Raw genomic sequence first — 53,734 nt, 5'->3', positions numbered from 1 at the left:
GTGTGGACAACATATGATAGATTGAAATCCTGCGATATCAGAGGTGTAGCCAAGGCTGCGCGTTCGGTGCGTAGGTTTATCGGTTGCCGCGCAACTTGGCGACTTCGTCCAAGACGTTCCCCGAAAACTTGAAATCGTCGCCGAATACTTCCTTTGCACAGGTCGTAAGAAAAGCCTGATACTCGCTGCTTGGATTCTGTGTTCGATCATAGCCACCGCGTGACGGCTGCGCGTTTGGAAAATATCGTTCAAACACTTCTGCTAGCGCGTTTGCCAAATCGATCTTGAACTCTTGCGAAATCGCCGAGCCTTTTCGTTTTCGATCATCCAACACCTCGAAAAGATCGCGGGTGCGGTTCCTGATTTTGATCAATTCATCAATGAGGGTATCTCGATTCGGAGGGGTTGACGGCAGTTCATCAGGCCATTCAGAGAGTAGTGTCAGGTTCTCATCGGAAAGTGCTTCGATCAACTTCTCGGCAGGGCGCAGAACTGAACTCGTGATCTTTCGCTTTCTTTCGTCTGGTGTCTGTGACGCTGGCCCCCCTTGGGCGCCGAGAGGGCTGGACATTGCCGCGACCCAGAAGACATCAGCGATGGTGCGAAGTTCATCAGCTAGGCGAGTACGGTCGGTTTCATCATCCGCCCCAGCAATGCGACACAACCGGTCAACTGCTTTTTGCGGGAAGAACTCAGGCGCTTGTGGTAGTGGTCGATCTAACCAACCCAAGTCGCGGTATTTCAGATAGTACGGCTGATCTGGTGACTTTTTCGACATGCCTATTCCAAAGCGCAAGCGCCTCGCGCTTCTCGTCCGCGTATGAATAGACATTGTAGATAGCGGCCACGCCCGAGACCACACCCGTCTTGTGGTTCAACAGCGCCTCTGTCACGGGCTGCGGGACGCCCAGCATCGCCATGTTGGTGGACATCGTGCGGCGCAGGTCGTGAATGATCCACGGTTCCGTCCCTTCGGGTAGTGCCTTGTCGAGCCGGTCTTTCAGGCGACCGAACCCCGAGATGGGCGATTTGCCGGTGGTCGTGAACACGTAGTCCGACCCGAGGAACCTCGGCACCCTGCGCAGGACGTCCAGCATCGCGTCCGTGATCGGGACGGTGTGCTGCCTGCCGTTCTTGGCACGCTGCGAAGGGAGGACCCACAAGCGCCTATCGAGGTCGAGTTCGGACCACCGCAACTCGGCGACCTCGGCACGTCTCTGGCCGCTGAGGATCAGCAGCTTCATGCAATCCCCGAAAGGATAGCCTTCGGCATCGCAAGCCGTCCACAGCGCGCCCAGCTCGTCGTCGGTCAGCACGCGTTCGCGCGACCGCTCCTTGGTGAGGGGCTTCATCCCTGCGATAGGGGACGCGTCGATGATCCCACGCTCGACGCACCAGTTCATGACATGCTTCAGGTGAGCCAGCGCGCGGTTCGCGCTGACGGGCGCGGATTTGTAGATCACGTCGCAGGCTTTCACGACATCGGCGCGCTTGATCTCGTCGACCCGCTTGCCGTGCAGCGTGGTGAACTTAGCAATCAGCCGTGCCTTGTTCTTCCAGTCGCGGTTGTGAACCTTGGCGTGTTTGTCGATGTAGTCGGGGATCACGTCACCGAGCGTCGGTTTAGCCTCGACCTCGACGCCCGTGCGGTCCTCGAACCGTCCCGTCTCGATCTGGTAGAGCACCTGCCGCACTCGTTCACGCGCATCGGCCAGCAACACGACGGGGAACCGTCCAATGGTCAGTCGCCGCATCTTCCCGTTGATACGCTTGTGCAGGCAGAACGTTTTGGTGCCGGACGTGCAGATGCGCAGAACGAGACCTGGCATCAACTCGTCACGGAAATCGAGGCGCTTCAATGGGTCGGGCCTCTGGCCTTCGATGAACTTGGTGGTGAGCTTGCGTTTCATAAGCCCATGATAATATGGGCGGATGAGGCGCGTCAGGGATAACCCTAGACGCAGTATAGTGTTTTAGAGCGGTGTGCGCCGGATTGGGACAACTGTGTGGTCATCAGCGCCGTTTGGTATCATGGGGGTTGCAGGAGGGGTGTGTTTAATTCTTCCTCGCGCTAGGTGAACTGCGAAAACCCTAAGATCAGGGCTTTCACGCGTTCATGTGACTGCTAGAGGGGTGTTGAGATATCACGCACGGGTCGCGAGCCCAATTGAAGAACCGCGTGCCGGTGGTTCAAAATCGCCGCGGGCACCACATTTGACTTCAAATACAAAGATATACCCATCGTGCGGTGAACGGGCGCTCAACGGGCTGAAAAGCTGTGTTGAACCCATTGTTTGGAATCGATGTGTTGGCCACAGCACGTAGAACACAGTAGCTTGAACACAGAGCTCGCCCAGCAGTGTTTCTAGGCGCCTGTGACCAGCGCGTTTTCGAGTGTCCAGTTTATCTCCGCCCTATCCTTCAACACCGCACCAAATCTACAAAAGTCACATGAATCTACAGCGTGTTCTTGAAAATCTTTCCAGTCTTTCCAGACAAGGCGCGATCCCGCAGGGCGTGATTGACGAAGGCCGTATCTTCGCTCTCGGCCAGTTCGAAAACGACGATGATCTTCATGGTCGCGTGAATAACGTGGTGGAGGGGCTGAAGGATCATGTTGGCCAACCCTTCGACACTCATCCATGGGCGTTCCTCTTCGACCTTTCGACCTTCAAACAAGACGGGATCGCAGTACCCATGACGCTGCTTGGGGCCGTTTGGCCGCAAGACGATGGAACGGTGTTTGTTAGGGACTTCTTTGTGATGCCAAGAGGTCTCCGACGGATGAACGACTTTCTATTTGAGCACACTGCCAACGGCACAAACATAAAGCTCTTGGGGGCGAGCAAATGGCAGTCAGACGTGACGGATCGTGTCGCATCGTCGCTGTACCCGCTCGCTATTGCGATACTGAACACTCGTGGATGTAGCATCGACTTCAAGAGTGCGCCTTCGGTGATAAACGCTAGGCGTAAGAGGCAGGGCAAGCCCCCTATACCCGCTCGTTATGAAGTTGATGCCGCTGAGTACATCACCGCCCTTCGATCTACGCCACTCAGTAGCGACCACGGTGGAACGCATGCCAGTCCGATACCCCATTTGAGACGTGCTCATGAGCGAATGCTCGCCAGTGGAAAGCGCATTTGGGTTCGCTCTGCCCTGATCAATGTTCGCAGCGAGGGCGACATCGCGTTTGTCGAGCGCCGAAAAGCATATAGGGGCCGCGAAGGAAAAATTAAAACGGATAGTTAGCTGTATGTGTTTTCGAACTTTGCCTTCCATCTTTGTTTTCGGCGGACAACGCCAACACACGAATTCGGTGTGAGATGGATGTAGTATAGGAGTAGTAATTGCCAAGCTGGTCATGAAAACATGCACTTCTTGACTTGCGCCAAAAACGTACCCGTTTTATATTTAGCCTGTTCTCTATCCATCCTCCTGCAATGCTGTGCAGGTCATCATAGGTACGTTTCGAGGTGAGCAAAAGGTGTAAGTCGATCTCGGTGATGTCGCCGATCACCGCTGCGGCTGCCGCTGGAGCGGTGTTGGTGAGAGCAATGGCGAGCTGATCCACGCCGAACTCGTGATCCTTGTCGCCCATCGCTTTTGAAAATGCGTTGACTTTGTAAAAAACTGGCATGGGAAATAGATGCATATATAGTAATGCGCTCATTATAGCACCAAGCAGTGCAGTGCCGCCAAAGCGGCGCCGCCATCTTTTCGTTTATGCCCCTAAAAGCATCTTAGCTATTATCAGCAGCAAAAACGCGTAAAAGCATATTTCAATGCGTATGTAAGTGCTTTCTTTACTGTTAGCTTTACCTTCAATTGTTTATCCTCAATCGCCCACCAAAAAACACGCTGCTTAGTGCAGCGTTTATTGCGTTGATGTGATGGGTGGCTAACAATGCAGCTAGTGTAAATATAATATAAAATATGTATTTGTCAAAAAAAATTCAAATAAAACATGCGGCTTGCCTTAGAAGAACTCTACATAATCGCAATTGATCGGCAGGCGGTTTCCGTCCCAAGTGTATATAGTCTCACTGTCAGGATGGGTCTGAGAGCAAAGCTGTCCATTTTCAGTGGTGGAGTTGGGGTTTGCAGGAATTACCCGCTCCACATAACTCCAAAGCATTCCACCGATATCTGTTTCAAGTCGTTCAACCTTAATCATATTGCAGCTGTTTGTAGTTGTAACTGCGTAGCTGGAATGCACCCAGGTTTTCTCGTCAACTTTCTTAAACTCTCGATCCCATACGCCAACCTGCATCCGGCAAGTGCGTTGTTCAATGCCCAGACTTGCGTCTATAACTGCCGCAAACGCGTTCTGGGTTGGTTCATTGCAGAAGTTGCGATACGCGCTGAGTATTCTCTCAGCATCATCTTCGTGCAACGCCTCAAACTTTTCAGTATTGATGTTGTTAGCTGCGCTTTCGATGAATGCAACCTCGTTGCACACAGCCTGTGATCGTATAGCCAATTCCGAAGGATCAGAGTATTGATCAAGAAGGTCAGATCGCTCGGCTTCAGCGTCCTCATTTGATAGCTGCGGCTCAACCCAACGCTTACTAAAATAACAGGTGATAGTGTCAGCGTCCTTTGAGACACATTGAAAACCAACGCTCTCGTTGCGATCAAAGTTATAGGTGGAGCCAGAGAGGGGAGCCATCTGTGCATTGGCGATGGTTGAGACCGCCACGCTTGACGCAAGCAGCGCCAAGACCTGAAAATATCGCATCGTCTACCTGTTTGTCTGCAATTACACCCAGGTAGCCTACGTCGCTGGTTTGCCGTCTGTCTAGCGTTTGGGTCTCCCTCGACGCGTGAGTGGCCAGAGCCAGGGAAATCTGGCTCTGACCGAATTCAGCTTAGAGAATGAGCAGCAATAGCAGCTTGATCAATGTTTTTGAAATACGCAGCTCAATGATCAGCTGCTGATTAAAAATAATCCGTATACACAAATCGCGTCCCTCCTTTCTTTCTTGAGAATATTTATGAAGACCCAACGCAAAACGCCGCAGATAATGCGGCGATCGTTCATACAATCAAACAAGGTTGGGAAGCGGACGGAATATGTCCGCTTTGGAGATATAGTCCGAGAAGGCCCTTATTCAAGGGGTAGCAGAATATAAAAATTGCTCTCTAGTTCGTAACCTTGCCACAGGAGGCCGCCATGCATACCGGCCCCCTGTGGCAAGGCTGCGCGCTACTGCTGCCCTTGACCTTCGATGAACTTGGTGGTGAGCTTGCGTTTCATAAGCCCATGATAATACGGGCGGATGAGGCGCGTCAGGGATAACCCTAGAGGGTTTGGAGGGTTTTGGATCAGCCAACGCTGAATCGAGATACCCGTGTGGTCTTCGGCTTCCTCGGGTATAGTTGGGGTAGCAGGAGCAGCGTGCTTCAATGTTCCGGCGCGAGGCGGACCGAGACGATCTGCCAAGCTCAAACATCAAGGTTTTCAATCGCTCATGTGACTGCTAGAGCGTCTTTGAGACATCCTGCGCGGATCGCGAGTCCAATTGAAAATCCGCGTGTCGGTGGTTCAAATCCGCCCCCTGGCACCATTATTTTCAATATGTTACCTCGTCGGCGCTTGGGGCGTTGTCTCGTTCTTGTCTCTCAGAATGCTTTCAAGGAGCGCTGTGTTGAAACGCAGCCAGGGCTAAGATCGAGCTTCTTACGTCGAGCACGCCGCCCAGAAAGATTCCCAAAGACGCGCAACTTCCAATCAGAGCGCTGATGTACATTACGAGGTACATCGTGTGCCAACGGCCGGAGTGCTTATCTAATCCTGCTCCCCTGCTGAATAGGTCACCGACCAGAGCGAAATTGGTAAGGTACGCTAGTCCCATCGATCCGAGGGTGACGAGGATTCCCATACAGAACCAGATCAGTGGATGGGTCAGGCTTTCTAGTGCCCCGCTTAGCTCAAGCTGACCCGATGTGATGATGCTACTAATGAACCCAATCATCACAACAAGTGCACCACAGTGAACGAGTAGCATACTCTTCAATAGACCGTTGGACGTCTCTACTAATTTTTCGTTCATAGATTTGGCTATTTCAAAGTCTTTGTCGTCCATTTATGCCTCCGTCTATGTAGAGCTCTTTATCCGTATAGACCAATTCACCAGCGCCCCATAGTTCCTAACCTTCGGGTCGCGGTGCTTCGCAAGGAGCGCGTGCAAGTCGGTCTCGTTCCAGCCAAACGTGTTGGTTGCGATAGCGATGCGTTTCGCCAAAGCTGTGCGCTCTTTCTCGCTCCTACATCGGCAGTGAGACACAATCTCCTCAATCAGCGCCTCCTTGCCGTTCCTGGCGCGACTGGTCGGCTTCTGGAAGCGGTCGAGGTTGAAAGTCGGCCGCTTGATCTGTGGTGTCTGATGTTCTTCGTGCATGGTTATCAATGATGGCGTCGAGAAAGGCCGCAATTGTGGCTCCCCTCGGCTTATGCTGCCTGAGCCAGTCGAGCCTCTCCGGAGAGACGCGGAACCCAGAAGGCACACTCCGGGATGGAGGCGAGGCCACGCCGTGCGTTCACACGCTTTTCATGGGCCATAGTGAAGGGTGGCTACATCTGTCGGATCGGGCCGAAGCGCAGCTGCGTGCCAAAGGCTTTGAAATCGAGCGCGATGAAGATCTCATCGAGATTTCCCGAAAAGATGAAGATGGAGAGTACGAGTTCGCTACGCTACAAGATATTCAGGCGGCGCTCTCCGTCCGCGACGGCGTGCTATTCGAGCAGTACGTTGGCCCACCGGCTATGTTCGCATCTTTCACGGCCTTTGCTGGCGTTGAGGAAGAAGAGGTCTAGGCCATAAGCTACAGTTGGGGCGCTGGGCGACTGTGGCGCCCCGACTGTGCGAAGTGTCGAGCAGAGTTCTACAAGGTAATGTAGTACTGATGTTTCAACACAAGAATTCAAAAAAACTATATTTTAACAGTGTTCTGGTTTACTGTGTCGGGGAAATTATTTTCCCGCCTGCGCAGCGCTCCTCCATCGAACAGTTTTTCGCACACCCCAATTTGACCAAGTTAAATCATTTAAAATCAAAAGCTTAAAATTAAAACGGGTCTTTAAAATCCGCGTGTCGGTGGTTCAAATCCGCCCCCGGGCACCATTATTTTAAGAATGTTTGGTTGTCGGCGTGCGGTGCATTCTGTGGTCGTTGGCTTCGGCAATGCTCTCAAGACGCGCTGTGTTGAGACTCAGCAAGGGCCAAGATCGAGCGTCCCTTGTCGAGCACGCCGCCTGGAAATGATCCCGAGGAAGCGCAACTTCCGATCACGGCGCCGCTGGACATGGCAGGGGAAGACCTGTGCCGGCGGGCTGCCTGCTCACCCCGGAAGCGGGTGGAAGCAGGCTGCCTCGGTGCGTTCGGTGATGGGCGACAGGGTCGGGCGGGTCGATCGGCACAGGTCGGTCGCGCGCGGGCAACGGGCGGCAAAGGCGCAGCCCGGCGGCGGGTTCAGCGGGTCGGGCAGTTCGGTGCCCTCGGCCTCGGGGGGCGTCAGCGCGCGGCCGACCACGGGGGCGCTGTCGGCAAGCAGCTTCGTGTAGGGATGGCGGGGTGCCGCAAATATTTCCTCGGCCGGGCCGATCTCGACGACCGCGCCGAAATAGAGCACCGCGATCCTGTCGCTGACCGCCTCCACCACCGCAAGATCGTGGCTGATGAACAGGTAGGTCAGGTCGAACTTCGCGCGCAGGTCGGCCAGCAGGTTCAGCACCTGCGCCTGGACCGAAACGTCCAGCGCCGAGACCGGCTCGTCCAGGATCAGGATGCGGGCCTGGGCGGCCAGCGCGCGGGCGATGCCGATGCGCTGCGCCTGCCCGCCTGAGAACTCGTGCGGATAGCGGTCGAGGAACTCCTCGCGCAGGTTCACGCTGTCGAGGATTTCCAGGATGCGCCCGCGCCGCTTGTCGGCGGGCATGCGGTGCAGCCGCCTGAGCGGCGCCTCCAGGATCTGCCGGATGGTCTTGCGCGGATTGAGCGAGGAGATCGGGTCCTGGAAGACGTACTGGATGCGCTTGCCGAAGGCCGCGGGGTCGGCGTTGTCGAGGGCCGCGCCCTCGATCTCTATGGTGCCGGTGGTGGGCTCGAGAAGCCCCACCAGCATCCGGGCGAGGGTGGATTTCCCGCAGCCCGACTCGCCCACGATGCCCAGGGTCTCGCCCTGCCGGACACTCAGCGTCAGCGGGTGCACGGCGCGGACCGAGCCGGTTGGGTAGCCGAGAAGCGAGCGCCCCACCGGAAAGGTCTTGGACAGATCGGTCAGTTTCAGGGCGTCGGTCATTCCGCGGCCTCCCTCGTGTCCACGGGATACAGGCAGCGGACCGCGTGGGTGCCGTCGCGGGCAAGGGGGATGTCGCCCTTGCGGCATTCTTCCCTGGCCCTGTCGCAGCGATCCGCAAAGGCGCAGCCCGCGGGCAGCCTGTCGACCGCCGGCGGAAGGCCGGGAATGGCCTCGAGCCGGCGCTTGCCGGCGCCCAGTTCCGGCACACAGGCCATCAGGCGGGCGGTATAGGGATGCCGGGGCGCCCGGAGAATGTCGCCGGTGACGCCCTCTTCCACGATGCGGCCCGCATACATCACCGCCACCCGGTCGCAAAGCTGCGCCACCACGCCGAAGTCATGGGTGATGAAGACGATGGCAAGACCCCGCGAACGGCGCAGATCGTCGAGGATCGTCAGCACCTGCGCCTGCACGGTCACATCAAGCGCCGTGGTCGGTTCGTCGGCGATGATGATGTCGGGGTCGTTCGCAAGCGCCATGGCGATGCCCACCCGCTGCCGCATCCCGCCCGACATCTCGTGCGGGTAGTCGGTGATGCGCTTTTCCGCGTTCGGGATCCGCACCGCCTTCAGCAGGTCGATCGCCTTCGCCCGCCCCTCGTCCCGGCCGATCGGGCGATGCGCGCGGATCGCCTCGATCAGCTGGTCGCCCACGCGGTAGAGCGGGTGCAGCGTGGCCAGCGGATCCTGGAAGATATAGGCGACATTGCGCCCGCGCATGTCGCGCAGCCGGCGATAGGGCGCGCCGATCAGGTCCTCGCCATCGTAATGCGCCGCACCCCCGGTGATGACCCCCGGCGGAGAGGCGACCAGCCCCATGATCGACAGCGCCGTGACCGACTTGCCCGAGCCGCTTTCGCCGATGATGCCAAGGCACTCGCCCTTCTCGACATGCAGATCGACGCCGCCCACCGCGCGATAGACGCGGTTCTTGACGTGGAACTGGGTCTCGAGGCCGCCGACCTCCAGCAGGCCCTTGCCGGTGGGGGCGGGCGGCGTCGCCCGGCGATCCACCCGGGTCGCGGCCATGGGGCGCGACAGCGCGCCGGATTTCAGCCGCGGGTCGAGCGCGTCGCGCACCCCGTCGCCCAGCAGGTTGATCGACATGACGATCAGCAGGATCATCAGCCCGGGCACGATGGAGGTGTGCGGGTTCGTGATCAGCGCCGAACGCGCCTCGCCCAGCATCGAGCCCAGGTCCGCCTGCGGCGGTTGCGAGCCGAGGCCGAGGAAGGACAGGCCCGCCGTCTCGAGGATCATCCAGCCGATCGTGGTCGACATGGCGATCACGATCACCGGGATCACGTTGGGCAGGATCTCGGACAGGATGATCTGGCGGTTCGACAGGCCCGCAAGGCGCGCGGCATCGACGAATTCCTTGTTTGCGATGCTGACGGTGATGCCGCGGATGTTGCGGGCGAAGAACGGCACGTTGACCGCCGCCACCGCGATCAGCGCGTTGAACAGGCCGGGGCCCAGGGCTGCCACGATCGCAAGCGCCAGCAGGATGTAGGGAAACGCCATAAGCATGTCGACGCCGCGCATGATGATGTTGTCGGTGCGCCCGCCGTAATAGCCCGCGACGATCCCGATGGCCGCGCCGATGGTGGCGGCGATGATCGCGGCCGCGAAGCCGACGGCCAGCGACAGCCGCGTCCCCCACATCAGCCGGGACAGCAGGTCGCGTCCCAGATGATCCGTTCCCAGAAGCGCCCCCTCGCTGAAGGGGGGGCGGAAGCGGTTCGACGTGTTGGTGACGTCGGGCTCCGCCAGCGGCAGGATCGGTGTCAGCAGGGCCAGCAGGACGACGACCGACAGGACGACGCCGCCGGCCAGCGCCAGCCGGTTGCGGGCGAGAAGCCTCAGGAAGGCGGTCACGTCTTGATCCTCGGATCGAGCAGGCTCTGGGCGACATCGACCGCGATGTTGAAAAGGACATAGCAGGCCGCGACCAGCACGACGCCGCCCTGCACCAGAAGGATGTCGCGCTTCAGGATCGCATCGACCAGCATCCGGCCCACGCCGGGCCACTGGAACACGATCTCGATATAGACGGCGCCGGACAGCACGAAGCCCGCCTGGATGCCCAGCACCGGGATGATCGAGACCATCGCCGCCTTGAGCGCGTGCCGCCATATCACGCCGCGCTCGTGCACGCCCTTGGCGCGGGCGGTGCGGATGAAGTCCTGCCGCAGCACCTCGAGCATCGCCGAGCGCGAGAGCCGCGCGATCACGCCGGTGGCGACGACGGCCAGCGCGATGGCGGGCATGGCAAGATGGCTCAGCAGCACGCCAAGGGTGCGCTCGCCGTAGATCGGCCACATCCCCGAGACGGGAAAGAGCCGCAGGTTCACCGCGAAGAACAGGATCATCATCATGCCCAGGAAGAAGGACGGGATCGAGATGCCCAGAAGCACGGCGAAGGTGATCGCCTTGTCGGCCAAGCCGTACTGGTTGGCGGCCGACACGACGCCCGCCATCACGCCGAGGATCGCGCAGATCACGAAGGCGGTGCCGGCCAGCACCAGGGTGGCGTTGAAGCGTTCCAGAACCTCGTCCAGAACGGGGCGGTTCAGCGCGAAGGAGGTGCCGAAATCGCCCTGAAGCATGTTGCCTAGCCAGATGAAGTACTGCTGCACCAGGGACTTGTCGAGGCCCAGGTCACGGTTCAGCTTCTCGACATTCTCGGGCGTGGCATAGCTTCCCAGGATCGCGGTCGCCGGGTCGCCCGGGATCAGCGCCATGATCAGGAACACGATGACGGTGATCCCGACCAGGACCGGGATCGCCGAGAGAAGTCGTTTCAGGATGTAGCCGGTCATTCGGTCTCCGGGCGGTCGGGAACGGGCGCCGAGGCGCCCCGGGCTTGACCCGGGGCCTCGTGGCGGGCCCCGGGAGCGGTCCCGGATCGGGTCCGGGACGCGTGGGCTCAGTTCTTCACCACCTCGTCGAGCAGCAGGAAGAAGGACGGCTGAAGCGAGAAGTTCTCGACCCGGTCGCTCGTCACCGCGTTCTGCTTCCAGTTGGCGACGAAGACCCAGGGCGCGTCTTCCTGCACGATCGCCTGCATCTCGCGGTAGAGCCGCGCGCGCTCGTCCTGGTCGGTGGCGACGCGGGCCGCCTCCAGCAGCTCGTCCACCCGCGGGTTCGAATAATAGCCCGAGTTGAAGCCGCCCTGGTCCGGCCATGCCGCCGTGCGCAGCGCAAGGAAGGGCAGGGTGTCGGGGTCGTTCGTCATCCAGGCCATCTCGGCCATGTCGGCCTTGCCCTCAAGACCCGGGTTCACCTCGCCAAGGAAGGTGTTCCACTCATAGGTCTCGATGGTCACGTCGAAGCCCACCGCCTCCAGGTCGGCCTGGATCGCGGTGCCCATCGCGACCGGATCGAGCATCCCCGAGCCGCCCTCGGTGACGTAGAAGGTCAGTTCGGCCCCCTCGGCCCCGGCCTCGGCGATCAGTTCGCGCGCCTTTTCCGGATTATGGGGATAAGGCTCCAGGTCGGGATTGTAGGCCCAGGCAAAGGCGGGCGGGGTCGGACCGGCGGCCACCTCGGCGGTGCCCTCCAGCACCTCGTTGACCAGCGCCTCCTTGTTGACGGCGTAGTTGGCCGCCTGCCGCACCCGCTTGTCGGCGAAGGGGCCTTCCTTGGTGTTCAGGATCAGGAACCAGACATGCGGGCCGGCCTGTTCGTGCACCGTATAGGCGTCGCCCCGGAATTCCGACAGCGCCACCGGCGGCACCTCGACCATCAGGTCGATGCCGCCCGCCAGCATCTCGGCGGTGCGGGTGTTGGCATCGGTGATCGGGCGGAACACGACCGCCTGAAGTTCGGGTGCGCCGTCCCAGTAATCGGGATTGGCCTCGATCACCACGGCCTCGTTCGAGCGCCATTCGGCAAAGGTAAAGGCCCCCGTGCCCGAAGGATTGCGACCGAAATCCGCGCCATGCTCCGCCACCGCGGCCGGAGAGACGATCAGCCCCGTGGGATAGGCGAGGTTCGACAGGAACGGCGCATAGGGCGCGTCCAGCGTGAACTTCACCGTCAGGTCATCCACCGCCTCGACCGACTGCACGGCCGAGAAGAAGAAGGCCAGCGGGAACGGGCCGGTGTCGTGGTAGGGGTGATCCTCGTTCAGCATCCGCTCGAAGTTGAACTTCACCGCTTCGGCGTTGAAGTCCGACCCGTCATGGAACTTCACGCCCTCGCGCAGCGTGAAGGTGTATTCGGTGCCGTCCTCGCTGATCTCCCAGGCGGTCGCGAGGGCTGGCTCCACCTCCAGCGTGCCGTCCTTGTAGCGCACCAGGCCGTCATAGACGTTCATCAGGATGCGGAAGTCGTTGACCGCGGTGACGGCGGCGGGATCGAGCGCCTTGGGCTCTGCGATCTGGCCCACGATCAGGACGCCGGGCGGGGTCTGGGCCTGGGCGCCGCCAGCCGCGCCCCAGCTCAGGGCAAGCGCCGTGCCGGCGGCCATCAGGCCCCGGCGGGTGACGTGAAGAAGCGACATTTCGTGATCCTTTCCCTGCTGTGTCTCGCTCAATTTATCATGATAAATTGCATGAGGCCAAATTTTCATGATAAATTCAAGCCTGACCCCGCTTGGAGACCGCGATGACGATTTCGATACTGGCTTTTGACGAAAAAACCGGCACTTACGGCGCGGCTGCAACCACCGGAAGCCTGTGTGTCGGGGGCTGGGTCCTGCGGGGCGACCCCGAATCGGGGCTGTCCGCCTCGCAGGGGTCTCTGCCCAGCACGATGTGGGGCAACGATGTCCTGGCCCTGATACGCGGCGGCGAACCCGCCGACAGCGCCGTCCGGCGCATCGTCGAGGCGGATGCCGGGCGGGACGAACGGCAACTCTCCGCGCTGGATCCAAGCGGCGGGACCGGCGCCTTTACCGGGGCGAACAGCATCGCCACGGCCGGCGCCCGTTTCGCGCCCCATGTCGTGGTGACGGGCAACCTGCTTGCATCCGAACGCGTGCTGGACGCGTGCCTCGAGGGGTTCATGGCCGCCGACGGCACGCTGGACGAGCGTCTGCTGCGGGCGCTCGACGCCGCGGCCTCCGCCGGCGGCGATGCGCGGGGGCTGCTGTCGGCGGCACTGCTTGTCATCGGCCGGGACCGGCCGCCGCTGACCCTCAGGATCGACTGGTCCGAAACGCCGCTCGCGGCGCTGAAGGCGCTTCACCGGCGCGCCACGACCGGGGATTACGCGCGCTGGGCCGCGCATGTTCCGACCTTGCGGGATCCGCATCGCGCGGCCCCCTTCCAGACGTGACTATTCCGCGATGAACCGCTTCAGCACCTCGGCCTGCTGCGCCTCCATCAGATCCCGGGCCATCTCCATATGGCTTCGCATCACCGCCTTCGCCCGCGCGCTGTCGCCGCTGCGAAGGGCTGCGATCAGGTCGATCTGATGCTGGCGACCCTTCTCCCACAGGTCGTGGTTCGGCGTCGTGTAAAGCCGCTTGTAGACGGTCAGATCGGTCAGGATCTGCGCCATGAAGCCGATGAAGAAACCCAGAAGCGCGTTGCCGCCGAAATCCGACAGCCTTGCGTGAAACCGAAGCGAGGCGACATGCTGGCGGCGTTCCTCCTCGGCATCGGCGGCCGGCTCGGCATAGGCTTCCATGATCGCCTCCAGCTCGCCAAGCTGCGCATCGGACAGCCGCCCGGCAAGGCTGCCGGCAAGCAGCGGCTCCAGGGCGATCCTGACCTGGTAGATGTCGTCGATGGTGACGTGCCGGAAATAGAAATAGTTCCCCAGAAGCGCGCTCGCCCGCTCGCGCGTCACCTCGCCCACGAAGCTGCCGCCGCCCGGCCCCGTCTTGGTCTCGATCAGGCCCTGGGCCTGCAACAGGCGCATCGCCTCGCGGATCGTGCCCTTCGCCATGCCGAAGCGGTCGATCAGCTCGGCCTCGCCGGGAAGCCGGTCGCCCGGCTGAAGGCCGCGTTCCACGACCCAGTCCTTGATGGCATCGGCGACATGAAGCGGTCGGGAGCGGCGGGAGCGGGCGCCCGGATCTTGCGGCGGGTTCTCGGCCATGCGGGGTGTCTCGATCTCCTCGGCGGGCGGTGGTCCGCGACACAGGAAACCTATTTATCATGATAAATACAAGGACAATATGACCCACGCAGACAAGGTCCGCGCGCGGCTTCAGGCGATCGCCGCGGCGTCGGCAACCACGACAGGCGTCACCCGCCTGCCCTGGACCGCGGAACATCGCGCGGCGCTCGGGCAGATCACCGACTGGATGCAGGATGCCGGGCTGGACGTATCGCTCGATGCCGCCGGCACGCTGGTGGGCGCCAGCCCGAACCCCGATGGCAAGCCCTGGCTGCTGATCGGCTCGCATCAGGACAGCGTGCCGTCGGGCGGGCGGTTCGACGGCATCATGGGGATCGCCGTGGGCTGCCTGGTGGCCGAGGCGCTGCGCGACCGGATCGCCGCTTTCCCCTTCGCGCTGAGGGTACTCGCCTTCGCCGACGAGGAGGGGGTGCGCTTTCCCACCGCCCTGGTCGGCCCGCGGGCGCTGGCCGGCACGCTCGATCCGGGCGCGCTCGGGATGACCGACGCGGGGGGCGTGACCATGCGCGACGCGATGGCGGCTTTCGGCGTCGATGTCGACCGCACGCTCGGGATCGCGCTCGATCCGGCCGGCGTCGTCGGGTACCTCGAGGCGCATATCGAACAGGGCCCGGTGCTCGAGACACAGGACCTGCCCGTTGCGGCAGTCAGCGCGATCTGCGGGATATCCCGCTTCGACGTGACCGTCCGCGGCGCGACCGGGCATGCCGGCACCGTGCCCATGGCCGGCCGGCAGGACGCGCTGGTGGCGGCGGGGCGGGCCATAGCGCTTGTCAGCGACGCGGCATCGGCGGCCCCGGTCCGTGCCACGGTCGGAACGATCTCGGTCGGACCCGGCGCCGTCAACGCGATCCCGGCCGAGGTGCGTTTCACGCTCGAGATCCGGTCGGAAACCGACGCGGCCCGCGCGGAGTTCGAGACGCAGATCCTGCGCCTGATGCGCGACTCCATTGCCCGGGACGCCTGCGACATGTCGGCCCTGCGCACCTATGACCAGCGCGCGACGGACTGCGATCCCGGCCTGACCGCGGCACTGGAAGCGGCGATCCGGGACTGCGGCATCGCGCCCTTGACCATCCCTTCCGGCGCGACGCACGACGCATCGGCCATGGCCGATCTCTGCCCGGTGTCGATGCTGTTCGTGCGCTGCCGCGGCGGTGTCAGCCATCGCCCCGACGAACATGCCTCGGCCCGCGACATCGCGGCGGCCGTGGGGGTTCTGGAACGGATGGTCACGCGGCTTGCGGGCAACGCCTGACGCAAGGCGTCAGCGGGCGCCCGGACCGGTCCCCGTTGCCAGCAGACATGGCCGCGCGGCACGGGCCTTGCCGGGGCGCCGTGCCGCGAACCCGTGTTCCGGGGATGCCGGAGGATGACGGTATCCCGGGCCCGTCGGCCGGCGCTGCGCTGAAGGACGGCGTTGATCTCGCCTTCGCGCTGGCGCCCCGGATCCGGGATTTCGCGACGCGACCCGCCCAGGGCCGGTCCGCCGGCCATCGCTTCGCCCCGACGTTCCGGCCGGACCGGGCAACGCCATGGTGCCGCATCAGCCGGGCCGGGGACCGCGGCCCCCGGCCCGCGCGCCTAACCGGCGATGTCCGGTTCGACCAGCCGGGCCAGCTTCCGCAGGCTTTCCTGCCAGCCCAGGTAGCACGCCTCCGGCGGGATCACGTCCGGCACGTTCTCCTGGAGAACGGTCATCTCGGTGCCGACCGAAACCGCCTTCAGCGTGACCGTGACCCGCATCTCTCCGGGCAGGTTCGGATCGTCGAACGCATCGGTGTAGACAATCCGCTCCCCCGGCACGAGTTCGAGATAGGTGCCGCCGAAGGAATGGCTGTCGCCGGTGGTGAAGTTGCGAAACGACATGCGGTGTCTGCCGCCTTCCCGCGCGTCCAGCTCGTGCACCGTGCAGGTGAAGCCGAAGGGCGGCAGCCAGCTTGCCACCGCATCGGGTTCGACAAAGGCGCGATAGACCTTTTGCGGCCCGGCGGCGATGACGCGATGCAGGGTGATCCTGTTCGGCATGCTCAGCCCTCCCTCGATTGCGCCGGATCCGTCACCTCGACGACCGGCGCGAACCCGCCGAAGATCAGCCGCTTGCCATCGAAGGGCATCGGGTTCCTTTCGGGATCCATCCGCGGGTCGGCGTCCTCGGACCCGTCCATCCATGCGGTCATCCTGGCCATCGCCGCATCGCGCGTGGCCTTGTCGGGCCACTCGATCCACGAGAACACCACCGTCTCGTCCTCGGCGGCCCGAACCGCCTTGCGGAAATCGGTGATCTTGCCGGCATGCACATCGTCGCCCCAGCATTCCAGCACCCGCGTGGCGCCCAGCTCGATGAACACGCTGTCCGCCAGACTTGCATGTGCGACGAACTTTTCCCTGTTCGCGGTCGGGACCGCCAGCACGAAACCGTCTACATACGACATCCGTTCCTCCCTTTCCCGGGATCAGCTCCCGTTTGCCGCGGCTTCTCTCGCCGCGAGGCCCCTTCCGGTCGTCATCGGCGCATCGAAGGCGCGCATCACGACCTGCACGTCAGGCGGAAGCCTGCGCGCCCTCGTAGTTCAGCATCCAGGGCGTGCCGTAGCGGTCGGTGAACATCGCGAAACGCTCTGCCCAGAAGGTCTTGTCGGGCGCCATCTCCACGCTCTCGGCGTCGCCGGCCAGCGCGTCGTAGATGCGGTCGAACTCGGCGCGCGACGTCGGCGCGATCGATATGCGGAAGCCGCGCGGCTTGTCGTACATCTCGTCGGTGTTGTCCGAGGCCATGATCGCTGCGTTGCCCAGCTTCATGTGCATGTTCATGATCATGTCATCGCCGCCGGGCATGCGGCTTTCGGGATCGGGCGCATCGCCGTTCCGGAACACCCCGGTGATCTCTCCGCCGAGCGTTTCGGCATAGTGGCTCATCGCCTCGAGGCAGTTGCCCCGGAAGAAAAGATAAAGCGTCGGTTCCATGTCGGTCATCTCCGTTCGGGTGGGATGCGTGGTGTGCTCGACGGTCCGGTTTCTTGTGACTGCGACGGCTTCGGAAAGGCCGGCCCGCATTCGGGGCCGGCGGCAGAGGCCGGGGATGTGGAACATCCTTCCCCCGGTCCCGGGCGTTCATTCTAGCACCTCGCGTCCGCCGCCGGTCGCGAAAAGCATCTCGATGTAGCGTCCCAGATGATCGACGCTGTCGCGGGCGATGGCGCTGTCGCCCGTGGCCTTGGCCAGGATGAATGCCCCCTGAAGCACGGCCTGCGTGTGCGCGGCCAGGCTGGCCGCCGTCCAGTCCGCCGCGATCCCCCGTGCCCGCATGGCCGCCTCGATGTCCGGCTCCAGCGTGGCGGCGTGGCCGAAGATGCTGGCCGCGCAGGCGTCCCGGATCGCCGGATGTGAGCCATACACCTCCTGCGTCATGGTGCCCACGAGGCAGGTGAATTCCGCCAGGTCGCCCGCGATGATCTGCTTGCGGAAGTCGACATATCCGAGCACCCGGTCCAGCGGATCCTCGTGGTCGTGATAGGGGGCCGCCGCGAAGAACGCCGCTGTCGTTTCCGCCCAGTGGACCGCCGCGGCGACGCCAAGCGCCTCCTTGCTGTCGAAATGATGGAAGAAGGCGCCCTTGGTCACGCCCGCCGCCGTGCACAGGTCGTCGATCGTCGTGGCCGCAAAGCCGCGGCTTCGGATGACGTCGCGGGCGGCCTCCAGAAGTCTTGTCCGTGCCGTTCCGCGTTCCGGGTTCTGTCTGGTCGGTTTGGGCATGACCATAACATACCAACTGGACGGTATGTCTATCCAGCCCCTGTCCCCGCACCGCCCGCCCGCCAGATCGCGCCGGGCGGGGGCACGCCTGCGCGGCGGCCCCGCCCGACTGCCGCGGGGGTCCGTTCCCGGGGCCGCTATCCTTCGCGCCGGTCATGCGCCTTCCTGCTGTCCTCCGGTGCCTCGGCGCGCTCGAACATGCCGTAGTCCCGCACCACGGCCGCGATCCGCAGGCGGTAGTCGCGAAAGATGTGCGACCGGCCGCTCGCCTGGGCATTGCGGTGGGCGGCCAGCGCACGCCAGCGCTCGATCGCCGCCTCGTCCTCGAAGAAGGAAAGCGACAGGATCTTGCCCGGGTTGGTCAGGCTCTGGAACCGCTCGACCGAGATGAACCCCTCCACCTGATCCACCAGCGGGCGCATGGCGGCCGCGATGTCCAGGTAGTCCTGCTTGCGCCCCTCGGCGGGCTCCACCTCGAAGATGACGGCGATCATCTGCCATCTCCATGCGGACCGGAGGCAAGCTTCAGCCATGTCCGGTCCTCGCGCAGCAGGAATTTCTCGCGCATCGCAAGCTCGTAATTCTCCCGGCCCAGGGGGTCTGCGGCAAGCCGGGCGCGATAGGCTTCATAGGCGGCCAGGCTCTCGATGTTGTAGATGCCATAGGCCAGGGTCGATGACCCCTCGTGCGGCGCGTAGTAGCCGATCAGGTCGGCGCCGCAGCGCGGGATCGCCTGGCCCCAGTTGCGGGCGTATTCCTCGAACCGTGACTTCCGGGTCGGGTCGATCTGGTAGCGGATGATGCAGGTCAGCATGGTGCGGTTCCTTCTTTGACGGACATGGTATAGCGCGGTATGTGGTGGGAATGTTTCGCTCAAGGCCGAATGATGGAGGGGCTGCCATGAAGGACGGACCCGACATAGCAAGGCTGGCCGCCCTGATCGGGGATCCGGCGCGGGCCAACATGCTGTCGGCCCTGATGACGGGGTCGGCCCTGACGGCGGGGGAACTGGCGGCCGAGGCGGGCGTGACGCCCCAGACCGCAAGCGCGCATCTGGTCAGGCTTCAACAGGGCGGATTGCTGGCGCTGCGCAAACAGGGCAGGCACAGGTACTTTGCCCTGAAGAACGAAGAGGTCGCCCGGGTGCTTGAGGGGTTGATGGGCCTTGCGGCCCGGTCCGGGCATCTGCGCAGCCGTCCCGGGCCGCGCAACCTTGCCCTGCGGCGCGCTCGCGTTTGCTACAACCACCTTGCGGGAGAGATGGGAACAGCTCTCTACGAGGCCCTGATCGGCGGTGGGCATGTTCTCGTGACCGACCGGACGCCGGTCCTGAGCGAGGCGGGCAAATCGCTGATGCGCGGGTTCGGGATAGATGTCGACGCGCTGTCGCGCGGCCGCGCGCCCCTGTGCCGGGAATGCCTCGACTGGAGCGAACGTCGCTCGCACCTTTCCGGCAGCCTCGGCCGGGCTGTATTCCAGAAGATCAGGGATCTCGGCTGGGCGACCAGCGATCAGGCCACGCGGATCGTGACCTTCTCGACAAGCGGCGACCGCGCCTTCGGGGACTTCGTGGCGCGCGCTGCCGGAACGTGATCGGCCCGCTGGGCGGTTCCGGTCGCCCGCGTCACCCGCAGTGGCTTCGCGCCTGTGCCGGTGTCGGGCGGATGATCGATTTCCACGCGTGCGGGCAGGGCGGCGGGCGCAGGATCGCCCGGCGCCTCATCCATCCGGCCGCCAGCGGCGCTGCCTGATATAGGCCCGCAGAAGCGCGACGCGTTGCGGCCGAAAGGACGCGCCCGGCGCGGCCGAGACGATCCGCGGGACATGGAAGGTCCGGTAATCCCCCCGCAACCGGCAGAACCCCAGCAGTATCAGCGCATCGGCCCCGTAGGACAGGCCCAGCGGCCAGATCTCGCGATCGCTCGGGCGGTCCTGCAGGTCGCGGTAGCGGATGTGCAGGCTGAATTCCTCCCAGCAGGCGGCGCGCAGCAGGTCCATGTCCACCGCGATCGGCGGACGCTTGTCCGCGGGCCGCCAGCTGCGCATCACCGTGTGCATCGCCTGGCGCGCCTGCCTGTCGGGCAGCGTCGCGATGATGCGGGCCGCCGCGTCACGGCCAGCCTGTGCAAGCGTCTGGTCCCCGATCTGCTCCAGCCCCGAAAGCGCGAGCATCAGCGCCTCGATCTCGATCCTCGAGAAGCTTTGCGGTGGCAGGGCCGGATCCTCGGTCAGCGTGTAGCCCACGCCCGCCTCTCCGTCGATCAGCGCACCGCCGGCGCGCAGCGTGGCGATGTCGCGATAAAGCTGGCGAAGCGAGACGCCGGTCTCTTCCGCCAGACGCTGGCCCGTGACGGGGGCGGGCAGCCGCCTGAAAGCCGTCATCAGCCGCATCAGCCTGTCAGGTCGCGCCATCAGCCTTGCTGCCTCTTTCTGTCAGCATGGAAAGGCTACGCTGTCGACATCGGAACCGAAAGGAGAAACCCATGGCCACCCTCTACCACGCCCCCCGCAGCCGCTCGTCTTCCGTGCTTGCCCTGATCGACGAACTCGGCGCGGATATCGACATATGCGAAGTCACCATCCCGCGTCAGGACGGAACCGGCGGACCCGATCCGCGCAATCCCCACCCCGACGGCAAGGTGCCCTACCTGGTCGACGGTGACGAACGCATCCACGAGCGCGGCGCCATCATGCTCCACCTCACCGACAGCCACCCGAAGGCGCGGCTCGGCCCCCGGCACGGCGAGGCGGGGCGCGGCGCCTATCTCTCCTGGCTCTTCTACTACCAGGGCGTGATGGAGCCGGTGATCATCCTGCACTGGGCGCAGCTTTCCCACCCGGCGCTGACGGCGACGCTGCGCGATTTCGACGCCATGATCCTGCGCCTGACAGGGGCGCTGGAACATGGCCCCTACCTGCTGGGCGATCGGTTCAGCGCGGCCGACATCCTGTGCAGCAGCCCCTTCCTGTGGTTCCCGGAAATGCTGCCGGACAACCCGGTCCTTGTGGATTGGGTCGGCCGTTGCGCCGCCCGCCCCTCGATCCGGCGCGTCCAGATGCGTGAACGGCAGGAACCGGGCCTGCCCCGCGAATGAACTGCGGCCACGCGGGCATCCCCCAAGCGCACCGGAAGCGCCCCGTGGGGGCGTCCGATCCGGTCGTGCCAGGCAGGCCGAAAGCGCAGGATCCGGGTCGTCACGTCCCGCCGTGAAGCGGTATTCCCGGGGCTCACGCAGAACGGAGAATTGCCATGACGTTCCGGATCCGGTCCCTTGATGCAGGCCCCTTCGCAGGGATCTTCTCGATGTCCGACGACGCGCTTCGGCGCCGGAACATCCACAGGCTGACGGTCGCCTCCAAGCCTGGCGCGCCGTGCCGGATCAGCCTTGTGGATGCCGAGGTGGGGGAAACCGTCTTCCTGCTGAACCACGAGCATCAGCCCGCCCCCACGCCCTATCGGGCAAGCCACGCCATCTATGTCAGGAAGGGCGCGTCGAGCGCGTCTCTTGGGGAAGGCGAAATCCCCCGGATGCTGCTGATCCGGCTCATTTCCCTGCGGCTCTTCGATGCCGGCGACATGATGATCGACGCGGACGTGGTGGATGGCAGGGATCTGGCGCAGGCGCTCGATCTGGCGTTCCGGAACCCCGACGTGGCCTATGCGCATCTGCATTTCGCCACGCGCGGATGCTTTGCCGCCCGGGCCGATCGCGCCTGAGCGTGTCGGGGGCGGTTTCCCTGTCCCGCACATATCGGCTATAGGAAGGCCGATGAGATCGCTCATGGTCCCCAGGCGGGAAAGGAACGCGCGCATGCGCCGCCCCTTCGTCCGTTCCGGACCGGTATCGCGCAGGGCAGGGCCGCGCGGGTCGATGGAAGGCCGTTTTCCTGCATGCCCCGTCCGTGCAATCAGACGTGGTGGTGGGGCAAATTCGGGGATATCGGGGCGTATCCCGGCGCGAGCCGCATCCGCCGCCAACAGTTTGAAGATGCAAGAATGCAGATGAACCAGAACGCCAGATTGTCCGTGGCCCCGATGATGGACTGGACCGACCGGTATTGCCGGTTGTTCCACCGCCAGTTCAGCCGCCATGCGCTGCTCTATACGGAGATGGTCACGGCAGCGGCGCTGGTGCGGGGCGGGGCGGAGTGGTTGCTGGACCATGACCCGCGCGAATACCCGCTGGCGCTGCAACTGGGCGGGTCGGACCCGGGCGAACTGGCCGCCGCGGTGCGCATCGCCCGCGACCGCGGCTTCTGCGAGATCAACCTCAACGTCGGCTGCCCCTCGGACCGGGTGCAGTCGGGCTGTTTCGGCGCCGTCCTCATGCGCGAGCCGGACCTGGTCGCGCGCATCGTCGCGGCCATGATCGAGGCGGCCGAAGGCGTGGAGATCACCGTCAAGTGCCGCATCGGCGTGGACGAGCAGGACCCCCACATCGTGCTGCCCGACTTCCTTGCGGCCATCGCCCGCGCGGGCGTCCGGCGCGTCGCCATCCATGCCCGCAAGGCCTGGCTCGAGGGGCTCGACCCCAAGCAGAACCGCGAGATCCCGCCCCTCGACTACCCGCTCGTCCATGCGATGAAGGACCGCTTCCCGCAGCTGCACCTGTCGATCAATGGCGGGATCACCAGCCTCGACGCGGCGCAGGCGCGCCTGGCGGCGGGGCTCGACGGGGTGATGATCGGGCGCGCGGCCTATCACCAGCCCGCCGACATCCTGGGGCCCGCCGACCGGCGCATCTTCGGCGACAGCCGCCCGGACGTCACCGCCGAGGACGCCGTGCGCGCCATGCTGCCGGTGATCGAGGCGGAACGCGCCCGCGGCACGCCGATCCACCGCGTCACCCGCCACATGCTGGGCGCCTTTGCCGGGCGGCCGGGCGCGCGCGCCTGGCGGCGGGTGATCTCGGACGGGCAACACCTGAAGACGGCGGGACCGGAACTGGTGGAGGCGGCGCTGGGCGCGATGCAGGACCGCGCCGCCTGATGGCTGTCGCCGGATGCCTCCGGCGGGGATATTTGAAGAAAGTGGAAGGCGGGGGGATCAGCCCTGCCGGCGGGCCCTGCTTCCGCCGCGGCGGCCCGGCCCCTCGGGGCGGGAGGGAAGGTCGGCCATGATCGCGCGGCGTTCCTCGGGCGTCAGCCGCGACCAGGCGGCGATCTCGTCGCCCGTCCGGCGGCAGCCGACGCAGAGCCGCGTGTCGGGGTGGATCACGCAGATCTTCACGCAGGGGCTTTCGATCTCGGGGCGGCGCCAGATGTCGTCGCTCATGCCTCGCCCTCGCGTGCCAGATGCGCCAGCCGGTCGAGAAAGCCCTGCAGGATCAGCCCGGCGGCCACATGGTCGATCACCTCGGCCCGCCGCCTTCGCGAGGCGTCGGCCTCCAGCAGCGCGCGTTCCGCCGCGACGGTGGTCAGCCGCTCGTCCCACAGGATCACCGGCACCGGCCGGCGGGCCATCAGGTTGCGCGCGAAGGCGCGGGTGGACTGCGCGCGCGGCCCTTCCGAGCCGTCCATGTTGAGCGGCAGGCCCAGCACCAGCCCGGCCGCGCCCCGTTCGGCCATGATCGCCTCGAGGGCTGTGGCGTCCTGGGTGAACTTGCGGCGCCGGATCGTCAGCAGCGGCGTCGCGATCCCCAGCCTGCGGTCCGAGATCGCCACGCCGATGGTCTTTTCCCCCAGGTCGAGCCCCAGGATCGGCGCGTCCCGGGGGATCGCCGCCCGGAATTCCGCCGCATCGCCCGTGATCATTGCGCCACCTCGGCGTCGCGCGCGGCCTGGCGGATGATCGACAGCTCGGCGGGGGCATCGGCGAAGACCTGCTGCGCCTCGGTCCAGATGCGGCTGGCCTGCGCCGTCTCGCCCAGCACGCCATAGGCGCGGATCAGCCGCGCCCAGTCCTCGGCCGGCCCGCCCTCGGTCGCAAGCCGGTCCGACAGGCCCGCGACCATGCTGCGGATCATCTGCGCGCGCTCTTCCGGGGCCATGTCCGCGGCCCCCGCCATGTCCTCGGCCGTGGGGCCGGTGGCGGCGCCGGGGATGTCGGGCACCGGGCGGCCCGCGGCCAGCGCCACGTCGCGGATCTGGCTGGCGATGGCGGAGACCCAGGGCGCCTCGGGGCGGCTTTCGTTCAGCAGGCGAACCCAGATGTCATAGGCCAGGTCGAAGCGGCCGGCCTGGGCGGCGCTGAGGCCGCTGTAATAGCGCCCCCGCGGCTCGCGCGGGTCCAGGGTCAGGGCCTGCCGCAGCGCGGCCTCGGCTTCCGGCGAGACATAGCCGTTCACCGAAAGGATCATGTACTCGGCCCGTGCGGCGTGGTCGCTGCCGGTCGCCTCGGCGCCCTTGATGCGCAGCACCTCGGCCTGGGCCGCCGCCGCCTCGGTCCAGTTGCCCAGCCGCGCCATGTTCTGCGCCAGAAGCTCGTGTCCGCGCAGGTCGTCGGGGCGCTGGGCGAGCACCGCCTTGAGCTGGTCGAGAAGCTGGAGTTGCTGGGGGTCGACATCGGCGCGCGGCCGCGGCGTCTGGCCCTGTTCGGCGATCATCGCCTCTGCCTCGGCCTGGCCGGGGCGCATCGCGTATTCGGCGGCGTTCTGCGCGAGCCGCTGGGCGAGCGGCATGTCGGGCGCGCCCGCGCTGCCGATCGCCAGATAGAGCGCCGCGCCCCCGCCCAGAACCACGACCGCCACCAGCGCCAGCATCGCCCCGGTCGGGCCCGAGGGCGCGGTGCGCGCGACATCCCCGGCACTGTCGGCGGCGGCCAGAAGCCGGCGCGAGATCTCGGTGCGCAGCGCCGCCGCCTCGCCGTCGGTCAGCACGCCACGGGCAAGATCGCCGTCGATCTCGGACAGCTGGTCGCGATAGACCTGCAGGCTGCGCGCATCCCGGGCGTCCTGCGGCGCGCGCAGGGCAGCGCGCAGAAGCACCATGGCGGTGGCCAGACCCAGCCCCGCCGCGACCGCCCAGAAGATCATGCCTGCCCCCGCGTCCACATCCCCGAACCCCTAGCGCAGCGCCAGCGCCGGCTGCAACGCGGAAATCCGCGCACCCCCCGGCTACGGGAATGCACGCCGATGACTTTCTCGCGAGAGGGGGCTGTCGCGCCCGCCTGTCGGGGCGGGCGCGGTGCTGCCGGGCCGTGGCGCGGGGCTCAGATGTTCCGGCTTACGTCGAACTTGCTCCGGGCCCGGCCGCTGCGCCGGCGCGGCGCGGGGCTGGCCAGCCGCCACGTCACCATGGCCAGGACCGCCAGCGCCACATACAGCGTCGCGGCGTTCACCGCGTCGGTGCTTTCGATCCCGAAGGGCGCGTAAAGGAACTCGCCCACGAAATCCTTCGACCGACCGTAGATGCGGCCGAGATCCTCGACCACACGCTCCATGCTGCTCATCGCTACTTTCCCTCGAACAGAAGGCTGCACTCGTTACGAGCGCCATTATACACCAAAACTGACGCTTACCGTGGGTTTACTGAGGAAATGGTTAACAAACGCACTGTTTGCGCGAAGAACCGCGCCGCGAGTCGGGACGCGGACCCCGGGAGTGCGGAATTGTCCTTCTTTCGCCGTGGGATCCGGGGCGGTGGCTGCGCCGGCGCCGGGCCTTGCGGCGCCCGGGCCCGACAGGCCCGCCAAGGGGCGTTCCGGCCGGATATTCCGGTTCTGCGATCTTTCCGTCGCCGCGGGCCGCAAGACCGATTCGCAGCCCGTGGCCACCGAAAGATGTCGTGCTGCCCTGCGGGCAGGCAAAGTGCCATACGCCTGCCATACGCGTGCCATACGCCGTCTGGCAGGGGAATCCGCGCCGACGCCATGCTTGACCGAAAGGCGGTGCCGTCTAAAAGTGCGGGATCATCCGAACGGGAGATTGGATACATGAAGACCACCCTGACGACCCTCGTGGCGCTTGCCGGCATGTCATCGGCCGTTATGGCGCAGGATCTGCGCATCTGCGTCGAAGGTGCCTATCCGCCGTTTTCCTACACCACCGAGACCGGCGCCGTCGAAGGCTTCGACATCGACATGGCGAACGCCCTGTGCGAGGAGATGGGTCGCAGCTGCGAGCTGGTGAAGACCGACTGGGACGGCATCATCCCCGCCCTGCTCGAGCGCAAGTGCGATGCCATCATCGCCTCGATGTCGATTACCGAAGAGCGCAAGCAGGTCATTGATTTCTCGGAGAAATACTACCAGACCCCGGCCCGCTTCGTGGGCGCCGAGGGCATGACCGAGGGCGATCTGGACGGCAAGATCGTCGGTGTGCAGCGCGGCACGATCCACCAGGCCTTCATGGAAGGCGAGTATCCTGACCTGGAACTGGCGCTCTACGGCTCGCAGGACGAGGCGTATCTCGACCTGGTCGCCGGGCGCATCGACGCGATCATGGCCGACAGCATCGCCACGCTGGATGGTTTCATCAACACCGAGGCGGGCGAGGGATTCGCCTTCTTCGGGCCGAGCTTCGCGATCGAGAAGTACCACGGCAGCGGCGCCGGCATCGGCGTGCGCCAGCAGGATACCGACCTGCGCGACGCCTTCTCGGCCGCGATCCGGTCGCTGCGCGCCTCGGGCGAATACCAGGAGATCAACGAGAAGTACTTCGACTTCGACGTTTACAGCGGCTGATACCGCATCGGGCCGTGCCTGCCCGGCGCGGCCCGGACCCCGGCTCATGGATCAGCTCCTGCCCTATATCCCGCTTCTGCTGCGCGGTGCGCTGGTGACGATATCGCTGGCACTGCTGTCGCTCGCGCTGGCGACCCTTCTGGGCGGGATCGCCGCGGCCGGGCGGATGGGGGGCGGGCGGATCGCCCGCGGCGGCGTCACCGCCTACACGACCTTGGTGCGCGGCGTGCCGGATCTGGTGCTGATCCTGCTCATCTATTTCGGCGGCCAGCGCCTGCTGAACGACATCGGAGGACGCCTCGGCCTCGACTACATCGAGTTGTCGCCCTTCCTGTCGGGCGTGCTGGCCATCGGTTTCATCTACGGCGCCTACCTGACCGAGACGTTTCGCGGCGCCTATCTGACCGTGCCGCCCGGCCAGGCCGAGGCTGCGCGCGCGCTGGGCCTCAGACCTGCGCAGATCCTGCGCCTTGTGACCCTGCCGCAGATGATCCGCTTCGCGCTGCCGGGCTATGCGAATGTCTGGCAGGTGCTGGTCAAGTCCACCGCCGTCGTGTCGGTGATCGGGCTGGGCGATCTGGTCGGGCTTGCCAATGACGCGGGCAAGTCGGTGCGCGAGCCCTTCGTCTTCTTCGCCTTCGTGCTGCTGGTGTACCTGGCCATCACCTGGGTCTCGACCACCACCTTCGAGCGACTGGAGCGCCGCTACGCGCTGATGGGGCGGGCAGGATGAACCTGGGCCTGATCGCCGAGAACTGGCAGCTTTTCGCCCAGGGCGTCTGGACCACGCTGGTCCTGACGCTTCTCGCGCTGGCCATCGGCTTTGCCATCGCGCTGCCCTGCGGGATCGCGCGGGCCCGGCGGGTGCGCTACCTGTCGCCGGCGATCAACGCTTATGTCTACCTGTTCCGCGGCACGCCGCTGCTGGTGCAACTCTACCTGATCTATTACGGCCTTTCGCAGTTCGAGGCGGTGCGCGACAGCTTTCTCTGGCCCTATCTGCGCAGCGCCTGGTGGTGTGCGCTCGTCACCTTCGCGCTGAACTCGGGCGCCTACGCGACCGAGATCATCCGCGGCGCGGTCGAGACCACCCCCGAGGGCGAACTGGAAGCCGCGCGCGCCCTGGGCCTGAGCGAGCGGCAGGTGACCTGGCTGGTGCTGATCCCCTCGGCGCTGCGCCGCGCGCTGCCGCAATATGGTAACGAGGTCGTGTTCATGCTGCATGGCTCGGTCGTCGCGAGCATCATCACGATCCAGGATATCCTGGGCGCGGGCCGCACGCTGAACGCCAAGTTCTACGTCGCCTACGAGGGGTTCCTGACGGCCGCGGCCCTTTACATGCTGCTTACCTTCGGCTTCGTCATGGTGTTCCGCGCGCTTGAGCGGCGCTACCTGAAGCACCTGAACCTGCGACCCGTGAAAACTGGCCCCCTTCCCGCAGTCATGCGCTAGGCGCATAGCGGAAGTGATTATTTGTGCGCTGCAATATGCGCCGGCTGCGCCTATCTCTGCCTCAACGGTCAGCGACCCCTCGATACGGGCCGCAGGGACCAGACCAGGAGCACAGAGATGATGACCGAACAGTTCCACTACCCGACCCCCGAAGAGATCGCCGAGATCGAACGCCGGGCCCACGCCATGCGCGCCGAAGCCTTTGCCGCCTTCGGTGCCGCGATCCGCGCCCGCCTTGCCGCGCTGTTCGCGAAGCAGCCCCGCAAGGCGCATATCTGAGAATTTTCCAGTTTCCTCCCTGGACTGGGCTGTCCCCTCGGGGACAGCCTTTTTTTATGCCAGCCGCCCGGCTAGAGAGGCGCCATGACAGAGCCTGATCTTCCGCGGATTCGCCTGCGCCCCAACAAGAACGCCCAGCCGCTGCGCTTCGGCGCGCCCTGGGCCTTTACCGACACGCTTGTGCTGGACCGGCGCAGCCGGGCCGTGCCCGCGGGCAGCATCGTCGTGCTCGAGGATGCCGAGCGCAACGCGCTGGGGCAGGGCGCCTTCAACGCAGGATCCAGGATCGGGTTCCGGATGCTCGATCCGGACCTGTCCGCGCGGATCGACGATGCCTGGATCGCGGCGCGGATCGCGCGTGCCGCAGCCCTTCGCGAGGCGCTGTTCGACGCGCCCTTCTACCGGCTGGTCCATGCCGAGGCAGACGGCCTGCCCGGTGTGGTGATCGACCGCTTCGGCGCGGTCTGCGTGATCCAGCCCAACGCCGCCTGGGCCGAGCGGATGCTGCCGGGCTTCGTTGCCGCACTTCTGGCGCTGCCGGGCGTGACGACCGTCCACAAGAACGCCGCGGGCCGCGCGCGCGGGCTCGAGGGGCTCGACGATGTCTCCGGGCCGCTGGCGGGCCAGATCGACGGCGTGATCGACGTGCCGATGAACGGGGCTGTCTACCGCGCCGACATCCTGGGCGGGCAGAAGACCGGGCTGTTCTTCGACCAGCGCCCGAACCACGCCTTTGCCGCCCGCCTGGGCCGTGGGCGGCGGGTGCTGGACGTGTTCTCCCATGTTGGCGGCTTCGCGCTGGCCGCGCTTGCGGGGGGCGCCACCTCGGCGCTGGCGGTCGATGCATCGGCCCCGGCGCTGGCACTGGCCGAGGAAGGCGCGGCACGCTCGGGCGTTTCCGACCGTTTCGCGACCCGCCGCGGCGATGCCTTCGACACCATGGCCGCGCTGGAGGCGGAGGGCGAAAGCTTCGGCCTCGTGGTCTGCGACCCGCCCGCCTTCGCCCCGGCCAAGCCCGCGCTCGATGCCGGGCTGCGCGCCTATGAGCGGGTGGCGCGCCTGGCGTCGCGGCTGGTCGAGCCGGGCGGCTTCCTGGTGCTGTGTTCCTGCTCGCACGCGGCCGATCTGGCGGCCTTTCGCGGCGCATCGCTGCGCGGCGTGGGCAAGGCCGGGCGCAGCGCGCAGATCCTGCACACCGGAGAGGCGGGGCCGGATCATCCGGTCCATCCGTTCCTTGCCGAAAGCGCTTATCTCAAGGCGCTGTTCCTGCGGCTGGACGGATGAGGCTGCTGCTCGACGCCTGCGTGCTCTACCCCACGGTGCTGCGGGATATCCTGATCGAGACGGCCGCCGCGGGCGGTTTCACGCCGCTGTGGTCGGATCGCATCCTCGAGGAATGGGCGCGTGCGGCCGAGCGCAGCGCGCTTGCCGACGGGCCGCGGGCACGGGCCGAGATCGCGCTCCTGCGTACCCGTTTTCCCGACGCCAGCATCGAGGCCCCCGACGACCCCGCCCTTTCGCTGCCCGATCCGAACGACATCCATGTGCTGGCGGCCGCGATCCATGGCGGGGCCGAGGCGATCGTGACCCTGAACCTGCGCGATTTTCCGGGTCGCACCCTTGCGCGTCACGGGCTGATGCTGCGCAGCCCCGACAGCGTGTTGCTGGAGTTGCATGACGCGGGCGAGATCCCCGTCGCGCGGATCGCCCAGGCGGCACGGGCGCGGGCCGAGACCCTGTCCGGCCAGCCGCAGCCCCTGCGCGGCATTCTGAAACGGGCGAACCTGCCGCGACTCGGCAAGGCGCTGGGCTGAGGGCCTAGTCCTTCAGCGCGCGCCAGCCGATATCGGTGCGGTACATCGCATCCGACCAGTCGATCCGGGGGATCGCCGCATAGGCGCGGTCGCGCGCCTCGCGCAGGGTGGCGCCCCGGGCGGTGACGTTCAGAACCCGCCCGCCATTGGCCACGATGCGCCCGTCCTTCAGCTTCGTTCCGGCGTGGAACACCCGCAGCAGCGGGTCCGACCCGAGACTGTCGAGCCCGCGGATCTCTGTCCCCTTCTCGTAGCCGCCGGGATAGCCGCGCGCGGCAAGCACCACGGTGATCGCGTGATCCTCGGCCCAGTTCATCCGGGTGGAGGCCAGATCGCCGCGGGCACAGGCCAGCAACGCGTCGAGCGCCTGCGCCCCCAGCCGCATCATCAGCACCTGGCATTCCGGATCGCCGAAGCGGACATTGTATTCCACCAGCCGGGGCTGGCCGTTCTCGATCATCAGCCCGGCGTAAAGCACGCCCTGGAACGGGGTGCCGCGGCGGGCCATCTCGGCCAGGGTGGGGCGGATGATCTGCCCGAGCGCCTTTTCCTGCACCTCCGGGGTCAGGATCGGGGCGGGCGAATAGGCGCCCATGCCGCCGGTGTTCGGCCCCTGGTCGCCGTCACGGGCGCGCTTGTGGTCCTGTGCGGTGCCGATCGGCAGCACGTTCTCGCCATCGGTCAGCACGAAGAAGGACGCCTCCTCGCCGCGCATGAATTCCTCGATCACCACCTCGGCGCCGGCGCTGCCGTGCAGCCCGCCCAGGATCTCGCGGGTGGCATTGATCGCGGTGACCAGGTCCTCGGCCACCACCACGCCCTTTCCGGCGGCCAGCCCGTCGGCCTTGATCACGATGGGCGCGCCCTTTTCGCGGATATACGCCTCGGCCTTGTCGGCATCGCTGAAGCGGGCCCAGGCCGCGGTGGGGGCGCCGCAGGCGTCGCAGATCTCCTTGGTGAAGGCCTTGGACGCCTCGAGCCGGGCCGCCGCCTGCGAGGGGCCGAAGGTCAGGATGCCCGCCGCGCGCAGGGTGTCGGCGACGCCCGCCGCCAGCGGCGCCTCGGGGCCGATCACCACGAAGCCGATGTCGTTTTCCTGCGCGAAGGCGGCGACGGCCGCGCCGTCTTCCACGTCGAGCGCCACGCAGGTGGCCACTTCCGCGATGCCGGCATTGCCCGGCGCTGCGAAGAGCCGCTCGCATTTGGGGTTCTGCGCGATCGCCCATGCCAGCGCGTGCTCGCGCCCGCCGCCGCCCAGGAGAAGAATGTTCATCGCATGGTCCCCCGCTGCTTCCGGCCCCTTGGCCTTGGTCTGCCGAGCTTCTAAGGTCAGCGCCCGGGAACCGCAAGCGAGGGGCCGATGTCCGATCTGTTCGACGATGCCGCGGAGGGCGCGAACGCGCCCGAATTCACCGTCTCGGAACTGTCGGGCGCGGTGAAACGCACCATCGAGGGCGCGTTCGGCCATGTCCGGGTGCGCGGCGAGGTGGGGCGCGTCTCGCGCCCCTCGTCGGGGCATCTGTACCTGGACCTGAAGGACGACCGCTCGGTGCTGGCTTCGGTGATCTGGAAGGGCACCGCGCAGCGGCTGCGCACCCTGCCCGAGGAGGGCATGGAGGTGATCGCGACCGGGCGGCTGACCACCTTTCCGGGCCAGAGCCGATACCAGCTGGTGATCGAGGACATCGCCCCCGCAGGCATGGGCGCGCTGATGGCGATGCTCGAGAAGCGGCGCCAGAAGCTGGCCGCCGAGGGGCTGTTCGATGCCGAGCGCAAGCGCCCGCTTCCCTATCTGCCCGAGGTGATCGGGGTCGTGACCTCTCCCTCCGGGGCGGTGATCCGAGATATCCTGCACCGCCTGCGCGACCGCTTTCCGCGCAAGGTGCTGATCTGGCCCGTCACCGTGCAGGGCGAGCGTTGCGCCCCCGAGGTGGCGGCGGCGATCCGGGGCTTCAACGCGCTGACGCCGGGGGGGGCGATCCCGCGGCCCGACCTGCTGATCGTCGCCCGCGGCGGCGGCTCGATCGAGGATCTGTGGGGCTTCAACGAGGAAATCGTCGTGCGCGCGGCCGCCGAAAGCGCGATCCCGCTGATTTCGGCGGTGGGGCACGAGACCGACACCACGCTGATCGACTTCGCCGCCGACAGGCGCGCGCCCACGCCCACGGCGGCGGCCGAGATGGCGGTGCCGGTGCGCGCCGACCTGGTGGCGCAACTCGCCGGGCTCGACGAACGCCGGGTGCGGGCGCAGGCGCAGCGGCTGCAACGCTCGGTCCAGCGGCTGCGCGATCTGGGCCGGGCGCTGCCGCGCCCCGATGCGCTGCTGGGCGAGCGGCGGCAGCGGCTGGATGCCGCCGGGCTGCGGCTGCCGCTGGCGCTCGACACCTTTGCGCAGAAGAAGCGGGTGGCGCTGACGGGCCGCACCGGGCGGCTGGGGCCGCAACTGCTGACGGGGCGGATCGAGCTGCGCCAGAACAGGGTCGAGGCGCTGGCCGCCCGGCTGCCCCGCGCGCTGGAGCGGCGCGGAGAGCGGGCGCGCGCGGAACTGGCGCGGCTGCGGCTGGATGTGCGGCCCATCGCGCGGGCCGCGCGCGAGGGGGCGACGGCGCTCGGCCGCGCCACCCGCGCGCTCGATACGGCGATGGAGCGGCTTGCGCGCGAGCGGCAACAGCGGCTTGCCGGCGCTGAGCGGATGCTGCAATCGCTGGGCTACATGGAAACCCTGCGCCGCGGCTTTGCCGTGGTCCGCGATGCGGGCAGCGGCGCGCTGGTCGGCCGGGCCGAGGCGGCGCGCGGCCTGCCCGCGCTGGAGATCGAGTTCGCCGATGGCCGCGTCGCGGTCAGCCCCGGCGGCAGGCCCGCGCCAAGGGGCCCGGCCAAGCCCGAGGGCGGGCAGGGCAGCCTGTTCTGATCAGACGCCGAGGCCCGGTGCCGCGCAGGCAAGCGGACCGTCCGTCTCGCCGCTCAGGCGCAGCTCGGACGGATCGCCCGGGGGCAGGCCCGCGCTGCGGGCGAAGTAGTTTCCGGCCCGCCGCTCGAACAGCCAGCACTGGGCCGGGCCGCCGGTGTCGTAGAGAAAGCAGATATGCGGCCCGTCGGGAAACCAGATGCCGTTCGCGCAGCTTCCATCGGCGAATTGCCATATGACGCGGCGGCCGGGCAGGTACTGCTCGGCCCCGAAGGGCAGGCCCTGCTGCTCGAAGGACAGGGTGCGCCCGGTGCTCAGCCGCTCGAAGGCGCCCGGGTCCACGACCTGTGCCAGCGCGGGGTTCACAGCAAGGCAGAGGCCGAGAAAAGCCGCGCGCATGCCTAGCCGATCAGGTCCGGGCCGCAGCCGGGGCCGCTGTCGGTGATGCCGCCCACCGTCTGCACCGCCCCGGTGGCCCCGTCGAGGATCGGCACGATCAGGATCTCGGCCCCGTCGCGCAGGTGCAGGAAGCAGGAATACTCGCCCCCCGACCAGGTGAAGCAATAGGCGCCGTCGGTGAAATCCCACACGCCGTCCATGCAGGTGCCGTCGGCAAGCCGGATCGAGACGCCGTTGCCGCTGCGGTCATAGGTCTCGCGCGCCCAGACTTCCTCGCCGATCAGGTAGGTGACGGTCCGCCCCTCGACCATGCTGCGCCATTCCTCGGGCGGGATCGGTGCAAGGCTGGGGTCGTCCTGCGCCGAAAGGGGCGCGGCGAGGGCAAGGAAAAGGGCAAGGGCTGCGCTGCGCATCGGGGGCTCCTGTCTGGGGCCACTATAGGGGCGGGCGCGGGGCGCGGGTCAAGCGACGCGGCGCCGCGGGCGCGGGTTTCCGATCCGCGCCCGGGCGTTGCGGGGGCCGGGCGAAAACCGGCGGATCGGGTCTGGCGCAAGGCGGACGGGGCTGTATCCTGCGGGAGAACGGGATCGGGAACGGGCAGACGCATGGCACCGCTGGACGAACGCAAGGGGGTCTGGAAACAGGGGCGCGGCAAGGGGCGTCCGCATCCGAAGGGGCGCGTGCTGGACGAGGACGCGCTGGCCGAGCTGCGCCAGCTGCTGGGCGACCGGCCGCGGCGGCGCGACCTGCTGATCGAGCATCTGCACCTGATCCAGGACGCCCATGGCCACCTGTCGGCGGCGCATCTGCGCGCGCTGGCCGAAGAGATGGAACTCTCGCAGGCCGAGGTCTGGGAGGTCGCCAGCTTCTACGCCCATTTCGACCTGGTGAAGGAAGGAGAGGCGCCGCCGCCCCGGCTGACGATCCGGGTCTGCGAGTCCCTGTCCTGCGAACTGGCGGGGGCATCGGCGCTGCGGCAGGCGCTGGAGGAGGGGATGGATCCGGCCGATGTGCGCGTGCTGCGCGCGCCCTGCATCGGCATGTGCGCCGAGGCGCCGGCGCTGCATCTGGGCCACCGGGCGATCGGCCATGCGAGCGTGGAAAAGGTGGCGGCCGCGCTGGAGGCGGGCGATACCGGCCCGGCGGTGCCCGATTACGAGGACCTGGCCGCCTATCGCGCGGCGGGCGGCTACGAGACGCTTCTCGGCCTGCGCGCCGATGGCGACCCCGTGGCGGTCGAGGCGGAGGTGCTGTCCTCGGGGCTGCGGGGGCTGGGCGGCGCGGGCTTTCCCGCGGGGCGGAAATGGGGCTTCGTGCGAAAGGCCGAAGGGCCGCGCTACCTGGCGGTGAACGGCGACGAGGGCGAGCCCGGCACCTTCAAGGACCGGCTCTGCCTGGAAGCCCGGCCGCACCTGGTGCTTGAGGGCATGCTGATCGCCGCCTGGGCGGTGGATGCGGCGCGGTGCTATTTCTACATGCGCGACGAGTACCAGGGCGTGCTGGAGATCCTGCGCCGCGAGATCGCCGCGCTTGAGGCCGCGGGCATCGTGGAGCCGGGTTTCATCGATCTGCGGCGCGGCGCGGGCGCCTATATCTGCGGCGAGGAATCCGCGATGATCGAATCGATCGAGGGCAAGCGCGGCCTGCCGCGCCACAGGCCGCCTTACGTCGCGCAGGCGGGCATCTTCGGGCGGCCGACGCTGGTGCACAATGTCGAGACGCTGCACTGGGTCGCGCGGATCTGCCGCGAGGGGCCCGGGATCCTGTCCTCGGTCGAGAAGAACGGACGCAGCGGGCTGCGCAGCTATTCGGTCTCGGGGCGGGTGGCGCGGCCGGGCGTCTACACGCTGCCCGCCGGTTCGACCATCCGCGACGTGATCGAGGCGGCAGGCGGCATGGCCGAGGGGCATGTCCTGGCCGCCTACCAGCCCGGCGGGCCATCCTCGGGGCTGTTGCCCGCGACCCTCGACGATGTGCCGCTAGATTTCGACACGCTCCAGCCGCTGGGCAGCTTCATAGGGTCGGCCGCCGTGGTGGTGCTGTCCGACCGCGACGATGTGCGGGCCGCGGCGCTGAACATGCTGCGCTTCTTCGAGGAGGAGAGCTGCGGGCAGTGCACCCCCTGCCGGCTGGGCTGCACCAAGGCGGTGCAGCTGATGCAGGCCGGGCGCTGGGACGCGGGCCTGCTGGAGGAGCTGTGCACGGTGATGGAGGTCGCGTCGATCTGCGGGCTGGGACAGGCGGCGCCGAACCCGATCCGTTCGGTGTTGCGGCACTTCCCCGGCGAGGTCTGAGCGGGGGGCGCTGCCGGATGCCTCCGGCGGGGATATTTGAAGAAAGTGGAAGGCGGGCCGTGGCCCTTCCATCCCGGCCCGCGGCGCGCTAGGGGAGAGGGGTGCGACGAAAGGGCGGCCCAACATGGCATTCTTCGGCAAGCTCAGGGAACGGCTGTTCAAATCCTCCTCGAAGCTCGGGGAGGGGCTGGAGGCGGTCGTCGAGGAGGCCCCAGCGGCGGCAGGGGCGGAGGCGGAGAAGCCCGGGCTTCTGGGGCGGCTGGCGGGCAAGACCGCAGAGCCGCAGCGGCTGCTGGACGACGCCATGCTCGAAAGCCTGGAAGAGGTGCTGATCCAGTCCGACATGGGGGTGGAGACGGCGCTGAAGGTGGCTTCGAACATGGCCGAGGGCCGGTTCGGGCGGCGGCTGGGCGTGGACGAGATCAAGCGGCTTCTGGCCGCCGAGATCGCGGCGATCCTGGAGCCGGTGGCGCGGCCCCTGCCGATCTATCCGAAAAAGCCGCAGGTGGTGCTGGTCGTGGGCGTGAACGGCTCGGGCAAGACCACCACCATCGGCAAGCTTGCGAGCCAGTTTCGCGCGGCGGGAAAATCGGTGGTGATCGCGGCCGGCGACACTTTCCGCGCGGCGGCGGTCGAGCAGTTGCAGATCTGGGGCAGCCGCGCCGGCGTGCCGGTGATGACGGCGGCGCAGGGCTCGGATCCGGCGAGTCTGGCCTATGACGCGATGGCGCGGGCCGAGGCCGAGGGGGCGGACCTGCTGCTGATCGACACCGCCGGGCGGCTGCAGAACCGCAAGGACCTGATGGAGGAGCTGGCCAAGATCGTGCGCGTGATCCGCAAGCGCGATCCGGAGGCGCCGCACAACACGCTTCTGGTGCTGGATGCGACCACCGGGCAGAACGCGCTCGAGCAGGTGCGCATCTTCCGCGAGGTGGCCGACGTGACGGGGCTGGTGATGACCAAGCTTGACGGGACCGCGAAGGGCGGCGTGCTGGTGGCGCTGGCCGACCGTTTCGGGCTGCCGATCCACGCCATCGGGGTGGGCGAGCAGATCGACGATCTTGCCCCCTTCGATCCGGAGGATTTCGCCGCCGCGCTGACCGGGCTTTCGCGCTGAGCCGGGGGGCCGCCGCATGGGGGAAATGATCGTCGCCCTTTCCGGCACGCCGGAGGGGGCGCGGCTGGCCATGGTTCTGGCGCTGATCTCGGCCATGGCCCATGCGGTGTTCGGCGCGCTTCAGAAATGGCGCTTCGACCCCTGGCTGACGCGGGGCGCGATTGACGTCTTCTACTCGACCTTCGCGCTGCCCGTGGCGCTGATCTTCTTTCCGCTGCCGGATCTGCGCATGGCGCTGTTCCTGGTCGGCGTCTTCGTCATCCATTTCGCCTATAAATACATCCTGGCGATGGCCTATGAGCGGGCGGCCTACACGGTGGTCTACCCGGTGGTGCGGGGCACCGGGCCGCTGGTCACGGTGCTGGGCGCCTGGGCGGTCTTCGGCGAGGCATTTACCCTGTCGCAATGGGCAGGAGTGCTGGTGTTGTCGAGCGGGATCTTCGGGCTGGCCATCTTCAACCTGAGTCGGACCAGCGTGGACCGCGACGTGCTGTGGGGCGCGCTTCTGCTGGCGGCGCTGACGGGCGTGATCGTGGCGGTCTATACCGTCTATGACGCCTGGGGAATCCGGTCGGTGGAAAACCCGTTCATGTTCCTTGTGTGGTTCTTCGTGGTGGATGGGCTGGCCTTTCCCTTCATCGCCTGGCGGCGCTGGCAGCGGATGACGGATCGCCCCTCGCCGGTGCCGCTCTTGATGCGGGGTTTCCTCGCCGCGGTGATCGCCTATGTGAGCTTCGGGGGCGTGATGCTGGCGCTGCGGCTGGACAAGGTGGGAGAGGCGGCGATCCTGCGCGAGACGTCGACCATCTTTGCCGCGCTGATCGGCTGGCTGTTCCTGAAGGAGACGGTCGGGCCGGTGCGCATGGGGCTGATGGCGCTGATCGCGCTGGGCGCGGTGATCGTGGAATTCGGCGGCTGAAGCGCCGCGCAAGGGGACGAGATGGCGAAACGCGAGCTGAACCCGACGCTGAGGATGGTGCTGGAACTGGGGCCGGTGCTGGTCTACCTGGCGGCCTATTTCTGGTTCAAGGACCGCCCCGTCACGCTTGGCGGCGAGGAATACGGCGGCGTGGTTGTGGCGATGGCGGTGTTCGTGCCGCTGTCGGTGCTGGGGCTGGGGATCAGCTGGGCGCTGACCGGGACCGCGAGCCGGATGGCGGTGTTCACCGTCCTGATGGTGATGGTCTTCGGCGGGATCACCGTGTGGATGAACGACGCCACCTTCGCGATGATGCGGCCCACGGTGGTCTATGGCTTCTTCGCCGCCGTCCTTGCGCTGGGGCTTTACGGGCTGAAGCGGTCGTATCTTCAGTTCCTGATGGGGACGGTGCTGCCGATGCGCGACGAGGGCTGGCGCATCTTCACCCGCAACTGGATCGTGTTCTTCGTGGCGATGGCGATCTTCAACGAGTTCGTCTGGCGGGTGCTGGGCGAGACGGCCTGGGTCTGGCTCGACACGGTGGGGCAATTCGTCCTGACGCTCGGCTTTCTTGCCACGCAGATGCCGGTGCTGCAGCGGCACGCGATATCGGACGAGAAGTGAGCCCGCTGCGCGGGCGCCTCCGGCGGGGATATTTGGAGAAAGTGGAAGCTGGGGGCGGTCCGCTCAGCCCTCGGGGACGAGCGGGATGCCGAGGATGGGCTGGAAGCGGGTTCTGTAGACCTCGGGCGTGACCGGCCCGGGGAAGCGCAGGAGCACGGTGCCGTTTTCGTCGATGATGAATGTCTCTGGCACGCCGTAGAGCCCCCAGTCGATGCCGCGGCGGCCCCGTTCGTCGAAACCGATGGCGGTGTAGGGGTTGCCCAGTTCCTCGATGAAGCCAACGGCGTTGCCGCGCTGGTCCTTGTAGTTGACGCCGATGATGGGGATGCCGGCGTCGGCCAGTTGCATCAGGACGGGGTGTTCGATCCGGCAGGGCGCGCACCAGCTGGCCCAGAAGTTCACCAGCTTTAGGCCCGGCTGCGTCAGCGCGTCGGCCGCGGGGGCCGGGTAGGCGGGATCGAGCGCGGGCAACTCGATCGCGGGGGCGGTGCGGCCCGCAAGCGCCGAGGGCAACTCGTCCGGCGCCTCGCGCTGGAGGCCGAGGTAGAAGGCGCCGGCAAGCCCTGCGAAGACCAGGGGCGGGATCAGCAGCAGCCAGTTGAAGCCGCGCTTTTCCGGGGTGGGCTGCTTGTCAGACATGGGTCGCCCCCTCTTTCTTCTCGGCGCGGCGGAGGGCTGCGCGCATCTTCGCGGCCCGGCGCAGGCTGAGCGCCACCAGCGCGCCGATCAGCAGGATCGAGACGGCATAGGCGCTGAGCACGGCGCCGGCATAGGGGCCGAGTTCGGGCATCAGGCGGCCCCCCCGCGGGTTTCGAGGGCGCGCAGGCGGCGGGCGCGGATCTCTGTCCGGGTGCGCAGCAGCACGAGGCTCACGAACAGCAGCACGAAGCCCGCGATGCACAGCAGGAGCGGCAGGTAGAAGACGTCGGCCACGTTCTCTTCCTTGTCGAGCGAGAGCGACGCGCCCTGGTGGAGCCCCTGGCTCCAGAACAGGACGGCGTAGCGCGACAGGAGCGCGAAGACCGAGCCCACCAGGCAGAGCGCGGCGGTAAGGTCGGCGGCTTTCTCGGGATCCTCCACCGCCTCCCACAGGGCCATGTAGCCGAGATAGAAGATGAAGAGGATGAGGAACGAGGTCAGGCGCGGATCCCAGACCCACCAGGTGCCCCACATCGGCTGGCCCCAGATCGCGCCGGTGATCAGCGCGACCAGCGTCAGCACCGCGCCCACGGGGGCCGCGGCGCGGGCGGCCAGCGCCGAGACGTGGTGGCGGCGGATGAACCAGATGAGCGAGGCCACCAGCATCATGATCCAGGCGTTGATCGCCATGAGCGCGGCGGGGACGTGGAGATAGATGATCTTGACCGTCGAGCCCTGCTGGTAGTCGTCGGGCGTGAAGAAGAAGCCCCACACCAGCCCCGCGCCCAGGCAGGCAACGGTGAACGCCGTCAGCACGGGCAGCACGCGCCCCGACAGGCGCATGAATTCCACGGGATTGGCGTATCTCCAGAGCGACATGGGGATCAGGTAGTCGGCTTCGCGCGGCTGTGCAATGGGCCGCTGCGTCGCAAGGCTCAGCGGATCTGGATGCGCAGGATCTGCGCCACCGCGAAGGGGGTGAGCGCAAGGATCGCGAGGGTCAGCGCCGCCGTCAGCGCCAGTGCGGGGACCGGGTCCTGCCCGTCGGCCGCGGCGATCGCGCAGCGCGCGCCGAAGATCAGCGTGGGGATGTAGAGGGGCAGGGTCAGCACCCCGATCAGCAGCCCGCCGCGGCGCAGTCCCAGCGTGAGCGCCGCTCCGATCGCGCCGATGAAGCTGAGCGCGGGCGTGCCCGCGGCGAGCGAGGCCACCAGCCACGGATAGGCCTGCCCGGGCAGTTGCAGCGTGAGCGCCAGCAAGGGGGCGATGACCAGCAGCGGAAGGCCCGTGGTCAGCCAGTGCGCCAGCGCCTTGATCGCGACCACGGCTTCCAGCGGCACGGGCGAGAGCGCCAGCGCGTCGAGGCTGCCATCCTCCCAGTCGGTCTGGAACAGCCGGTCGAGGGTGACGAGGCAGGACAGAAGCGCCGCGATCCACAGCGTGCCGGGGGCCACGCGGGCAAGGGCGTCCGGTTCCGGGCCCATGCCGAAGGGCACGAGCAGGACGACGATCAGGAAGAACACGAGCCCCTGCGCGGCCCCGCCGCCCGAGCGGAGCGCAAGCGCCAGCTCGCGGGACAGCAACGCCCGCATCAGGCGAAGGCCCCGTCGAGGAACGGGTCTGCCTGCGGCTGCGCGCCGGCTGCGCGCGGGACAAGGCGCAGGACATCCGCCTTCACGGGGACCGGCAGGTGGGTGGCGATGATGGCGATGCCGCCCGCATCGAGATGCCGCGTGACCAGCGCGCCCAGGGCCGCGGTGTTCTCGGCATCGAGAGAGACGGTGGGCTCGTCCAGCAACCACACGGGGGCCGCGCTGACCGCCAGCCGCGCAAGCCCCAGCCGCCGCTTCTGGCCGGCCGACAGTCGCCCCGCCGGACGCTCGGCCAGGCCGGTCAGCCCGAAGGCCGCCAGCGCGGGCGCGATTTCGCCGATGCCCGAGAGCGCCGCCCAGAAGCCGATGTTTTCGGCCACGCTGAGCGCGGGCTTGATGGCATCCAGATGGCCGGTATAGGCGAGTGCGCCCTCGACCTGGTGGAGGGGCGTGCCGTTCAGTGTTATGCTGCCCGCGAAAAGCTGGCCGAGCCCCGCCATGGCGCGCAGCAGCGTGGTCTTGCCCGCGCCGTTCGGCCCCTGGAGCAGGAGGGCGTGGCCGGGCGCGAGCGTGAAGCTCACCGGCTCGAACAGGCTCGACGCGCCGCGCCGGCACTCAAGGTCTCGTGCGTCCAGGGTCATCGCGCCAGCCATAATCGCATTCGCGGGCGGGCGCAAAGTCCGTGGTGGCCCGGGCGGGGAAAATCCGGAGGCGCGAAAACCGGAGGGGAAAAACAGTATGCAATGGTATGCTTTCCCCCTTCAAACCTCGGGGCGCCTTCGCTATAAGGCCGCTCAAGTGAGTTCGTCACCCTGTGCACAGGCAAAACGGGAGGTTCCATGCCCATCACCGTCGGTACCGACAGCGCCGCCACCCGCCGCACCCTCAAGGTGGGGCAGCAGGAGGTTTCCTTCTACTCCATCGCCGCCGCCGAGGCCGCGGGCCTTGGCGACTTCTCGCGCCTTCCGGCCGCGCTGAAGGTGGTGCTGGAAAACATGCTGCGATTCGAGGACGGCAAGACCGTCACCCAGGACGACATCCGCGCCTTTTCCGACTGGGCGGCCAAGGGCGGCAAGAACCCGCGCGAGATCGCCTATCGCCCGGCGCGCGTGCTGATGCAGGATTTCACCGGCGTGCCTGCCGTGGTGGACCTGGCCGCGATGCGCGACGCGATGGTGGCGCTGGGCGGCGACCCCGAAAAGATCAACCCGCTGAACCCGGTCGACCTGGTCATCGACCACTCGGTGATGGTGGACGAGTTCGGCAACCCGCGCGCCTTCCAGATGAACGTCGAGCGCGAGTACCAGCGCAACGGCGAGCGCTACGAGTTCCTCAAATGGGGTCAGGGTGCGTTCGACAACTTCCGCGTGGTGCCGCCGGGGACCGGCATCTGCCACCAGGTGAACCTGGAATACCTGGGCCAGACGGTCTGGACCGACGTGGACCAGAACGGCAAGACGGTCGCCTATCCCGACACGCTGGTGGGCACCGACAGCCACACCACCATGGTCAACGGCCTTGCGATCCTGGGCTGGGGCGTGGGCGGCATCGAGGCCGAGGCGGCGATGCTGGGCCAGCCGATTTCCATGCTGATCCCCGAGGTGGTGGGCTTCAAGCTGACCGGCGCGCTGAAGGAAGGCGTGACCGCCACCGACCTGGTGCTGCGCGTGGTCGAGATGCTGCGCAAGCATGGCGTGGTCGAGAAGTTCGTCGAGTTCTACGGCGCGGGTCTCGATCACCTGCCGCTGGCGGACCGCGCGACGATCGCGAACATGGCGCCCGAATACGGCGCGACCTGCGGCTTCTTCCCGATCGATGACGAGACGGTCCGCTACCTGCGCGTCTCTGGCCGCTCCGAGGACCGGATCGCGCTGGTCGAGGCCTATGCCAAGGAAAACGGCCTGTGGCGCGGGGCGGATTACGCGCCGGTCTATTCCTCGACGCTGGAACTGGACATGAGCACGGTCGAGCCGGCGATTTCCGGCCCGAAGCGCCCGCAGGACCGCATCGTGCTGAGCCAGGCGTCCGAGGCCTTCCTGAAGGTGGTGGCCGACCACCGCGGCATCGACCTGTCGGATCCGGCCAAGGACATGGCCGCCGAGGGGCCGGCCCCGGTCGCGCCCACCAACGGCATCTGCCACTCGGTCAAGGTCGACGGCCAGGACTACGAGATCCGCGACGGCTCTGTCGTGATCGCGGCGATCACGTCCTGCACCAACACCTCGAACCCCTATGTGATGATCGGGGCGGGGCTGGTGGCGCAGAAGGCCAACGCGCTGGGCCTGAAGCGCAAGCCCTGGGTCAAGACCTCGCTCGCGCCCGGTTCCCAGGTGGTGAGCGAGTACCTGGAAGCCGCGGGCCTGCAGGACGATCTGGACGCGCTGGGCTTCAACCTGGTGGGCTATGGCTGCACCACCTGCATCGGCAACTCGGGTCCGCTGCCGGCGGAAATCTCCAAGGCGATCGCGGATGGCAACCTGGTCGCGACCAGCGTGCTGTCGGGCAACCGCAACTTCGAGGGCCGCGTGAACCCGGACGTGCGGGCGAACTACCTGGCCTCCCCGCCGCTTGTGGTGGCCTATGCCATCGCCGGTGACATGAACATCGACATCACCACCGAACCGCTGGGCCAGGACCAGAACGGCAACGACGTCTATCTGAAGGACATCTGGCCGACCCAGAAGGAGATCGCGGACCTTGTGGAAAGGACCGTCACCCGCGCGGCCTTCCAGAAGAAATACGCCGACGTGTTCAAGGGCGACGCCGCCTGGCAGGCGGTGGAGACCGACGACGCGCTGACCTACAGCTGGCCGTCCACGTCGACCTATGTCCAGAACCCGCCCTACTTCAAGGGCATGGGCATGGAGCCGGGCGTGATCAAGGACATCGAGGGCGCCCGCGTGCTGGTCATGCTGGCCGATTCGATCACCACCGACCACATCTCGCCGGCGGGGTCGTTCAAGGCCGAGCATCCGGCGGGCAAGTACCTGCTGGACCGCCAGGTCGCCCCGCGGGAGTTCAACTCCTACGGCTCGCGCCGCGGCAACCACGAGATCATGATGCGCGGCACCTTCGCCAACATCCGCATCAGGAACGAGATCCTGGACGGGGTCGAGGGCGGCTACACCAAGGGGCCGGACGGCACCCAGATGCCGATCTACGACGCGGCCATGGCCTTCCAGGAGCAGGGCACGCCCACCATCGTGGTGGCCGGCAAGGAATACGGCTCGGGCTCCAGCCGCGACTGGGCGGCCAAGGGCACGGCGCTTCTGGGCATCAAGGCCGTGATCGCCGAGAGCTTCGAGCGCATCCACCGCTCGAACCTGGTGGGCATGGGGGTGATCCCGCTCGAGTTCGCGCCGGGCGAGAACCGCAAGTCGCTGGGCCTGACCGGCGACGAGGTGATCGACGTGCACGGGCTGGCGGGCGATCTCAAGCCGCAGTCGAGCGTCAAGGCGACGATCACCTACCGCGATGGCACGAAGAAGGAGATCACTCTGCGGTGCCGGATCGATACCGCGGTCGAGATCGAATACGTCGAGAATGGCGGCGTGCTGCACTATGTGCTGCGGAACCTGGCGAAATCCGCCTGACGCAGCCCTTCGAGGGACAGAAGACGGGAAAGGCCCGGGCCACGCGCCCGGGCCTTTTCGTCTTGCGATCCGGGGCTTGAGATTTCCGGCCTGTCGGGTTCTTCTCGAAGCTGAACCGGGGGGGAAGAAATGTTCGAGGGGTTTCGCCTGACGCCTGATCTGCCGCCCGTCTGGATGGCGGGCTTTGCCGTGCTGGCCTGGGGGCTTGGCGCGACCGTCCCGCTGCTGCGGTTCGATGCGGGGGCGCTAGCCTCGGCGCCGGTCTGGCTGGGGCTTGGCCTGATCCTGTGGGCGGCGTGGTACTTTTACACCCACCGCACCCCGATCGAGCCGGGCCATGTGCCGAAGTCCTTCATCACGCGCGGCCCCTACCGGCTGAACCGCAACCCGATCTATACCGGGCTGTCGCTGATCCTGCTGGGCATCGCGCTGGGGCAGGGGGCGCTGAGCGCGCTGCTGCCGGCGCTGGCCTATCCGTTCCTCATTACACGACGCTTCGTCCTGCCCGAGGAGGCCGCGCTGCGCCATGCCTTCGGCGCCGAAGCAGAGGCGTATTTCGCGCGCACGCGGCGCTGGTAGGATGACGCATCTCTCGCGAATGCTTTACTGGCCCGGAGCCGGATCGGGGAGTAAGCCTTTCCCAACGAACGAGGGGCTCATGCGTATTTTCAAGGTTCTAGTGACGGTATCGGTCGCCGCGATCGGCGGCATGGCCCAGGCGCAGGACCGGCCGGTCCTGGTCGAGCTGTTCACCTCGCAGGGCTGTTCAAGCTGCCCGCCCGCCGACGAGCTGCTGAAGGAACTGGGCCGGCAGGACGGCGTGATCGCGCTGGCCTATCACGTCGACTACTGGGATTACCTTGGCTGGGAGGACACGTTTGCCCAGCCCGAATTCACCGCGCGCCAGCTGGGTTATGCCGACCGCGTGGACCGGCAATGGATCGGGCGCAAGCTGCGCGGCAGCTTCACGCCCGAAGCGGTGGTGCAGGGCAGCGACAGCCTGGTGGGGTCCAATCGCGCCGCGCTCGAGGCGCGGATCGCGGCCCACCAGGCACTGCCGGAACGGGTGGACATCGCCCTGGAGCGTGATGGCGACGGGGTGCGCGTGCGCTTCGCGCCAAGCGCGGGGGATGTCGGGCCCGAAAGCGTGCTTTTCGTCGCCACCTACATGCCCAGCGCCGTGGTCGAGATCGAACGGGGCGAGAATGCCGGGCGCGAGATCGCCTACACCAACGTCGTCACCGGGCTGATCCGCTACGCCCGCTGGGACGGGCAGGGCCCGGGCGAGGTACGGGTCCCGAATGTGGAGCCGCCGCTCGCGGCCTTTCTTCAGCAGGGCGACGACGGTCCGGTCGTGGCGGTCGCGCGGCTGGAATAGGCGTCAGCCGGCCGCCGCGCGCTGCGCCCTGAGGCTTGCGCGCGTCGTCAGATCCCAGCGCCGGTGCAGCCAGTGCCACTGCTCGGGCATGGCGTGGACGCGGGCGGCAAGGCTGTCGTTCACCGCCTGGCTCATGGTCAGGGCATCGGTGTGGGGGATCGGCGGCTCGAACTCGATCCGGAAGGAAATCCCGTCGGGCTTGCGGATGCCATAGGCCGGCACCAGCGGCAGGTCGTAGCGCAGGGCAAGTTCGGCGATGCCCGTGGCGGTGGTGGCGGGCTTGCCCATGAAGTCCAGGATCTCTCCGTCGCGGGTCTTCTGATCCATCATCACCGCGGCGAAGCCCCCCGCGCGGACATGCTTGATCAGGTCGCGCATCCCTTTCGGCGTCTTGGCGAAAAGCGGCCGGCCGCCGGACTCGAACTGGGGCAGCATGTCGGCGTTGAAATAGCGGTTGTCATGGTCGCGGTAGATGCCGCCACATTCCATGCCGCGCGCCTTGAGCGCCGCGCGCACCGCGTCCCATTGCCCGAAATGACCCGACACCAGCAGCGCGCCGCGCCCCGCGGCGCGGGCCGCCTCGAGCGCGTCGAGCCCCTCGCCGGGCACCACCTCGATCCGGTCGAGATCGGTCACGAGGCGGGCATTGTCGCGCATCTCGAACATGGTGCGCCCGATATTGCCGGCATTGGCGCGCAGGATGGCGTCGCGCCGCGCGGCGGGCATGTCGGGATAGACATGGGCAAGGTTCGACTCGACCCGCCGCCGCAGGCCGGGAACGTTCAGGATCACCCGCCGCCCGACCCAGGCCGCAACGGCGCCGCGCCAGGCCAGCGGCATGCGGCGCGTCGCATGATGCAGCACGCGCAGCGGCAGGTTTTCGATATAGTCGAGAAAGGCGGAGTTGCCGGACATTTTCAGCTTCCGTGTCAGCTTCCGTGTCGGCTTCCATCCGGGCCGGACCCGGGATGGCGCCCCGGTGAACCGGGGCGCGCGGGAACCGTGATGCTCAGTGCTTGAGCGGGTTGATCATCATGACCATCTGCCGACCTTCCATCTTGGGCATGGATTCGACCTTGCCCAGTTCTTCGGTGTCGGCAGCGACCCGCTCCAGCAGTTTCCGACCCAGATCCTGGTGTGCCATCTCGCGGCCGCGGAAGCGAAGCGTGACCTTCACCTTGTCCCCGTTCTCCAGGAACTTGGTGACGTTGCGCATCTTGACCTCGTAGTCGTGGGTATCCGTGTTGGGACGGAACTTCACTTCCTTGATCTCGATGATCTTCTGCTTCTTGCGTGCCTCGGATTCCTTTTTCTGCTGTTCATACTTGAACTTGCCGAAATCCATGATCTTGCACACGGGCGGGGTGGCATTGGGAGAAATCTCGACCAGATCGAGCCCGGCCTCCTCGGCAAGTTCCATGCCGCGGGCGGGTGTCTGCACCCCGAGATTCTCGCCATCGGCTCCGATGAGCCGGATTTCCGGGGCCCGGATGCGTCGGTTGACACGGGGGCCGTCGTCGCGCGTGGGTGGCGCCTGATGGGGTCTGCGGGCTATGGCCTTACGATCCTTCTTTTGTTTCGGTCATAACGAATTACGGGCGCAAATCTGCGCCCGGCGAAAACATAGGCCAAATCCGTTGCTTTTGGAAGGGGGATCGCAGAGGGTGACGTTGCCGGCAGAGCGCGAGGCGCGGCTTGCCCCGGCACGATATCAGACCTTCGGGAGCGTCATGCCCTATCCAATCCATGGCCATATCGCCGGGCCGATCGTGATGATCGGTTTCGGCTCCATCGGGCGCGGCACCCTGCCGCTGATCGAGCGGCATTTCACCTATGATGCCCACGACATTCATGTCGTCGCCCCCGACGACACCCATGCCAACCTGCTGGCGCAGCGCGGCGTGAAGTTCCACAAGCTTGCGCTCACGCCGCAGAACTACCGCGAGGTGCTGGACGGCTTCTTCAAGGGCAAGCCGCAGGGCTTCTGCGTGAACCTGTCGGTGGATGTCGGCTCGCTCGACGTGATGAAGCACTGCCGCAGGCTGGGCGCGCTTTACATCGACACGGTCGTGGAGCCCTGGGCCGGGCATTACTTCGACGAAAGCCTGACCCCCGCGCAACGCACCAACTACGCCCTGCGCGAGACGGTGCGCACCGAAAAGCAGGCAAACCCCGGCGGCACCACGGCGATTTCCTGCTGCGGGGCCAATCCCGGCATGGTCAGCTGGTTCGTGAAGGAGGCGCTTCTCGACATCGCGCGCGACACCGGGCACGCCACCCAGATGCCGCAGGACCGCGCCGGCTGGGCGCGGCTGATGCGCGACCTGGGCGTCAAGGGCGTGCATATCGCCGAGCGCGACACCCAGGCCCCCGCCTATCCCAAGCCGATGGGCGTCTTCGTCAACACCTGGTCGGTCGAGGGGTTCGTGGCCGAGGGCTTCCAGCCGGCGGAACTTGGCTGGGGCACGCATGAGAAATGGATGCCGGAAAACGCCTATCCCCACGACACCGGCTGCCAGGCGGCGATCTATATCGACTATCCCGGCGCGCTGACCAGGGTCCACACCTGGTGCCCGACGCCGGGGCCGCAATACGGTTTCCTCGTCACCCATAACGAGGCCATCTCCATCGCCGACTATTACACCGTGGGCGAGGGGGCGAACCCGGAGTACCGGCCGACCTGCCACTACGCCTATCACCCGTCGAACATGGCGGTGCTGTCGCTGCATGAATGCTTCGGCTCGGGCAAGGTGCAGGAGAAGCACAAGATCCTGGACGAGAACGAGATCGTCGAGGGCATCGACGAGCTGGGCGTCCTGCTCTACGGCCATGCGCGGAACGCCTACTGGTACGGCTCGCGCCTGTCGATGGCCGAAACGCGGGAACTGGCGCCGTTCCAGAACGCGACCGGGTTGCAGGTCACATCCGCCGTGCTGGCGGGCATGGTCTGGGCGCTGGAGAACCCGCAGGCGGGCATCGTCGAGACCGACGAGATGGACCATGTGCGCTGCCTGGAGGTGCAACGCCATTACCTTGGCCCGGTCGAGGGGCATTACACCGACTGGACGCCGATTTCCCAGCGCTGGGACCGCTTCCGCGAGGATATCGACGAAAGCGATCCCTGGCAGTTCCGGAACATTCTTGCCAGTTGACGGGCGTCTGACGCAAGTCAATGCGGGCAAGGGGCGTTTGTGGTAGGTTTCCACGCATCCGCCGCGGATCCCGCGGCCTGTCAGCCGGAGAAGCCGCCATGCGCAATCTGATCATCGCCGCGGCCGTCGTGGTCGCCGCCGTCGTGATCTACTGGTTCGTGGCAACGCCCGTGAACGAACCCGAGACAGCCACCCCGCCCGTCGAAGCCCCGGCACCCGCCCCGGAACCGGCACCCGCGCCAGAGCCCGCCCCGGAACCTGCGCCAGAGCCCGAGCCGGCACCCGAAACAGCCCCGGAAGAGCCGCCGGCGGTGAACCAGTAGGCCTGGACAGCAAAAGCCCCCGGACCGGTCCGGGGGCTTTTCCGTGTCAGCGAACCCGCGCTCAGCGCAGGTCGGGCGGCACCGCCTCGTCCACGATCATCGCGATGGCGTCGTCGAGTTCCAGCACCTGGCTGGTGTTCTCGCCCAGGCGCCGCAGGCTGACGGTGCGGCTTTCCACCTCCTGCTTGCCGATCGCAAGCAGGAGCGGCACCTTGCCCAGCGAATGCTCGCGCACCTTGTAGTTGATCTTCTCGTTGCGGGTGTCGGCCTCGGCCCGGATGCCGGCGCGGGTCAGCGCCTCCACCACCTGTCCGACATAGGGATCGGCGTCCGACACGATCGAGGCCACCACCACCTGCCGCGGCGCAAGCCACAGCGGGAACTTGCCGGCGTAGTTCTCGATCAGGATGCCGATGAAGCGCTCGAACGAGCCCAGGATCGCGCGGTGCAGCATGACGGGGCGATGCTTGGCGCCATCCTCGCCCACATATTCGGCGTCAAGCCGCTGGGGCAGGTTGAAATCCACCTGGAAGGTGCCGCACTGCCATTCCCGCCCGATCGCGTCGGTCAGCTTGAAGTCCAGCTTCGGCCCGTAGAAGGCGCCTTCGCCCGGGTCGACCTGGTAGTCGTTGCGCACCTTGAGGATGGCATTCTCCAGCGCCGCCTCGGCCTTGTCCCAGATCTCGTCCGAGCCCACGCGCACATCCGGCCGGGTCGAGAGCTTGATGTCGAAGCTTGCAAAGCCCGCATCCTTGTAGATGCCCGACAGAAGGTCGATGAAGGCCGCGCATTCGGTCTCGATCTGGTCCTCGGTGCAGAAGATATGCGCGTCGTCCTGGGTGAAACCGCGCACCCGCATCAGCCCGTGCATGGAACCCGAGGATTCGTAGCGGTGGCAGGAGCCGAATTCGGCCAGCCGCAGCGGCAGGTCGCGGTAGGACTTCAGGCCCTGGTTGTAGACCTGCACATGGCAGGGGCAGTTCATCGGCTTGAGCGCATTGATGCGCTTCTCGCGGGCGTGCTCCTCGTCCACCTCGACGATGAACATGTTCTCCTGGTAGGCCTCCCAGTGGCCCGACTTTTCCCACAGCTTGCGGTCGACGACCTGGGGGGTCTTGATCTCCTTGTAGCCCGCACGGCCCAGCTTGCGGCGCATGTAATCCTCGAGCGTGCGGTAGAGCGTCCAGCCGTTCGGATGCCAGAACACCATGCCCGGCGCCTCTTCCTGCATGTGGAAGAGTTCCATCTCGCGCCCCAGCTTGCGGTGGTCGCGCTTCCTCGCCTCCTCGATCATGGTGAGATAGGCCTTGAGGTCGTTCTTGCTGCGGAAGGCGACCCCATAGATGCGCTGGAGCATCTTGTTGTTCGAATCCCCGCGCCAGTAGGCGCCCGCCACGCTCATCAGCTTGAAGGCGTCGGGCGGCACCTGCCCGGTATGGACCAGGTGCGGGCCACGGCACAGGTCCTGCCAGTAGCCGTGCCAGTACATGCGGATCGCCTGCCCCTCGGGGATGGCGTTGACCAGCTCGACCTTGAACGGCTCGTTGTTGGCCTTGTAATGGGCGATGGCGCGGTCGCGGTCCCAGACCTCGGTGGTGACGGGATCGCGGCGGGCGATGATCTCGCGCATGCGCTTCTCGATCGCCTCCAGATCCTCGGGGGTAAAGGGCTCCTCGCGGTCGAAGTCGTAATACCAGCCGTTCTCGATCACCGGGCCGATGGTGACCTTCACGCCGGGCCAGATCTCCTGCACGGCGCGGGCCATGATATGGGCGCAGTCGTGGCGGATCAGCTCAAGCGCTGCGTCATCCTTCGCGGTGACGATCTCCAGCGCGGCATCCGCCTCGATCGGGCGCGACAGGTCGGTAAGCTGGCCATCCACGCGCGCCGCAAGCGCCGCCTTGGCCAGCGAGGGGGCGATGTCCTGCGCCACGTCGGCCGCGGTCACGCCGGCCGCGTAGCTGCGCCTGGATCCATCGGGAAGGGTGAGAGAGATTTGTGCGCCGTCCATCGGCGGTCTCCTCCATGGTCTGGCGCCCACGACACGCCCGGTTACGGTTGGAGACCCCCTGATATACCCCGCGCGGGCGGTGTCAACCGCCGGCGCGGCCCGAAAGCACCTCTCGGTAAAGCGCCAGCGTCTCGGTCTGCATGCGCGCGACCGAGAAATCCGTCTGGATGAAATTCCGCGCGGCCATCGCCATCGCGGCCTGAAGGATCTCGTCGCGGTCGAGCGCGGCCGACACGGCATAGACCAGCGATCCCGCGTCGCGGTGGCGCACCAGCCAGCCGGTCTTGCCGGGCTGGACGACTTCGGCGCCGGCGCCGCTGTCGGTCGTGATGACCGGGCGGCCCATGGCCTGCGCCTGCAGCGCGTGATCGCAAAGCCCCGGCGCCTCGGTCGGCAGCGACAGCACCAGGGCCGCCAGCTTGTAGGCGGCGGCCCAGTCCTCGCAGGCCTCGACCCAGCGGATGCGCCCGCGCGCGCCACCCTGGGCGATGCGCGCGATGGCGCGCTCTTCCCCCTCGGGTTGGCCGATCAGTACCCAGACCGCGTCGGGCAGGGCCGGATCGGCGGCGGCCGTCCCGAGCCAGTCGAGCCAATGCGCATCGGCGCTGGCCTCGGGCACCAGGATCACCGGGCGCGGATCGTCCGACAGCCCCCAGGCGGCGGCCTGCGCCATGACCCGCTCGGGGCTGACGCGCAAGGCGTCGAATTCCGCCGGATCGATGCCCGGCGCGATGACCCGCACATCTGCCCCGGACAGGCCGAAATCGCGCCTGAGGCAGTCCGCGGCATAGGCGGAACGCACGATCACAGGCCGACCCGAGACATGCTTGCGCGCACTGCGCCGCCCCAGGAAGCCCGACGGGCGCGGCAGGCTTTCGCAGGTCATCACCAGCGGCAGGTTGGCGGCATCCGCGAAGGCGCGCGCGGCCAGCCCGCCCTCGAAGCCATGGACATGGACAAGCCCCAGATTGCGCTGGTGCACGGTGTCGAGCAGCGCCTGCGTGGCGCTGGACTGAAAGAGTGTGGTGCGCGCGCCGGAATAGGGCCGGTGATCCAGCCCCGCCCGGGTCAGCCGGTGCTGCGTGCGCGGATCGCCCCCGGCGACCACCATCTCGCCGCCCTCGGCCTTGAGCGCGCGGGCAACGGCAATGGCGCGCGTCGTTGCCGGAAGGGCAGGCTGGTCGGGCAGGAGTTGCAGCACGCGCGGCGCTGGGGCATCAAGGGGATGCGGGGCGACCCCGCCCTGATGACGGAGAAACATGCTCGAGATAAACCTCTATCGTGCCTCTGACGGGCGTTCATTGGCATACCATACAGTAAAAGCGGCCACTGGCAGCAAAAAACTGCCTGGAATCGTGTTTCTCGGGGGCTTCCGGTCGGACATGACCGGGACCAAGGCGGTGTGGCTGGAGGACTGGGCGCGACGTGCGGGAAGGGATTTCCTGCGCTTCGACTACACCGGCCACGGCCAATCCTCGGGCCGGTTCGAGGATGGCTGCATCGGCGACTGGATCCTTGACGCCACCCGGATCATCGAGGCGCTGACCGAGGGGCCGCAGATCCTGGTGGGCAGTTCCATGGGCGGCTGGATCGCGCTGTCGATCGCGCGCGACCGTCCCGAAAAGGTGGCGGGGCTGGTGGGCATCGCCGCCGCCCCCGATTTCACCGAGGACAGCATGTGGGCCGGCATGGACGACGCCACCCGCGCGCGGCTCATGTCCGAGGGCCGGATCGAGGTGCCGACGGAATACGCGCCCGAGCCTTACGTCATCACCCGCCGCCTGATCGAGGACGGGCGCGACCGGCTGGTTCTGCGCAGCCCGCTGCGGCTGGACTGCCCGGTGCGGCTGCTGCATGGCACTGCGGATGCCGATGTGGCGATGTCGGTGCCCTTGCGGCTGATGGAACATGCCGACTGCGACGACCTGCGGCTGACCTTCCTCAAGGGCTCGGATCACCGGCTGTCGAAGCCGCACGAGCTGGAGGCGATCCGCACCGCCATCGACGAAGTGACGGCGGCCCTGACGTGAGCGAGATGCACGCCGATCCCGACGCCTGGCTGTCCGCGCAGGAGGATGCGGCGGGCCGGGTGCGCCCGGCGGCCCGCAAGCGCATCCTGTGGGCCGATCCCGACAGGCGGGCGCGCACCCCTCTGTCGCTTGTCTATGTGCACGGCTTTTCCGCAAGCGCGGCCGAGACGCGGCCGCTGCCCGACCAGCTGGCCCAGGCGCTGGGGGCGAACCTGCATTTCACGCGGCTGACGGGGCACGGCATCGATGGCGCCGCGATGGGACGCGCCTCGCTGCCCGCCTGGCGCGCCGACGTGGCCGAGGCGCTGGCGGTCGGCCGCGCCATCGGCGAGCGGGTGCTGGTCATGGCCACATCGACGGGGGCGACGCTGGCCACGCTGGCGCTGACCCAGGCCAGGACGCGGGCGGACGTGGCCGGGGCGGTGTTCCTTGCGC

General features: G+C 66.8%; 59 protein-coding genes (1 of these 59 only partly in view). 26 read left to right on the top strand and 33 right to left on the bottom strand.

Annotation, left to right across the window (positions count from 1 at the left end; all coding sequences use genetic code 11):
• Positions 1-76 precede the first annotated feature (76 nt).
• Positions 77-730 (bottom strand): hypothetical protein, encoded by a 654-nt coding sequence (locus HMH01_RS11450; protein ID WP_171325663.1) that lies wholly within the window; start codon positions 728-730, stop codon positions 77-79.
• Positions 693-1,910: a tyrosine-type recombinase/integrase gene (locus HMH01_RS11445; RefSeq protein ID WP_171325661.1), complete on the bottom strand. Its 1,218-nt coding sequence runs from the start codon at positions 1,908-1,910 to the stop codon at positions 693-695. The genes HMH01_RS11450 and HMH01_RS11445 overlap by 38 nt, the downstream gene beginning before the upstream one ends.
• Before the next feature lie 541 nt (positions 1,911-2,451).
• Here HMH01_RS11445 and HMH01_RS11440 point away from each other — a divergent pair.
• The gene (locus HMH01_RS11440) at positions 2,452-3,252 is read left to right on the top strand and encodes a hypothetical protein (protein WP_171325659.1); all 801 of its coding nucleotides are present in this window, start codon (positions 2,452-2,454) and stop codon (positions 3,250-3,252) included.
• Here HMH01_RS11440 and HMH01_RS11435 read toward each other — a convergent pair.
• From HMH01_RS11435 to HMH01_RS11425, 3 genes are all read right to left on the bottom strand, one after another.
• Positions 3,236-3,601 carry a hypothetical protein gene (locus tag HMH01_RS11435; RefSeq protein WP_171325657.1) on the bottom strand — a complete coding sequence of 122 codons (366 nt, stop codon included), beginning with the start codon at positions 3,599-3,601 and terminating at the stop codon, positions 3,236-3,238. The two genes, HMH01_RS11440 and HMH01_RS11435, sit on opposite strands and share 17 nt — an antisense overlap.
• Positions 3,602-3,979: 378 nt before the next feature.
• Positions 3,980-4,741, bottom strand: coding sequence for a hypothetical protein (locus HMH01_RS11430; RefSeq protein ID WP_171325655.1), 762 nt, complete (start codon positions 4,739-4,741; stop codon positions 3,980-3,982).
• A gap of 895 nt (positions 4,742-5,636) precedes the next feature.
• Positions 5,637-6,089 (bottom strand): hypothetical protein, encoded by a 453-nt coding sequence (locus HMH01_RS11425; RefSeq protein ID WP_171325653.1) that lies wholly within the window; start codon positions 6,087-6,089, stop codon positions 5,637-5,639.
• Positions 6,090-6,556: 467 nt separating this feature from the next.
• On the opposite strand from HMH01_RS11425, the gene HMH01_RS11420 reads away from it, so the two are divergent.
• A complete protein-coding gene (locus HMH01_RS11420; RefSeq protein ID WP_171325651.1) occupies positions 6,557-6,820 on the top strand; it encodes a hypothetical protein in 264 nt (87 codons plus the stop codon).
• Between the two features lie 524 nt (positions 6,821-7,344).
• On the opposite strand, the gene HMH01_RS11415 is transcribed toward HMH01_RS11420, so the two are convergent.
• The 4 genes from HMH01_RS11415 to HMH01_RS11400 form a co-directional block, all read right to left on the bottom strand.
• Positions 7,345-8,304: an ABC transporter ATP-binding protein gene (locus HMH01_RS11415; protein ID WP_171325649.1), complete on the bottom strand. Its 960-nt coding sequence runs from the start codon at positions 8,302-8,304 to the stop codon at positions 7,345-7,347.
• Positions 8,301-10,181: an oligopeptide/dipeptide ABC transporter ATP-binding protein gene (locus HMH01_RS11410; protein WP_171325647.1), complete on the bottom strand. Its 1,881-nt coding sequence runs from the start codon at positions 10,179-10,181 to the stop codon at positions 8,301-8,303. Before HMH01_RS11410 ends, HMH01_RS11415 begins: the two co-directional genes overlap by 4 nt.
• A complete protein-coding gene (locus tag HMH01_RS11405; protein ID WP_171325645.1) occupies positions 10,178-11,125 on the bottom strand; it encodes an ABC transporter permease in 948 nt (315 codons plus the stop codon). Before HMH01_RS11405 ends, HMH01_RS11410 begins: the two co-directional genes overlap by 4 nt.
• 107 nt (positions 11,126-11,232) lie before the next feature.
• On the bottom strand, positions 11,233-12,810 hold the full coding sequence (locus HMH01_RS11400; RefSeq protein WP_171325643.1) for an ABC transporter substrate-binding protein: 1,578 nt from the start codon (positions 12,808-12,810) through the stop codon (positions 11,233-11,235).
• Between the two features lie 104 nt (positions 12,811-12,914).
• Between HMH01_RS11400 and HMH01_RS11395 the strand changes: the two genes are divergently transcribed.
• Positions 12,915-13,586 (top strand): DUF1028 domain-containing protein, encoded by a 672-nt coding sequence (locus HMH01_RS11395; protein ID WP_171325641.1) that lies wholly within the window; start codon positions 12,915-12,917, stop codon positions 13,584-13,586.
• Here the strand turns inward: HMH01_RS11395 and HMH01_RS11390 are convergent, their stop codons facing one another.
• Positions 13,587-14,354 carry a FadR/GntR family transcriptional regulator gene (locus HMH01_RS11390; protein ID WP_171325639.1) on the bottom strand — a complete coding sequence of 256 codons (768 nt, stop codon included), beginning with the start codon at positions 14,352-14,354 and terminating at the stop codon, positions 13,587-13,589.
• Positions 14,355-14,433: 79 nt separating this feature from the next.
• On the opposite strand from HMH01_RS11390, the gene HMH01_RS11385 reads away from it, so the two are divergent.
• The gene (locus HMH01_RS11385; RefSeq protein ID WP_171325637.1) at positions 14,434-15,654 is read left to right on the top strand and encodes a M20 family metallo-hydrolase; all 1,221 of its coding nucleotides are present in this window, start codon (positions 14,434-14,436) and stop codon (positions 15,652-15,654) included.
• A gap of 326 nt (positions 15,655-15,980) precedes the next feature.
• Here the strand turns inward: HMH01_RS11385 and HMH01_RS11380 are convergent, their stop codons facing one another.
• From HMH01_RS11380 to HMH01_RS11355, 6 genes are all read right to left on the bottom strand, one after another.
• Positions 15,981-16,424 (bottom strand): SRPBCC family protein, encoded by a 444-nt coding sequence (locus tag HMH01_RS11380; RefSeq protein WP_171325635.1) that lies wholly within the window; start codon positions 16,422-16,424, stop codon positions 15,981-15,983.
• Positions 16,425-16,426: 2 nt separating this feature from the next.
• Positions 16,427-16,831: a DUF1428 domain-containing protein gene (locus tag HMH01_RS11375; RefSeq protein ID WP_171325633.1), complete on the bottom strand. Its 405-nt coding sequence runs from the start codon at positions 16,829-16,831 to the stop codon at positions 16,427-16,429.
• Between the two features lie 109 nt (positions 16,832-16,940).
• On the bottom strand, positions 16,941-17,363 hold the full coding sequence (locus HMH01_RS11370; protein WP_171325631.1) for a VOC family protein: 423 nt from the start codon (positions 17,361-17,363) through the stop codon (positions 16,941-16,943).
• A gap of 147 nt (positions 17,364-17,510) precedes the next feature.
• Entirely contained in the window at positions 17,511-18,152 is a 642-nt protein-coding gene (locus tag HMH01_RS11365) for a TetR/AcrR family transcriptional regulator (protein WP_171325629.1), read from the bottom strand.
• A gap of 137 nt (positions 18,153-18,289) precedes the next feature.
• Positions 18,290-18,646 carry an antibiotic biosynthesis monooxygenase family protein gene (locus HMH01_RS11360; protein WP_171325627.1) on the bottom strand — a complete coding sequence of 119 codons (357 nt, stop codon included), beginning with the start codon at positions 18,644-18,646 and terminating at the stop codon, positions 18,290-18,292.
• Positions 18,643-18,966, bottom strand: a complete 324-nt coding sequence (locus HMH01_RS11355) for an NIPSNAP family protein (RefSeq protein WP_171325625.1) — start codon at positions 18,964-18,966, stop codon at positions 18,643-18,645. The genes HMH01_RS11360 and HMH01_RS11355 overlap by 4 nt, the downstream gene beginning before the upstream one ends.
• Before the next feature lie 86 nt (positions 18,967-19,052).
• Here HMH01_RS11355 and HMH01_RS11350 point away from each other — a divergent pair, with 86 nt between their 5' ends.
• Positions 19,053-19,745, top strand: coding sequence for an ArsR/SmtB family transcription factor (locus HMH01_RS11350; RefSeq protein ID WP_171325623.1), 693 nt, complete (start codon positions 19,053-19,055; stop codon positions 19,743-19,745).
• A gap of 126 nt (positions 19,746-19,871) precedes the next feature.
• Here HMH01_RS11350 and HMH01_RS11345 read toward each other — a convergent pair whose 3' ends face one another.
• The gene (locus tag HMH01_RS11345; RefSeq protein WP_171325621.1) at positions 19,872-20,564 is read right to left on the bottom strand and encodes a helix-turn-helix transcriptional regulator; all 693 of its coding nucleotides are present in this window, start codon (positions 20,562-20,564) and stop codon (positions 19,872-19,874) included.
• A gap of 71 nt (positions 20,565-20,635) precedes the next feature.
• Here HMH01_RS11345 and HMH01_RS11340 point away from each other — a divergent pair, with 71 nt between their 5' ends.
• The 3 genes from HMH01_RS11340 (at position 20,636) to dusA (ending at position 23,142) form a co-directional block, all read left to right on the top strand.
• A complete protein-coding gene (locus HMH01_RS11340; protein ID WP_171325619.1) occupies positions 20,636-21,247 on the top strand; it encodes a glutathione S-transferase family protein in 612 nt (203 codons plus the stop codon).
• 155 nt (positions 21,248-21,402) lie between these two features.
• Positions 21,403-21,870: a DUF1203 domain-containing protein gene (locus HMH01_RS11335; protein ID WP_171325617.1), complete on the top strand. Its 468-nt coding sequence runs from the start codon at positions 21,403-21,405 to the stop codon at positions 21,868-21,870.
• A 318-nt stretch (positions 21,871-22,188) separates the two neighbouring features.
• On the top strand, positions 22,189-23,142 hold the full coding sequence (dusA, locus tag HMH01_RS11330; protein WP_246237422.1) for a tRNA dihydrouridine(20/20a) synthase DusA: 954 nt from the start codon (positions 22,189-22,191) through the stop codon (positions 23,140-23,142).
• Positions 23,143-23,199: 57 nt separating this feature from the next.
• Here the strand turns inward: dusA and HMH01_RS11325 are convergent, their stop codons facing one another.
• The 4 genes from HMH01_RS11325 to HMH01_RS11310 form a co-directional block, all read right to left on the bottom strand.
• On the bottom strand, positions 23,200-23,427 hold the full coding sequence (locus HMH01_RS11325) for a DUF1289 domain-containing protein (protein ID WP_171325613.1): 228 nt from the start codon (positions 23,425-23,427) through the stop codon (positions 23,200-23,202).
• Positions 23,424-23,906 carry a Holliday junction resolvase RuvX gene (ruvX, locus tag HMH01_RS11320; RefSeq protein ID WP_171325611.1) on the bottom strand — a complete coding sequence of 161 codons (483 nt, stop codon included), beginning with the start codon at positions 23,904-23,906 and terminating at the stop codon, positions 23,424-23,426. Before ruvX ends, HMH01_RS11325 begins: the two co-directional genes overlap by 4 nt.
• The gene (gene ccmI / locus HMH01_RS11315; RefSeq protein ID WP_171325609.1) at positions 23,903-25,126 is read right to left on the bottom strand and encodes a c-type cytochrome biogenesis protein CcmI; all 1,224 of its coding nucleotides are present in this window, start codon (positions 25,124-25,126) and stop codon (positions 23,903-23,905) included. Before ccmI ends, ruvX begins: the two co-directional genes overlap by 4 nt.
• Positions 25,127-25,302: 176 nt before the next feature.
• Positions 25,303-25,542: a hypothetical protein gene (locus HMH01_RS11310; protein WP_171325607.1), complete on the bottom strand. Its 240-nt coding sequence runs from the start codon at positions 25,540-25,542 to the stop codon at positions 25,303-25,305.
• Positions 25,543-26,025: 483 nt separating this feature from the next.
• On the opposite strand from HMH01_RS11310, the gene HMH01_RS11305 reads away from it, so the two are divergent.
• The 6 genes from HMH01_RS11305 to HMH01_RS11280 all read left to right on the top strand — a co-directional run bounded on the left by HMH01_RS11305 (position 26,026) and on the right by HMH01_RS11280 (position 30,320).
• Positions 26,026-26,775, top strand: coding sequence for a transporter substrate-binding domain-containing protein (locus HMH01_RS11305; RefSeq protein ID WP_171325605.1), 750 nt, complete (start codon positions 26,026-26,028; stop codon positions 26,773-26,775).
• A 46-nt stretch (positions 26,776-26,821) separates the two neighbouring features.
• The gene (locus tag HMH01_RS11300; RefSeq protein ID WP_171325603.1) at positions 26,822-27,508 is read left to right on the top strand and encodes an ABC transporter permease; all 687 of its coding nucleotides are present in this window, start codon (positions 26,822-26,824) and stop codon (positions 27,506-27,508) included.
• The gene (locus tag HMH01_RS11295; RefSeq protein ID WP_171325601.1) at positions 27,505-28,227 is read left to right on the top strand and encodes an ABC transporter permease; all 723 of its coding nucleotides are present in this window, start codon (positions 27,505-27,507) and stop codon (positions 28,225-28,227) included. Before HMH01_RS11300 ends, HMH01_RS11295 begins: the two co-directional genes overlap by 4 nt.
• A gap of 117 nt (positions 28,228-28,344) precedes the next feature.
• Entirely contained in the window at positions 28,345-28,506 is a 162-nt protein-coding gene (locus tag HMH01_RS11290) for an RSP_7527 family protein (protein ID WP_171325599.1), read from the top strand.
• Between the two features lie 84 nt (positions 28,507-28,590).
• Positions 28,591-29,790 (top strand): RSP_2647 family RNA methyltransferase, encoded by a 1,200-nt coding sequence (locus HMH01_RS11285; protein ID WP_171325597.1) that lies wholly within the window; start codon positions 28,591-28,593, stop codon positions 29,788-29,790.
• Positions 29,787-30,320 carry an RSP_2648 family PIN domain-containing protein gene (locus HMH01_RS11280; protein WP_171325594.1) on the top strand — a complete coding sequence of 178 codons (534 nt, stop codon included), beginning with the start codon at positions 29,787-29,789 and terminating at the stop codon, positions 30,318-30,320. The genes HMH01_RS11285 and HMH01_RS11280 overlap by 4 nt, the downstream gene beginning before the upstream one ends.
• 4 nt (positions 30,321-30,324) lie before the next feature.
• On the opposite strand, the gene purD is transcribed toward HMH01_RS11280, so the two are convergent.
• Positions 30,325-31,593 carry a phosphoribosylamine--glycine ligase gene (purD, locus tag HMH01_RS11275; protein ID WP_171325592.1) on the bottom strand — a complete coding sequence of 423 codons (1,269 nt, stop codon included), beginning with the start codon at positions 31,591-31,593 and terminating at the stop codon, positions 30,325-30,327.
• An 87-nt stretch (positions 31,594-31,680) separates the two neighbouring features.
• On the opposite strand from purD, the gene xseA reads away from it, so the two are divergent.
• A complete protein-coding gene (gene xseA, locus HMH01_RS11270; RefSeq protein ID WP_171325590.1) occupies positions 31,681-33,231 on the top strand; it encodes an exodeoxyribonuclease VII large subunit in 1,551 nt (516 codons plus the stop codon).
• Here the strand turns inward: xseA and HMH01_RS11265 are convergent, their stop codons facing one another.
• Positions 33,232-33,627: a hypothetical protein gene (locus HMH01_RS11265; RefSeq protein WP_171325588.1), complete on the bottom strand. Its 396-nt coding sequence runs from the start codon at positions 33,625-33,627 to the stop codon at positions 33,232-33,234. It abuts the gene before it with no gap.
• Positions 33,628-33,629: 2 nt separating this feature from the next.
• The gene (locus tag HMH01_RS11260) at positions 33,630-34,040 is read right to left on the bottom strand and encodes a hypothetical protein (RefSeq protein ID WP_171325586.1); all 411 of its coding nucleotides are present in this window, start codon (positions 34,038-34,040) and stop codon (positions 33,630-33,632) included.
• 192 nt (positions 34,041-34,232) lie between these two features.
• Between HMH01_RS11260 and HMH01_RS11255 the strand changes: the two genes are divergently transcribed.
• From HMH01_RS11255 to HMH01_RS11240, 4 genes are all read left to right on the top strand, one after another.
• Positions 34,233-35,921, top strand: a complete 1,689-nt coding sequence (locus HMH01_RS11255; protein ID WP_171325584.1) for an NAD(P)H-dependent oxidoreductase subunit E — start codon at positions 34,233-34,235, stop codon at positions 35,919-35,921.
• Between the two features lie 124 nt (positions 35,922-36,045).
• A complete protein-coding gene (ftsY, locus tag HMH01_RS11250) occupies positions 36,046-37,038 on the top strand; it encodes a signal recognition particle-docking protein FtsY (protein WP_171325583.1) in 993 nt (330 codons plus the stop codon).
• A 16-nt stretch (positions 37,039-37,054) separates the two neighbouring features.
• Positions 37,055-37,957: a DMT family transporter gene (locus HMH01_RS11245; RefSeq protein ID WP_171325581.1), complete on the top strand. Its 903-nt coding sequence runs from the start codon at positions 37,055-37,057 to the stop codon at positions 37,955-37,957.
• A gap of 21 nt (positions 37,958-37,978) precedes the next feature.
• Positions 37,979-38,581, top strand: a complete 603-nt coding sequence (locus tag HMH01_RS11240; RefSeq protein ID WP_171325579.1) for an inner membrane-spanning protein YciB — start codon at positions 37,979-37,981, stop codon at positions 38,579-38,581.
• 63 nt (positions 38,582-38,644) lie between these two features.
• Here the strand turns inward: HMH01_RS11240 and HMH01_RS11235 are convergent, their stop codons facing one another.
• The 5 genes from HMH01_RS11235 to ccmA are packed head-to-tail and all read right to left on the bottom strand — an operon-like array spanning position 38,645 to position 41,453.
• Positions 38,645-39,220, bottom strand: coding sequence for a DsbE family thiol:disulfide interchange protein (locus HMH01_RS11235; protein WP_171325577.1), 576 nt, complete (start codon positions 39,218-39,220; stop codon positions 38,645-38,647).
• Positions 39,213-39,371: a heme exporter protein CcmD gene (gene ccmD / locus HMH01_RS11230; RefSeq protein WP_171325575.1), complete on the bottom strand. Its 159-nt coding sequence runs from the start codon at positions 39,369-39,371 to the stop codon at positions 39,213-39,215. The genes HMH01_RS11235 and ccmD overlap by 8 nt, the downstream gene beginning before the upstream one ends.
• The gene (locus HMH01_RS11225; RefSeq protein WP_171325573.1) at positions 39,371-40,099 is read right to left on the bottom strand and encodes a heme ABC transporter permease; all 729 of its coding nucleotides are present in this window, start codon (positions 40,097-40,099) and stop codon (positions 39,371-39,373) included. Before HMH01_RS11225 ends, ccmD begins: the two co-directional genes overlap by 1 nt.
• Positions 40,100-40,155: 56 nt before the next feature.
• Complete coding sequence (ccmB, locus tag HMH01_RS11220) at positions 40,156-40,812, bottom strand: heme exporter protein CcmB (protein WP_171325571.1); 657 nt, start codon at positions 40,810-40,812, stop codon at positions 40,156-40,158.
• Positions 40,812-41,453, bottom strand: a complete 642-nt coding sequence (gene ccmA / locus HMH01_RS11215; protein ID WP_171325569.1) for a heme ABC exporter ATP-binding protein CcmA — start codon at positions 41,451-41,453, stop codon at positions 40,812-40,814. The genes ccmB and ccmA overlap by 1 nt, the downstream gene beginning before the upstream one ends.
• A gap of 198 nt (positions 41,454-41,651) precedes the next feature.
• On the opposite strand from ccmA, the gene acnA reads away from it, so the two are divergent.
• The 3 genes from acnA to HMH01_RS11200 all read left to right on the top strand — a co-directional run bounded on the left by acnA (position 41,652) and on the right by HMH01_RS11200 (position 45,783).
• Positions 41,652-44,405: an aconitate hydratase AcnA gene (gene acnA / locus HMH01_RS11210; protein WP_171325567.1), complete on the top strand. Its 2,754-nt coding sequence runs from the start codon at positions 41,652-41,654 to the stop codon at positions 44,403-44,405.
• A gap of 129 nt (positions 44,406-44,534) precedes the next feature.
• Complete coding sequence (locus HMH01_RS11205) at positions 44,535-44,984, top strand: methyltransferase family protein (protein WP_171325565.1); 450 nt, start codon at positions 44,535-44,537, stop codon at positions 44,982-44,984.
• Between the two features lie 79 nt (positions 44,985-45,063).
• Positions 45,064-45,783 (top strand): DUF1223 domain-containing protein, encoded by a 720-nt coding sequence (locus HMH01_RS11200; protein WP_171325563.1) that lies wholly within the window; start codon positions 45,064-45,066, stop codon positions 45,781-45,783.
• Between the two features lie 3 nt (positions 45,784-45,786).
• Here HMH01_RS11200 and HMH01_RS11195 read toward each other — a convergent pair whose 3' ends face one another.
• Both HMH01_RS11195 and infC read right to left on the bottom strand, forming a co-directional pair.
• Positions 45,787-46,698, bottom strand: coding sequence for a lysophospholipid acyltransferase family protein (locus tag HMH01_RS11195; RefSeq protein WP_171325561.1), 912 nt, complete (start codon positions 46,696-46,698; stop codon positions 45,787-45,789).
• Positions 46,699-46,792: 94 nt separating this feature from the next.
• A complete protein-coding gene (gene infC, locus HMH01_RS11190; protein WP_171326581.1) occupies positions 46,793-47,338 on the bottom strand; it encodes a translation initiation factor IF-3 in 546 nt (181 codons plus the stop codon).
• 175 nt (positions 47,339-47,513) lie between these two features.
• Here infC and HMH01_RS11185 point away from each other — a divergent pair, with 175 nt between their 5' ends.
• The gene (locus HMH01_RS11185) at positions 47,514-48,935 is read left to right on the top strand and encodes a homospermidine synthase (protein WP_171325559.1); all 1,422 of its coding nucleotides are present in this window, start codon (positions 47,514-47,516) and stop codon (positions 48,933-48,935) included.
• A 98-nt stretch (positions 48,936-49,033) separates the two neighbouring features.
• Positions 49,034-49,258 carry a hypothetical protein gene (locus tag HMH01_RS11180; RefSeq protein WP_171325354.1) on the top strand — a complete coding sequence of 75 codons (225 nt, stop codon included), beginning with the start codon at positions 49,034-49,036 and terminating at the stop codon, positions 49,256-49,258.
• A 61-nt stretch (positions 49,259-49,319) separates the two neighbouring features.
• Here the strand turns inward: HMH01_RS11180 and thrS are convergent, their stop codons facing one another.
• Positions 49,320-51,269, bottom strand: coding sequence for a threonine--tRNA ligase (thrS, locus tag HMH01_RS11175; RefSeq protein WP_171325557.1), 1,950 nt, complete (start codon positions 51,267-51,269; stop codon positions 49,320-49,322).
• 82 nt (positions 51,270-51,351) lie between these two features.
• The gene (locus tag HMH01_RS11170) at positions 51,352-52,530 is read right to left on the bottom strand and encodes a glycosyltransferase (RefSeq protein ID WP_171325555.1); all 1,179 of its coding nucleotides are present in this window, start codon (positions 52,528-52,530) and stop codon (positions 51,352-51,354) included.
• Here HMH01_RS11170 and HMH01_RS11165 point away from each other — a divergent pair.
• Both HMH01_RS11165 and HMH01_RS11160 read left to right on the top strand, forming a co-directional pair.
• Positions 52,529-53,299, top strand: coding sequence for an alpha/beta hydrolase (locus tag HMH01_RS11165; RefSeq protein ID WP_171325553.1), 771 nt, complete (start codon positions 52,529-52,531; stop codon positions 53,297-53,299). The genes HMH01_RS11170 and HMH01_RS11165 overlap by 2 nt on opposite strands.
• Before the next feature lie 5 nt (positions 53,300-53,304).
• On the top strand, positions 53,305-53,734 hold the 5' portion of the coding sequence (locus HMH01_RS11160; RefSeq protein ID WP_246237421.1) for an alpha/beta hydrolase. Its footprint extends 446 nt past the window's final position; 430 of the gene's 876 nt are visible here — the first part of the coding sequence; its start codon is at positions 53,305-53,307; the stop codon falls past the right edge of the window.

Source organism: Halovulum dunhuangense, from assembly GCF_013093415.1.
GTDB classification, from domain to species: Bacteria; Pseudomonadota; Alphaproteobacteria; order Rhodobacterales; family Rhodobacteraceae; genus Halovulum; species Halovulum dunhuangense.
This window is presented reverse-complemented; position numbering and strand designations above follow the sequence as displayed.

Coding starts and splice junctions, on each gene's coding strand:
- HMH01_RS11310 (WP_171325607.1), bottom strand. CDS start 25,542: ATGAGCAGCATGGAGCGTGTGGTCGAGGATCTCGGCCGCATCTACGGT.
- HMH01_RS11440 (WP_171325659.1), top strand. CDS start 2,452: ATGAATCTACAGCGTGTTCTTGAAAATCTTTCCAGTCTTTCCAGACAA.
- HMH01_RS11355 (WP_171325625.1), bottom strand. CDS start 18,966: ATGCTGACCTGCATCATCCGCTACCAGATCGACCCGACCCGGAAGTCA.
- HMH01_RS11340 (WP_171325619.1), top strand. CDS start 20,636: ATGGCCACCCTCTACCACGCCCCCCGCAGCCGCTCGTCTTCCGTGCTT.
- HMH01_RS11425 (WP_171325653.1), bottom strand. CDS start 6,089: ATGGACGACAAAGACTTTGAAATAGCCAAATCTATGAACGAAAAATTA.
- ccmI (WP_171325609.1), bottom strand. CDS start 25,126: ATGATCTTCTGGGCGGTCGCGGCGGGGCTGGGTCTGGCCACCGCCATG.
- HMH01_RS11235 (WP_171325577.1), bottom strand. CDS start 39,220: ATGTCTGACAAGCAGCCCACCCCGGAAAAGCGCGGCTTCAACTGGCTG.
- ccmD (WP_171325575.1), bottom strand. CDS start 39,371: ATGCCCGAACTCGGCCCCTATGCCGGCGCCGTGCTCAGCGCCTATGCC.
- HMH01_RS11245 (WP_171325581.1), top strand. CDS start 37,055: ATGGGGGAAATGATCGTCGCCCTTTCCGGCACGCCGGAGGGGGCGCGG.
- HMH01_RS11305 (WP_171325605.1), top strand. CDS start 26,026: ATGAAGACCACCCTGACGACCCTCGTGGCGCTTGCCGGCATGTCATCG.
- ccmB (WP_171325571.1), bottom strand. CDS start 40,812: ATGCGGGCGTTGCTGTCCCGCGAGCTGGCGCTTGCGCTCCGCTCGGGC.
- ruvX (WP_171325611.1), bottom strand. CDS start 23,906: ATGATCACGGGCGATGCGGCGGAATTCCGGGCGGCGATCCCCCGGGAC.
- HMH01_RS11225 (WP_171325573.1), bottom strand. CDS start 40,099: ATGTCGCTCTGGAGATACGCCAATCCCGTGGAATTCATGCGCCTGTCG.
- HMH01_RS11390 (WP_171325639.1), bottom strand. CDS start 14,354: ATGGCCGAGAACCCGCCGCAAGATCCGGGCGCCCGCTCCCGCCGCTCC.
- HMH01_RS11195 (WP_171325561.1), bottom strand. CDS start 46,698: ATGTCCGGCAACTCCGCCTTTCTCGACTATATCGAAAACCTGCCGCTG.
- purD (WP_171325592.1), bottom strand. CDS start 31,593: ATGAACATTCTTCTCCTGGGCGGCGGCGGGCGCGAGCACGCGCTGGCA.
- HMH01_RS11205 (WP_171325565.1), top strand. CDS start 44,535: ATGTTCGAGGGGTTTCGCCTGACGCCTGATCTGCCGCCCGTCTGGATG.
- HMH01_RS11405 (WP_171325645.1), bottom strand. CDS start 11,125: ATGACCGGCTACATCCTGAAACGACTTCTCTCGGCGATCCCGGTCCTG.
- HMH01_RS11400 (WP_171325643.1), bottom strand. CDS start 12,810: ATGTCGCTTCTTCACGTCACCCGCCGGGGCCTGATGGCCGCCGGCACG.
- HMH01_RS11240 (WP_171325579.1), top strand. CDS start 37,979: ATGGCGAAACGCGAGCTGAACCCGACGCTGAGGATGGTGCTGGAACTG.
- HMH01_RS11265 (WP_171325588.1), bottom strand. CDS start 33,627: ATGCGCGCGGCTTTTCTCGGCCTCTGCCTTGCTGTGAACCCCGCGCTG.
- HMH01_RS11415 (WP_171325649.1), bottom strand. CDS start 8,304: ATGACCGACGCCCTGAAACTGACCGATCTGTCCAAGACCTTTCCGGTG.
- HMH01_RS11435 (WP_171325657.1), bottom strand. CDS start 3,601: ATGGGCGACAAGGATCACGAGTTCGGCGTGGATCAGCTCGCCATTGCT.
- HMH01_RS11280 (WP_171325594.1), top strand. CDS start 29,787: ATGAGGCTGCTGCTCGACGCCTGCGTGCTCTACCCCACGGTGCTGCGG.
- ccmA (WP_171325569.1), bottom strand. CDS start 41,453: ATGACCCTGGACGCACGAGACCTTGAGTGCCGGCGCGGCGCGTCGAGC.
- HMH01_RS11430 (WP_171325655.1), bottom strand. CDS start 4,741: ATGCGATATTTTCAGGTCTTGGCGCTGCTTGCGTCAAGCGTGGCGGTC.
- HMH01_RS11445 (WP_171325661.1), bottom strand. CDS start 1,910: ATGAAACGCAAGCTCACCACCAAGTTCATCGAAGGCCAGAGGCCCGAC.
- HMH01_RS11325 (WP_171325613.1), bottom strand. CDS start 23,427: ATGAGCGACGACATCTGGCGCCGCCCCGAGATCGAAAGCCCCTGCGTG.
- HMH01_RS11420 (WP_171325651.1), top strand. CDS start 6,557: ATGGGCCATAGTGAAGGGTGGCTACATCTGTCGGATCGGGCCGAAGCG.
- HMH01_RS11255 (WP_171325584.1), top strand. CDS start 34,233: ATGGCACCGCTGGACGAACGCAAGGGGGTCTGGAAACAGGGGCGCGGC.
- HMH01_RS11365 (WP_171325629.1), bottom strand. CDS start 18,152: ATGCCCAAACCGACCAGACAGAACCCGGAACGCGGAACGGCACGGACA.
- HMH01_RS11350 (WP_171325623.1), top strand. CDS start 19,053: ATGAAGGACGGACCCGACATAGCAAGGCTGGCCGCCCTGATCGGGGAT.
- HMH01_RS11380 (WP_171325635.1), bottom strand. CDS start 16,424: ATGCCGAACAGGATCACCCTGCATCGCGTCATCGCCGCCGGGCCGCAA.
- HMH01_RS11360 (WP_171325627.1), bottom strand. CDS start 18,646: ATGATCGCCGTCATCTTCGAGGTGGAGCCCGCCGAGGGGCGCAAGCAG.
- HMH01_RS11165 (WP_171325553.1), top strand. CDS start 52,529: ATGCTCGAGATAAACCTCTATCGTGCCTCTGACGGGCGTTCATTGGCA.
- HMH01_RS11370 (WP_171325631.1), bottom strand. CDS start 17,363: ATGGAACCGACGCTTTATCTTTTCTTCCGGGGCAACTGCCTCGAGGCG.
- HMH01_RS11295 (WP_171325601.1), top strand. CDS start 27,505: ATGAACCTGGGCCTGATCGCCGAGAACTGGCAGCTTTTCGCCCAGGGC.
- HMH01_RS11180 (WP_171325354.1), top strand. CDS start 49,034: ATGCGCAATCTGATCATCGCCGCGGCCGTCGTGGTCGCCGCCGTCGTG.
- HMH01_RS11170 (WP_171325555.1), bottom strand. CDS start 52,530: ATGTTTCTCCGTCATCAGGGCGGGGTCGCCCCGCATCCCCTTGATGCC.
- dusA (WP_246237422.1), top strand. CDS start 22,189: ATGATGGACTGGACCGACCGGTATTGCCGGTTGTTCCACCGCCAGTTC.
- HMH01_RS11260 (WP_171325586.1), bottom strand. CDS start 34,040: ATGCGCAGCGCAGCCCTTGCCCTTTTCCTTGCCCTCGCCGCGCCCCTT.
- HMH01_RS11290 (WP_171325599.1), top strand. CDS start 28,345: ATGATGACCGAACAGTTCCACTACCCGACCCCCGAAGAGATCGCCGAG.
- HMH01_RS11375 (WP_171325633.1), bottom strand. CDS start 16,831: ATGTCGTATGTAGACGGTTTCGTGCTGGCGGTCCCGACCGCGAACAGG.
- HMH01_RS11385 (WP_171325637.1), top strand. CDS start 14,434: ATGACCCACGCAGACAAGGTCCGCGCGCGGCTTCAGGCGATCGCCGCG.
- HMH01_RS11185 (WP_171325559.1), top strand. CDS start 47,514: ATGCCCTATCCAATCCATGGCCATATCGCCGGGCCGATCGTGATGATC.
- acnA (WP_171325567.1), top strand. CDS start 41,652: ATGCCCATCACCGTCGGTACCGACAGCGCCGCCACCCGCCGCACCCTC.
- HMH01_RS11335 (WP_171325617.1), top strand. CDS start 21,403: ATGACGTTCCGGATCCGGTCCCTTGATGCAGGCCCCTTCGCAGGGATC.
- HMH01_RS11200 (WP_171325563.1), top strand. CDS start 45,064: ATGCGTATTTTCAAGGTTCTAGTGACGGTATCGGTCGCCGCGATCGGC.
- HMH01_RS11300 (WP_171325603.1), top strand. CDS start 26,822: ATGGATCAGCTCCTGCCCTATATCCCGCTTCTGCTGCGCGGTGCGCTG.
- ftsY (WP_171325583.1), top strand. CDS start 36,046: ATGGCATTCTTCGGCAAGCTCAGGGAACGGCTGTTCAAATCCTCCTCG.
- HMH01_RS11345 (WP_171325621.1), bottom strand. CDS start 20,564: ATGGCGCGACCTGACAGGCTGATGCGGCTGATGACGGCTTTCAGGCGG.
- xseA (WP_171325590.1), top strand. CDS start 31,681: ATGTCCGATCTGTTCGACGATGCCGCGGAGGGCGCGAACGCGCCCGAA.
- thrS (WP_171325557.1), bottom strand. CDS start 51,269: ATGGACGGCGCACAAATCTCTCTCACCCTTCCCGATGGATCCAGGCGC.
- HMH01_RS11285 (WP_171325597.1), top strand. CDS start 28,591: ATGACAGAGCCTGATCTTCCGCGGATTCGCCTGCGCCCCAACAAGAAC.
- HMH01_RS11395 (WP_171325641.1), top strand. CDS start 12,915: ATGACGATTTCGATACTGGCTTTTGACGAAAAAACCGGCACTTACGGC.